Genomic DNA, 57671 nt, shown 5'->3' with positions numbered 1-57671 from the left:
CAGTCTTGGCGCCGACGTGATGACTCTGCTGTTCAACTCGATGCTGATGGCACTCGGCATCGCCATCGGCAAGATCATCATCTCGGTGCTGGCCGCCTACGCGATCGTCTTCTTCGAGTTCCGCTTCCGCAAGCTGTGCTTCTGGCTGATCTTCATCACCCTGATGCTGCCGGTGGAGGTGCGTATCCTTCCGACCTTCAAGGTGGTAGCCGACCTCAACATGCTGGACAGCTACGCCGGCCTGATCCTGCCGCTGATCGCCAGCGCCACCACGACCTTCCTGCTGCGTCAGTTCTACCTGACCATTCCGGCGGAACTGGTCGAGGCCGCGCGCATCGATGGCGCCGGGCCGTGGCGCTTTCTCAAGGACATCCTGCTGCCGCTGTCGAAGACCAACATCGCGGCGCTGTTCGTGATCATGTTCATCTACGGCTGGAATCAGTATCTGTGGCCGCTGTTGATCACGACCGATGCCGATTACCTGACCATCGTCGTCAGCCTCAAGCGCATGCTGACCACCGGTGATGGTCTGGTGCCGTGGCAGGACGTCACCGCCACCACGCTGCTGGCCATGGGCCCACCGGTGCTGGTGATCCTGTTCATGCAGCGCTACTTCATCAAGGGCCTGGTGGACAGCGAGAAGTGATCTCGCGCTCCGACCTGCGATACCTCGTCCGCCCCTGATCCCGTTACACCGTGATGGGCAGACTTGCCCGTCACGCCACCGCTCTGGATACATGACTCATGGCAACACTGGCGCTCAAGCAGCTCAAGAAGCAGTACCCCAATGGCTACAAGGCCCTGCATGGTATCGACCTGGCTTTCGGCGAAGGCGAGTTGATCGTCATCGTCGGCCCGTCCGGCTGTGGCAAGTCGACCCTGCTGCGCACCCTGGCGGGTCTGGAAGACATCTCCGAGGGCGATCTGGAGATCAACGGCAAGCGCGTCAATGACCTGGAACCCGCCGAGCGCGATATCGCGATGGTGTTCCAGAACTACGCGCTCTACCCGCACATGAGCGTGTTCGACAACATGGCCTACGGCCTCAGGAATCGGCGCACGCCCAAGGACGAGATCCAGCAGCGCGTCAGCGAGGCCGCCGAGCTGCTGGGCCTGACCGAACTGCTCGATCGCCGCCCCAAGCAGCTCTCCGGCGGCCAGCGTCAACGTGTCGCCATGGGGCGCGCCATCGTGCGCAAGCCGCAGGTCTTCCTGTTCGATGAGCCACTCTCGAATCTGGACGCCAAGCTGCGCGTGCAGATGCGTCTCGAGATCCGCCGCCTGCAGAAGCGCCTCAAGGTCACTTCCGTCTACGTGACCCATGATCAGACCGAAGCCATGACCCTGGCGGATCGCCTGGTGGTGATGAACGGCGGCCATGTCGAGCAGTTCGGTACGCCGATGGCGCTCTATGATCAGCCCGCCAGTCAGTTCGTCGCCGGCTTCATCGGTTCCCCGGCGATGAACTTCCTGAGCGCCATCCAGGTACAGGCAGGCCTCGTACTGCCGTGTGGCGCAACCATTGCCCTGCAGGGCGAAGGCCTGACCATGGGGGATGAGCTGACCCTCGGCGTTCGTCCCGAGCACCTGCAGATGCTGGAGACAGACGATGCCCTGCCCGCAGGGGCCGCGGAGCTTGAGGCGCGCATCGAGCTGGTCGAACCGCTGGGTGCCGACACCCTCGCGTACTGCCGACTGCATGGCCAGAGCGAGCCGCTGGTAGTGAGACTGGATGGCGAGCACGCCGTCACGGAAGAACAGACGCTGCGCCTGGCCATCCTTCCGGCGCGTGCCCACCTGTTCGGCGCCGACGGCAAGCGGCTGGCAACCCGCGAGCAGGTGACAGCGGCCATCAAATGACCGCTGTCGTCGTAAAGCGCTGTCATCAAGCAGGCGCGGCCATCCCGTCGCGGGCCAACTGAACCCCTTGCCCTGATAACGTCATCATTGGATGGTAATGCTTGGGACCTGCCCTGATCAGTCTCGCGCCTGTGCCTCAGTGCCCCGTCTCGACTGATCGATGCCGCAGCTGCGTAGCGGGCAGACATGCCATTCTTTCTGTGAGGATTCACCATGGCTTCATCGTCACATTCAGCTGGCTCATCACGCTCAACCGACAACGCTCTGTCCCTGCCCCTGGCGATCGCGCATCGCGGTCTGTCGGCCTATGCGCCGGAAAACACCCTGGCCGCCATTCAGGCAGCGCATGAGGCCGGCTTTCAATGGGTGGAGCTGGACGTGCAGTTGCTGGGCGACGGCACACCGGTCATCTGGCACGATGCCGGCGTGAATCGCTGCTCGGATGGGCGTGGCAAGCTCAAGAATCTCGATTGGGACAGCGTGCAGACCTTCGATGTCGGCAGCTGGTTCAATGCGTGCTTTGCCGGTGAGCGGATGGCCTCGCTCAAGCAGGCGCTGGAGCTGATCGCACGCCTGGACATGCGTCTGAATCTGGAGCTCAAGCTCAGTCCCGGCCACGATGCCCAGGCGCTGGTCGATGCCGCCATTCCGATGGCCAGCGCCCATCTACCCGCCTCACACCTGATCATCTCGTCGTTTGATCCCCAGGCGCTGCGCCTGACGCGTCAACGCGACCCACAGGTGCATATCGGCCTGCTCTTCGATGACATCCCCGATGACTGGCAGAGCCTGGCCGATGAGCTGAACGCAAGCTCCGTGCATGCCGACTGGCGCGCCCTGACGCGGGCCGCGGCCAGTGCCGTCACCAGCCGAGGCCACAAGCTGCTCTGCTACACGCCCAATGATGCGGCGGCCTTCGCACCCCGCTGGGCCTGGGGTGTGGATGCCGTCATCAGCGATGACCCGGCCATCTTCAGCGAGGAGGATCGCGAGCCCACTCTGCCGAATGACACCACTACGCAAGGGCTATCCCGGACATGAGCCCGGGCATCGAGCGCGACAGTCGCAGCGTCGAACACGCGAGCAATGACGCACTGACGACGCGCCAGCAACAGATTCTCGAGCGACTGGCCCGCGAGGGCCAACTGGCGGTCGACCCGCTGGCCCATGCCTTCGACGTCACGCCCCAGACCATCCGGCGTGATCTTGCCGTGCTGTGTGAGCGCGGGCTGGCGCGTCGACGCCACGGCGGCATCGAGCGCCCACCGGGCGGTTACAACCTGGGTCATACCCAGCGCATCATGCTGGCACGAACCGCCAAGCAGGCCATGGCCGCCAGCGTGGTCGCCGAGATTCCCGATGGCGCCACCCTGGCGCTGGGCATCGGCACCAGCGTGGTAGCGGTCGCCGAAGCCTTGCTTGCCCGGCGCGGCCTGCGCGTGATCACCAACAATCTGCAGGTGGCTCAGGCGCTCTCGACCCATCCGGATGTCGCCGTCCAGTTGGCGGAAGGACAACTGCGCCCACAGGATCTCGATGTGGTCGGCAGTGCCACCGTGGCCTTCTTCGCGCGTCATCAGGTCGATATCGCGGTCCTCGGCTGTGGTGGTCTCGATACCGGTGGGCTGCTCGATTTCGACCCGGAGGAAGCTGCGGTCAGTCGTACACTGATCGGCCACGCCCAGCGCAGGATTCTGGTCGCCGACGCCAGCAAATGGGGGCGCGCCGCCATGTGCCGCATCGCCCCGCTCGAGGAGATCGACCTGCTGGTCACCGATGAGCTGCCCCATCAGCCCGATTATCGCAGCGCGCTGGAGGCTGCCAGCCAGCAGAGCCTGTCGGTGCGCTTCACCGCCTGAACCGAGGCGCGTCGCGCAAGCCGTCACGCATCGACGATACTGAAGGGACACGCGACGGATGACAGCCGCGCTCCCGCTTACCTTCTGAGGACTCCTGGAATCACCATGCAAGCCTTCGCCCACTGTCCTGCCAGCACCCTGTCGGATATCCGGTATCTGTTGACCGATATCGATGACACCCTCACCCATGAAGGGAGGCTCGCGGCATCGACGCTGGCGGCGCTGGAGTGTCTGGATGCCGCCGGCATCAAGGTCATTCCCGTCACGGGCGGCTGTGCGGGCTGGTGTGATCACATCGCGCGCGCCTGGCCGGTCGCCAGCGTGATCGGTGAGAACGGCGCCTTTGCCTTCCGCCGCCAGGGGCAGCGCGTTCTCACCACCTGGTGGGAAGACGAGCAGCGCCTGCGCGCTCGCCAGCGCCACGTCATGACCGTCGCCCGCCAGCTGCTGCTCAACCATCCGTGCGCAGCACTGGCCCAGGACCAGCCCTTCCGCTTCGCCGATGTCGCGGTGGACCACTGTCAGGCGGTCGGCCCGCTGGCCCATAGCGAGATTCGTGCCATCATCGCCGGCTTCACGGCCGCTGGCATTCAGGCGCGCGCCAGCTCCATCCACATCAATGCGTGGCAGGGCGAGTTCGACAAGGCGCGCATGGCGGTGCGGGTCCTCACCGAGACCTTCGGGCTGGACCGCATGCAGCTGGAGCAGGAGGTGATGTACGTCGGCGATGCGCCCAATGATGCGCCGATGTTCGCGACCTTCCGTCACACCGTAGGCGTGGCCAATATCATCCAGCACCGCGCGGCACTGGGTTGGGAGCCCAGCTGGGTGACACGCCACAGTCATGGCGCCGGGGTCGAGGAAATCGCCGAGGCTCTTCTTACGGCACGCAAGGGAGTCGGGAGCGTCAAGACAGACGCCTGACCCTGTGACTGATGGCGGGTATAGACCTCCAGCAGGATGACGGCCCCAGGCTTTTTATACATAAGTCAGCAGACAGGCATGAAAAAGCCCGCATGGCATCACCATGCGGGCTTTTGTTATCCATAAGATAACAAATAACACAAACTACCGGCTATCAATCCGCGAAGAACAACCCCCGCAGACCTTCACCCGGATCATCAAAGCGCATGAAGGCTTCTCCCACCAGGAAGCCATGGACACCACCGTCGCGCATCTTCGCCACATCGTCACGGGTATGGATGCCGGATTCGGTGACCACACGCACGCCTTGCGGCATGTCGGCCAGCAGGTCCAGCGTCGTCTCCAGCGACGTCTCGAAGGTGCGCAGGTCACGGTTGTTGATGCCGACCAGCTCGATGCCCAGCGCCAGTGCACGCTTGAGCTCTTCGCCGTCATGCACCTCGACCAGCACATCCATGCCCAGCTCACGCGCCTGATCATGCAGAGCGCTCAAGCGCGCATCGTCCAGCGCCGCAACGATCAACAGAATGCAGTCGGCGCCGATGGCACGCGCTTCCAGCACCTGATACGGGTGGATGATGAAGTCCTTGCGAATCACCGGAATCGAGACGGCGTCGCGCGCCTCGATCATGAAGTCCTCATGCCCCTGGAAGAAGTCGGCATCGGTGAGCACCGACAGGCAGGCAGCGCCGGCCTGCTCGTAGGCCACGGCGATCTCGGCGGGCGCGAAGTCTTCACGGATCACGCCCTTGGAGGGAGACGCCTTCTTCACTTCGGCGATGATGGCCGGCTCGCCACGATCGATGCGTGACGTCAACGCCTCGATGAAGCCGCGCGGCGCGCTCTGCTTCTCGATCAGAGCCTGCAGATCCGCCTCGCTCACCGCGGCGCTGCGCTCGGCGATCTCTTCTTCCTTGCGCGCCAGAATCCTGGCCAGGATAGTCGGCAATGCCTTGTCAGTCGTCTGCTCGGTGCTCATCAGCGGGTCGCTCCTTCATCATTGACCTGGGCGTAGACACGGGTGAAATCTGCCAACTCCTTCATCTTCTCGAACGGCAGCTTGCTGGCCTGCACGTCCTCGGCAATGCTGACCCCCTCCTTGAGACTGTCCGCGATGCCCGCCACGTAAAGAGCCGCGCCGGCATTGAGCGCCACGATGTCGCTGGCCGGGCCTTCATCACCGCGCAGCGCCTGCTGCACCAGCTTGAGGCTGGCATCCGAGGTCTCCACCGCCAGACTTTCCAGCGACTGGCGCGCGATACCGAAGTCTTCCGGCGCGATGCGGTATTCGCGGATCTCGCCATCCTTGAGTTCATTGACCAGCGTCGATGCCGCCAGCGAGATCTCGTCCAGACCATCATCGCTGTGCACCACCAGCACATGCTCGGCCCCGAGGCGCTTGAGCACCTCGGCCATCAGCGGTACCAGCGCCGGGTCATAGACCCCCAGCACCTGACGGGTGGCGCCGGCCGGATTGGTCAGCGGACCGAGAATGTTGAACATGGTACGCACACCCATCTCGCGGCGCGGGCCGATCACGTGCTTCATGGCTGCGTGATGATTGGGCGCGAACATGAAGCCGACCCCGATATCATCGATGCAGCGTGCGACCTGCTCGACGTCCAGCGCCAGATTGATGCCAGCCGATTCAAGCAGGTCGGCACTGCCGGACGATGACGACACACTGCGGTTGCCATGCTTGGCCACATGGCCACCCGCGGCCGCCACCACGAAACTTGCCGCCGTGGAGACATTGAACAGGTTGGCACCATCACCGCCGGTGCCGACGATATCCACTGCATCGGTGGCACGCACCGTGACACGCGTCATCAGCTCACGCATCACCCGGGCGGCGGCGGCCAGCTCATCGACGGTCTCGCCCTTCATCGACAGCGCCATCAGCAAGGCCCCGATCTGCGCCTGGGTCGCCTCGCCGGTCATGATGGCCGTCATGACCGCATGAGTGTCGTCGTAGCTCAGGTGCTGGCGGCGCATCACGGCGCCAATCGCCTCACGCATCTGCATGTTGTGTCTCCGCAGGCGCCAGCCTCAGCGACTGACGCATGAAAAAATAGGATGTGACTCTTGCGATCAACGCCCGCTCAAGCGGCTTTCGCAGCCTCGCCACGGCGCAGGAAGTTAGCCAGAAGCTCATGCCCCTGCAATGTCAGGATCGACTCGGGGTGGAACTGGACGCCTTCGACATCCAGCTCGCGATGACGCAGGCCCATGATCAACTGAGGCGTGACATCCTCGTCATCCGTCCAGCTGGTGACGATCAGACACTCGGGCAGGCTCTCGCGATCGACCACCAGCGAGTGATAACGCGTGACTTCCAGCGGCTCGGCCAGCGCGGCGAAGACACCGCTGTTGTCGTGACGCACGGCGGAGGTCTTGCCGTGCATCACCTGGGGGGCACGTACCACCTTGCCGCCATAGACCTGACCGATGGCCTGGTGACCGAGGCACACGCCCAGAATCGGCAGCTTGCCGGCGAAGTGATGAATGGTTTCCAGCGTGATGCCGGCCTCGTTGGGCGTACACGGCCCCGGGCCCAGCACCAGATGTGAAGCGCCGAGCGCCTCGATCTGCTCGAGGGTGATGGCGTCATTGCGCACGGTCAGCACTTCCGCGCCCAGCTCACTCAGATACTGGACGATGTTGTAGGTGAAGCTGTCAAAGTTGTCGATCATCAGCACGCGTGGCGTGCTGGCGTCCTGCGAAGTGAATGTCTGCATGGTCAGTGTCCATTCTCGGGAGCGGATCATGCGCCGTGATTCACCGGCCTGCCCGCTCTCCTGTGGTGTCGTTCCCGCCGTCCAGCAACAAAAATGCCGCCCTGGTCGGCGGCATTCTTCTGGTCGTACGTCCTCGAACTTCAGACATGCGAAAGCCGCCCCCTTGTCAGGAGCGCCACCACTGCTGGCTGAGGTCGTGCGGGTCACGTAGCGTCATGGGATCAATAGTGCGTTGAGCTGCCAGGAGTGTCAATCACATGCGCCGTTGCAGGGAGCGACCCGCGAACACTGGCGAGTCACTCCCGAAATGCGTGGCGCGCCGTTCAGTCCAGGTTGTCCAGACCGCGCTCCGCCATCGCCACGGCACGGAACAGTGCACGCCCCTTGTTGAGGGTCTCATCCCACTCGGACTGCGGCACGGAATCGGCCACGATTCCGGCGCCAGCCTGGACGTGCAGCACCTTGTCCTTGAGCACCGCGGTGCGGATCGCGATGGCGGTATCCATGTTGCCGTGCCAGGAGAGATAGCCCACCGCGCCGGAATAGATACCGCGCTTGACCGGCTCCACCTCGTCGATGATCTCCATGGCGCGAATCTTCGGCGCGCCGGACAGGGTACCGGCCGGGAAGGTGGCCCGCAGCACATCCATCGGCCCCAGGCCTTCCTTCAGCTTGCCGGTGACGTTGGAGACGATGTGCATGACGTGGGAATAGCGCTCCACCACCATCTGGTCCGTCACCTTGACGCTGCCGGTCTGACTGATGCGACCGGCATCATTGCGGCCCAGGTCGATCAGCATCAGGTGCTCGGCGACTTCCTTGGGGTCTGACAGCAGGTCCTTCTCCAGCGCCAGGTCTTCCTCTTCGGTGGCGCCGCGCACGCGAGTCCCGGCGATCGGACGCACCGCGACCTCGCCATCCTCGAGACGCGAGAGAATCTCCGGCGACGAGCCGATGACGTGGTGGTCATCCAAATTGAAGAAGAACATGTATGGCGAGGGATTCAGACTGCGCAGTGCGCGGTAGAGATCCAGCGGCGCGGCACGATAGGGAATCGACATGCGTTGAGACGGCACGCACTGCATGACATCACCGGCCAGCACGTATTCCTTGATCTTATCCACTGCACCCTTGAAGCCTTCCTCGGTGAAGCCGGAGGTGAAGTCGGTCTCCTTGACCGGCTCGCCGCCGGTACCGGGGCTGACGGTATTCAGCGTCGCGCTGCGCAGCTGGATCTCGAGACGTTCGAGACGCTCGCAGGCGGCCTCGTAGGCGTTCGGCGTTGCCGGGTCGGCGTGGGTCAACAGCGTCAGACGCCCGGACAGATTGTCGAAGATCACCAGCTCATCGGCGACCATCAGCAGGATGTCCGGCACGCCCAGCGGGTCCGGCTTCTCGACACCACGCAGGCGCGGTTCGATATAACGCACGGTGTCATAGCCGAAGTAGCCGACCAGACCGCCATTGAAGCGCGGCGCACCTTCGATGACCGGCACACGGAAACGGGTCTGGAACTGCTCGATCCAGTCGAGGGGGTCCTCGACCTCGGTCATGCCGGTCTGCTCGCCATTGATCAGATGCGAGACCACCTGGCCACGCACCTCGATGCGCTCGCGACACGGCAGGCCAATGATGGAGTAGCGCCCCCACTTCTCGCCACCCTGCACGGACTCCAGCAGGAAGGTCCACGGCATGTCGGCCAGCTTGAGATAGGTAGACAGTGGCGTGTCGAGGTCCGCCAGCACGTCACGGGTGACGGGAATGCGGTTGTAACCGGCTTCGGCCAGTTCAGCGAAGTGTTGTGGGGTCATCATGACCTGCAGTTCCTTCCACGGAGGGTGCGTTGCCGGCACGAGGCCGGCTTGTCTGGGGCTCAGTCTATCATCGCGTGTCGCTGGCGGCAGCGCTGTCTGGCAGGCTCAGTCAGCCACGACAAGCTCGGCAAGCGAGTCGACGATGTGATCCGGATGGCTGCGCGAGATCGGCTCGCCATGGTTGTAGCCGTAAGGCACCGCCAGGGTGCGGAAGCCGGCGGCGCGGCCTGCCGCGATATCGTGACGCGAGTCACCGACCATCAAGGCCTGACGCGGCGGCACTCCCAGCCGCTCGGCGGCGAACAGCAGGGGCGCGGGGTCCGGCTTGCGCGTCGGCAGACTGTCGCCGCCCAGCGCCAGCGCGAAGTGCTCGCTCAGCGCGAAGTGCGAAAGCAACGGTTCGATGAAGGCCTCCGGCTTGTTGGTGATCAGCACCAGCGGGATCCCGGCCTGGCGCAGGCCTTCCAGACACTCACGCGCACCGGGGTAGAGCCGTGTCCGTGAGCTGGGATCGGCGGCGTAATGTGCCAGGAAACTCTGATGCGCCTGCTCGACCCGTGACAGGTCATCGGTCGCCAGGCCATGTGCTGCCAGGGCGCGCTCCACCAGCACCCGCGATCCATTGCCGACGAAGTCGCGCACGCGGCCTTCCCCGAGTACCGTCAGGCCTGCATCGATCAGCATCCTGTCGATCGCATGGGCGAGATCCGGCACCGAGTCGATGAGGGTGCCATCCAGATCGAAGGCCACCATCCCGATGCCCCGCAACGCCGGATGCGCCAGTCCGTGATCGAGGCCCTGTGCCTGCTCGGGCCGGGCCCCGAGAGCACCCCCGCCATGCGCGGTATCGCAAGGTGTGGAAGCTGAATGAGGCGCAATCTGGACAGGCGCCTCCTCAAAAGTCTGCATCACCGTCTTTTCGCTCACCTGGCCTCCTGAGACCACCCGCTGAATCCGGCTGTCACGGGATGAGAATCGTCCGTCATTCATCCACGCAACGCATGGTTTCATCTGTTTTGTTGGAAAAATCCGTAAAAAAATTACATTCCTTCACCTTGCCACTATTAGCACGCCAGTGGCCACGTTACCATAGCGCCATTCCGTCGACCGTCCCTCCGGGTGTGGCGCCAGTGACAACGAAAAAATGCGCGACCCGACGCTCCGGCGACAGCCAGTTTCTGCTTGTCCTTTTCGACCTTGTCACTCTCAGGAGCACTCAATGGCCATTCCCCGCATCGTAGTCGTTGGCGGAGGCGCCGGCGGTCTGGAACTCGTCACCAAACTGGGCCACAAGCTGGGCCGCAAGAAGAAAGCCGAGATCATTCTGATCGACCGCAATTCCACGCACATCTGGAAACCGCTGCTGCACGAAGTGGCCACCGGCGTGCTGGATTCCGGTCTCGATGAAGTCTCCTACCAGGGCCATTCCAAGGCCCACGGCTACAAGTTCCAGCGCGGCACTCTGGAAAGCCTGGAGCGTGAAGAGAAGCAGCTGACTCTGGCCGCCATCCATGACGCCAAGGGCAACGTGCTGCTGCCTGCCCGCCAGCTCAGCTATGACTATCTGGTACTGTCACTGGGCAGCGTGTCCAATGATTTCGGCACCGAAGGCGTCGCCGAGCATTGCCACTTCCTGGACAGCCCGCAGCAGGCCGAGAAATTCCGCCGCGACATGCTCGACACCTTCCTGCGCTTCAGCGCCAACGGCAAGGAATGCGAGCGCCAGCAGCTCAACGTCGCCATCATCGGCGCCGGCGCCACCGGGGTCGAACTCTCCGCCGAGCTGTTCGACGCCTCCAAGATGCTGCACAGCTACGGTTTCTCCTCGCTGGAAGACCGCCAGGTCAAGGTCCACCTGATCGAGGCTGCACCGCGCATCCTGCCCGCCCTGCCGGAACGCATCGGCAAGCCGGTTGCCAAGGAGCTGACCAGGCTGGGCGTCGATATCCACGTCGATACCCGGGTGACCTGCGCCGACTCACGCGGCATCACCACTGCCGATGGCACCCTGATCGAAGCCGACCTGAGCGTCTGGGCCGCCGGTATCCGGGCGCCCGCCTTCCTGTCCGAGCTGGGCCTGTCCACCGAGCGCAACAACCAGGTCAAGGTGCACCAGACCATGCAGAGCATCGATGATGAGTTCATCTTCGCGCTCGGTGACTGCGCCAGCTGCCCGCAGCCGGATGACAAGCGCGTTCCGCCGCGTGCCCAGGCCGCTCACCAGCAGGCTAGCCTGATGGTCAAGAACCTGCGCGCCGCGATGGCCAACAAGCCGCTCAAGGACTTCGTGTTCAAGGACCACGGCTCGCTGATCTCGCTGGCGCACTTCGACGCCGTCGGCTCGCTGATGCGCGGTGCGTCGGCGCGTTCACTGTTCATCGAAGGTCGCCTGGCCAAGTTCTTCTACGCCTCGCTGTATCGCATGCACCAGATGGCGATCCACGGCGTGGTCAAGACCGGCATGACAGTGGTGGTCGATGGCCTGAACCGTTACCTGCGTCCGAAGATGAAACTGCACTGAGACTGAGACAGCCTGCCCGGCAGGGTCGCCAGTCGACAAAACGCCCCCAGCGGAGACCGCTGGGGGCGTTTTCGTTTCAAGCATGCAATCAGCAGACCGTCAGTCGAGCAGGCTGTCCAGTGTCATCTCACCGGCGATCAGCCGGCGCTTGGCCGCCACACTCAGCTGCTTGACGCGATATTCGAGCTTGAGCGCCCGCGAGCGATCGCCGACCAACTGTTGATAACACAGCATCAAAGGCCCCTTGCCGCGCAGCGCTCGTGCACCGCGCTTGCCGCACTCATGCTCGCTCACACGGCGCGCCACATCGGTACTGATACCGGTGTAGAGGCGCCCCTGGGCCGTCTCGAGTACGTACAGCGACCACTCGCTGAGCGTCCCGGCGTGAGCCGAGCCGTCGGCTGCTTCGCAAGCCCGCGTGCTGTCATCCGCCACGCGATCAGCTGCGCACGCTGGCAAGCTCGGCACGCAGCTTCGCCAATACGCTGTCGTAGCGGTTGGCATCGCTGTCACTGCACGCATTGAAGATGGCGGAACCGGCCACGAAGGTGTCGGCACCGGCACGCGCGATCTCGGCGATATTGTCGACCTTGACGCCACCATCGATCTCGAGACGGATGTTGTAGCCGGAGGCATCGATGCGACGACGCGCTTCACGCAGCTTGTCGAGGGTGCCGGGGATGAACGACTGGCCGCCGAAGCCCGGGTTGACGCTCATCAACAGGATCATGTCGACCTTGTCCATCACGTAGTCGAGGTAGGACAGCGGCGTGGCCGGATTGAATACCAGACCGGACTTGCAGCCCGCATCACGGATCAGCTGCAGCGAGCGGTCGACGTGGTCGGAGGCCTCAGGATGGAAGGTGATGTAGCTGGCACCGGCCTCGGCGAAGTCACCGATCATGCGGTCGACCGGCGTGACCATCAGGTGGGCGTCTATCTCGGCACTGATGCCGTAATCACGCAGCGCCTTGCACACCATCGGCCCGATGGTCAGGTTGGGCACGTAATGATTGTCCATCACGTCGAAGTGGACGATATCGGCCCCGGAGGCCAGCACATCCTCGACCTCCTGCCCCAGACGGGCGAAGTCGGCAGACAGGATCGACGGGGCAATCTTGAAGTCATTCGGCAGTAGTTCAGACATGTCATCAGGCGCCAGCGAGAAGTGGAAGGGGCATTTTACGCCACCCTCTCACAAAAGACAGGCGCTGTGTGAATGTGCACCGCCAGCCTGCCGGTCCCTCGCTGCCGATCCGTCGCCGCCCCCATCTGTCTCCCTACCGGCAGCCACTCCCTTCAAGTCGCTACATCCCCTTCCAAATAAGACACCCACAAGAATATTGCCGTACAAAGTTGAAATTGGTGCATTAGCAACTGATAGTTAAGCTGTTCTCTCGGCCCAGTGAGCAGTTCACTGGCCATTCTGCGCATGTTCCTCGCACGCACGCGTCATGTCGCATCTCATATAACGATAACAGGAACCGATACCTCTCATGTTCGACAACCCTCTCGCAAACCGCAGACACCTGAAAGCGCTGGCCGCCGCCACACTGTTGCCGCTGGCCGGCCTGCTGCCCACGGCGATTCCCGCTGCCTTCGCCGAGTCTTCCGCGATTCTGGAAGGCGAGCGCTTCCACCCCCAGGAAGGCAAGCACGGCATGGTCGCGACCAGCCACTATCTGGCCTCCCAGGTCGCACGCGATGTGCTGGCCGATGGCGGCAACGCCGTCGACGCTGCCGTGGTGGCAGGCTTCGCACTGGCCGTGACCCAGCCGCGCTCCGGCAATATCGGTGGCGGCGGCTTCATGCTGGTGTCCGATGAGAAGACCGGCGAAGTGGTGGCCATCGACTACCGCGAGAAGGCCCCGGCGGCGGCCAGCGAGACGATGTTCCAGGATGAGAATGGCGAGGCGGTCTCCGAGTGGTCACGCTTCACCCACCGTGCGGCAGGCGTGCCCGGCACCGTCGCAGGCCTTGCCAAGGCGCTGGAAGACTACGGCACCTTGAGCCTCGAGCAGGCCCTCGCCCCGGCCATCAAGCTGGCCGAAGACGGCTTCGTGATTCCGACGCGCTTCGCCAAGGGCTTGAGCGATGCCAAGGACCGTCTGGCCAAGTGGGACAGCACCGCCAAGGTGTTCTACAAGCCGGATGGCAGCAATTATCAAGCCGGTGAGCTGTTCAAGCAGCCGGAACTGGCCGCGACACTCAAGCGCATCGCCGCCGATGGCCCGCGCGAGTTCTATGAAGGCGAGACCGCAAAGCTGATCGTCGCCGAGATGGAGCGTCACGACGGCATCATGACGCTGGATGACCTGAAGGCCTACGAGCCGGCCATCCGCGAGCCGGTCCACGGCACCTATCGTGGCTATGACATCTTCTCGATGAGCCCGCCCTCCTCCGGCGGCGCGCACATCGTCGAGATTCTCAACATGCTCGAAGGCGATGACATCCAGGCGATGGGCTTCAATTCCGCCGCCACCATCCATGTGATGGCGGAAGCGATGCGCCGCGCCTACGCCGACCGCTCCGAGTATCTGGGGGATACCGACTTCGTCGATGTGCCGCTGTCGGGCATCATCTCCAAGGACTACGCCAAGGAATTGCGCGCCCAGTTCGAGCTCGACAAGGCTACGCCCTCCAGTGAGGTCAAGCCCGGCAAGCCGCAGCCGTATGAGTCGAACCAGACCACGCACTTCTCGATTGCCGATGGCAATGGTCTGGCCGTCTCCAATACCTACACCATCAACTTCAGCTATGGCTCCGGCATCGTGGTCGATGGCGCAGGTTTCCTGCTCAACAACGAGATGGATGATTTCTCCGCCAAGCCGGGCGTGCCGAATGCCTATGGCCTGATCGGCGGCATCGCCAACAAGATCGAGCCGAACAAGCGCATGCTGTCTTCCATGAGCCCGACCATCGTGATGAAGGATGGCAAGAACTTCCTCGTCACCGGTAGTCCCGGCGGCTCGCGCATCATCACCACCACCCTGCAGGTGATCATGAACGTGATCGACCACGGCATGAACATCCAGTCGGCGGTCAGCGCACCGCGTATCCACCACCAGTGGCTGCCGGACGAGATTCGCATCGAGGCGGGCATCAGCAAGGATACCATCCGTCTGCTCGAGGCGATGGGCCACAAGGTAGTGACCAAGGACGCCATGGGCGCCATCCAGTCGATCATGATCGACGACGGCACCTTCTACGGCGGTGCTGACCCGCGCCGTTCCACTTCCTCGGCGATGGGGCTTTGATCGACACGCTGTTCTGGCTGTCTCACGCGATTGCCTGCGGAAATTGTTAACAGACTAATTATATGCCATATTATTAGTCTTGACCCCATTGATGGGGCGGGCTATCTGTGACGGGCGACACTTCGGTGTCGCCCGTTCGCGTCTTGCTGCGCCATCATGCCCTCTGCCCTACAAGGTGCCCTCGTGTCCTCCACCAAGTCACTCACGCCGCCCATCTCTGGCTGGCGGCAATGGGCCAACCGCTATCCGGTCGCCTTGATCGCACTGGCACAGCTGTTCGGCACCAGCCTGTGGTTTACCCCCAATGCCGTACTCGCCCCCATGCTGGAAAGCTGGAGTTTCACGAGCGACAGCGCAGCGGCACTCGGACAACTGACCTCCTCGGTACAGGGCGGCTTCATCGTCGGCACCCTGGCGCTGGGACTTGCAGGCCTTGCAGATCGCTTCGCCGCGCGCCATCTGTTCATGGTCTCCTGCGTACTGGGCGCGCTGACCAATCTGGCACTGTTGATCGCGCCGGGGCTGCTCAGCGCCTCAAGCCTGCGCGTGCTGACGGGGCTGGCACTGGCCGGCATCTACCCCATCGGCTTGAAGCTGATGTTGCAGAGCGCCCCTGACCGAGCCGGCGCGGCACTTGCCTGGCTGGTCGGCATGCTGGTGCTGGGCACGTCGCTACCGCATGCACTGGCGGCGCTGCAACAGAGCGGCGGGCTCTCATTGTCGTGGGGCACGGCCATCGTCATGGCCTCACTTCTGGCGCTCACGGGCGCTGGCCTGATCGCGCTACTGGCACCACCCCCCGTGGCGCAGACAGCGAATCCCCCACCATCCAGCGGCATCACTCCCGGCAGCAGCACCTTTCTTGCGCGCGCCACCCGCGGGATGGCGGCCTGGCAATACCCGGGTTTCGTGCGCGGCGCACTGGGTTACTTCGGTCATATGTGGGAGCTATACACGCTATGGGCACTGGTCCCCTGGCTGTTGTCGCGGATGGCAAGCGCAACGGGCATGACGCTGACACCCGCGACTCTGGCCCTGCATAGTTTCATCGTGATCGCGGTCGGTGCACCGGGCTGCATCGCCGGTGGCTGGGTATCACGCAAACGCGGCAGCCTGTGGGTCGCGCGCCTTGGTCTGGCGGGTTCCGTCACCCTGACACTGTGCTTCGTTGCCGCCATGCAACTGGAGGCAGGTTACGGACTTCTGTTCTGCCTGCTCGCACTCTGGAGCCTGTTGGCCGCCATCGATTCCCCACAGTTCTCGGCACTCGCGGCGGGCGGTACCCCAGTGGAGTTGCAGGCCAGTGCACTGGCCCTGATGAATGCCTGCGGCTTCAGTCTGTCACTGGTCTCGATCGCGCTGCTCACTCCATTGATCGCCAGTCACGGCACGCTTCTTTTGCTGACGTTGCTGCCCGGCCCCCTGCTGGGATTGCTGGCATTGGCGCGCCGTGTCGATCCCGCATGAACTCTCGAGAATGTCGCCATCAAGTGACATGCGTGAGCATGAATTTCCACTACGCCACGGATGATTCTGCCCCTATACTCGCGCCATCCAGTCTCCGGGCTCCCGCATCACGCCACTCGTTGGCAGCGGATGACCGAGACGACTTCCACGATTACCGGCCCAAGGCCAAGGATTTTTGATGATGATGCGTCAATTGCGTACCACCTGCATGAGCGTGGCCCTGATCGCCACTGCGGCAGTTCTCAGCGCTTGCGGCACCAGCCCGCAGCGCCTGTACGTCAATCCACAAGTCGGTGAGATGGGCGTGGTCGGCCATGGTCAGCAGGTCGTGGTAGAGGTGATGGATGAACGCCCGTCCGAGCGCATCGGCTCTCGCGATGGCGCCACCAACGCTTCAAGCTATCTGGTCGTGCCGACCGGTGACCTGACGCCCAAGCTTGAGGCCCAGACCATCAGCGCCTTGCGCCGCATGGGCTTCGTGCCGGTGTCCGCCGAACAGGCCAACCAAGGTGCTGCTGAGCTGACCATCTCGTTGACCGAGCTGGCCTATGGCGTGAAGCGCGGCGGCCTGATCACCGACACCGCGACACTCAATGGCGTGATCAAGGCCGTCGCCGTGTCCGGCAAGCAGCGCTATACCGGCAGCTACACCGCGACGCGTGACCAGGGCTATGCCCTCAAGCCGAGTCAGGAGAAGAATACCGAGATGGTCTCTGAGGTGATCGGCGATGCGCTGACTCGCGCCTTCCAGGACACCACGCTGATCCGCCAGCTCGACCAGTAAGTCCAATCAGCAAGCTCAATCAGCAGCTCGCCACCAACGAAAACGCCACCGCCGCCCATTGGGCGGCGGTGGCGTTTTTCATGAGGACTGGGCCCTCAAGAAGACTGGACCTGACTGACAAGATCCCCCCTGAGTCGTCAGCGACGCGGTCCCTTGCGCACCAGACTCCACACCGTCTCACGCAGGCCGCGATCATCCGGGGCGCGACGCTCCAGCACCTCAAGCGTGAAGTTGGCGCTCAACAGCTGACGAATCTCGTCTTCGGCGACATGGAACGGCGGGCCCTGATGCTGCTCCGTCTGCCGCTCGAGACTGATCAACAGGCCACGCGCGCCCGGGGGCAGCAGCTGCGCCAGATGGAAGGCATAGCGCTGCCGGGTGGCCGGCGGCAAGGCGATCAGCGCGGCGCGATCATAGAAGGCGTCCAGATGATCGACATGGTCGATATGGAAGTGGAAGAAGTCTCCGCACCACAACTCGACCATGCCCTGGCGGAAGCATTCGAAGTGCTCCAGCCGATAGCGCGAGACATCCCCGGCGCCTTCGGCGACGAACTGCTCGCAGGCCTGGCGGGCAAGCTCGATGCCCAGCACCGGATAGCCCTGCGCCGCCAGCCAGCGCATGTCGAGACTCTTGCCACACAACGGCACCAGCACCTTGGCGCCCGCCGCGATCTCAAGTCGCGGCCACCAGCGCTCCAGCGCCGAATGTGTGGCAGGCAGATGAAAGCCGATCCGCCCTTCCTGCCATCGCGCCAGCCAGAGGTCACTGGCCGGCGTCGCGTCCATCGTCGTATCTTCTGCCGACATGAGCTGGCTCACTCCCTCTGCTATCGGTTACCAGAATGCCTTACAGGAAGCCGTGACGCTTCTTCTTGCGACGCGGCAGATGCGGCACGATCAGGCCGACCAGCAGGCCGACACCCGCCACGCCACCGCCGTACATGAAGTAGCGCATCAGCAGGTCCTGCTTCTTGGTATCGAGCTTGGTTTCCATGTCCTGCATCTTGCTGCGCGCCTGGGCAAGCTCGGCTGACTGGCTGTTGCTGGCCTGCTCAAGCTCTTCGATACGCGCCTGACGCGTCTCGAGGCCGGTCTTCATGTCCTCGACACGGGTTTCCCACTCTTCATTGATGCCGTCGAGCCTGGCTGTCAATTCCTTGACCCTGGCGCTCAGCTCTGGCACCCGGGCATTGACGCTCTGGGTGTCCTGCAGGTCAGCGGAGGGAATCCACACCACGTCGCCGCTGGCAGTGCGGATCTTGCTGTAGTCATTCTTGACCTCGAGCAGCTCGACCGGCTGGCCGGCTTTCACCGTACCCACGATGCGGTAGCCATCCGTCGGGCCACTGCGCACGAAGGTGGTGAGGTCATCGGCGACCCAACGGTCGGTGGCCGCATTGGCCAGCGGTGCGCCCAACAGCAGGCTGCCGGCGACGCCAGCCCCCAGCACCACACGGCGCAGTGAGCGCGCAAGCGACGAACACGGCGATCGGGGTGACAGGAGACCGAAAGATGAAGGGGTGCTGGTAATGGAGAATCGCGTCATATCGTGTTCTTCATGGCTGTCTAAGGGCGTAAGCCGACCGTGTCAGGCGTGTGGAGACGCGGAGGAAACACGCTGAACCCTGCGTCCCCATATGCCGAACATGATCGACCGCTTTTGGGCGAAGGGAAGCTCGCCCTGTCTGCCCATGCGGTGTCTGCCAGGTTGCGCAATGCAAGGCGTCCTGCCTGGCATCGCTGTCGCGCTTGGACGTACGGTAACGAAATTGCCGCGAGAAAAATCCGAGACTGTCATTTCAGTGTCTTCAGACATCCACACTTTCTGTGGATAAGTCTTGGGACAACCTCAAAGGGGCAGGTCTGCGCACGGCGAAATGCCTGCTCCGCCAACAAATCGATCAAATTTTAACCAGCTCAGGCAGCCGGGCTATCGGCATGAAAACCTCAACAAATCAAGCCATTGACAGCCTGATGTGCGTTGCGCAACACCTGCCTGATAACTATGAAACATGCCAAGCCCCTGTTGTAGCGTCAGGGCATGCGCGGACTATCTCGTGAGGATACCACAGCCACCATCAGGCTGAACCGGTGGTTGGCAGGCATCCTCCTCATTGCTGACAGCGATGCGACAGGGCTGGCCGCATGGCCGGCAGACTCCTATACTGTGCCGTCCCGATTTTGGCCTCGACCCGATCAGCGTGCCGCTTGGCACGGTATCGTCGCGCCCTCGATTCCCGGCCAGCCATCGGCGCCGGGGCTCATTCATTACAAGTCGCGCCCGCTTCTCCTGACCGCTGACGCTGCCCGCCGCCACCATGTGCCCGGGCGCGAGGCGCACGAAGCCCGGGCGCGCAGCTCAGAGCGTTCACACAAGGCAATGGCGAAGAAACTCTTCATCAAGACTCACGGCTGCCAGATGAACGAGTATGACTCCGCGCGCATGGCGGATCTGCTCGGCGAATCGCATCAGATGGAAGTCACCAGCGACGAATCCGAAGCAGACGTCATCCTGCTCAACACCTGCTCCATCCGCGAGAAGGCGCAGGAGAAGGTGTTCCACCAGCTGGGACGCTGGAAGAAGCTCAAGGAAAAGAACCCGGAGCTGGTGATCGGCGTCGGCGGCTGCGTGGCCAGTCAGGAAGGCGACAACCTGCGCAAGCGTGCCCCGCATGTGGACATGGTGTTCGGCCCGCAGACACTGCACCGCGTGCCGAAGATGCTCGATACCCGCCGCGACAGCCTCAAGCAGATTTCCGTCGTCGACGTGACCTTTCCCGAGATCGAGAAGTTCGACAACCTGCCCGCACCCAAGAGCGACGGTGCCAGCGCCTTCGTCTCGGTCATGGAAGGCTGCTCCAAGTACTGCACCTTCTGCGTGGTGCCCTACACCCGCGGTGAGGAAGTCTCGCGTCCCTTCGAGAAGGTGATGGATGAAGTCATCCACCTGGCCGACCAGGGCGTGCGCGAGATCAACCTGCTGGGCCAGAACGTCAACGCCTACGCCGGTCTCAACCAGCTGGGCGAGGAGATCGACCTCGCCGAGCTGATCAGCTGCGTGGCGCAGGTCGAGGGCATCGACCGTATCCGCTTCACTACCTCGCACCCGCTGGAGTTCAAGGACTCGCTGATCGAGGCCTTCGGTGAAATCCCGGAGCTGGTCAGCCACCTGCACCTGCCGGTGCAGTCAGGCTCCAACCGCATTCTGGCGGCGATGAAGCGCGGCCACGAGCGTGACCTCTACATCGACAAGCTCGAACGCATCCGCGCACTGCGCCCGGACATCAGCTTCTCCTCCGACTTCATCGTCGGCTTCCCGGGCGAGACCGATCAGGACTTCATGGACACCATGGACCTGATCGGCCAGATCGGCTTCGATCACTCCTTCAGCTTCATCTACTCCGCACGCCCGGGCACTCCGGCGGCGAATCTCGAAGACGACACCCCGGAAGAGGTGAAGAAGGAGCGCCTGCTCATCCTGCAGGATCGCATCAACCAGCAGGCGATGCAGATCGGTCGCAAGATGGTCGGCACCACCCAGCGCATCCTGGTCTCCGGCTTCTCGCCACGTGATCCGGGCCTGCTGTCAGGGCGCACCGAGAACAATCGGGTGGTCAACTTCCGCGCTGCCAACCCGACCGAGCTGATCGGCTACCTGGTGGATGTCGAGATCACCGAGGCCTATCCCAACTCCCTGCGCGGTGAGCTCAGCTCACCCTACCGCTATTGATCGCACGTCGCTCCCGGCATTGACGAGGCGCCATCAGCCCCCGCTATCAAGCAGATAGCCACGCTGGCCGTACAGGACAATTGCCCTGTACGGCCATCGCGCATTAAGCTCTCTTGAGACTTCGGCAACGCGTCACCATTGACACTGAAATGGCGCCGTCATGCGCCGCGGCGGGCAGAGCGCTCCGTGCATCACGCCATCGCGGCTGCCCCTCATCGCCAAGCATCATCGTCACTCATCACTATCAGGATATTCGACGCCTTGAGCCACCAGTCACAGCAAGCCAATCGCATTCTCAACATGACGCTTGAGCCGGCAGACCCGCAGCGTCTGGCCAGCCTGACCGGCCAGCGCGACGAGCATCTCAAGCTGATCGAATCCCGGCTCGGTGTCACCCTGCGCAACCGCGGCAACGACTTCCAGGTCGCAGGCCCCGCGGCGGCCGTGAAGGCGACCGCCAACGTGCTGGAGCATCTGTATCGCGAGACCGGCGCCGGCGACGTCGATGCCGAGACCGTCCATCTGTTCCTGCAGGAATCCGGCGTCGAGGCGCTGGTCGAAGCCGCCGAGGACCAGGGCGCCACCTACGGTGATGTGGTGATCCGCACGCCCAAGGTGCTGGTGCGCCCACGCGGCTTCAACCAGCAGGGCTATGTCACCGAGATGCGCAATCACGACATCAACTTCGGCATCGGCCCGGCCGGTACCGGCAAGACCTACCTTGCCGTCGCCGCTGCCGTGGAAGCGCTCAACAACAATGAAGTGCGACGTATCCTGCTGGTGCGTCCGGCGGTCGAGGCCGGCGAGAAACTCGGCTTCCTGCCGGGGGACCTGGCCCAGAAGATCGACCCCTACCTGCGCCCGCTCTACGACGCCCTGTACGAGATGCTCGGCTTCGAACACGTCAACAAGATGATCGAGCGCCAGATCATCGAGATCGCGCCGCTGGCCTACATGCGCGGCCGGACGCTCAACAACGCCTACATCATTCTCGATGAATCCCAGAACACCACGCGCGAGCAGATGAAGATGTTCCTGACGCGCATCGGTTTCGGCTCCACCGCCGTCATCACCGGTGACGTCTCGCAGGTCGATCTGCCACGTGGCACCCAGTCCGGCCTTGCCCATGTGCTGGAAGTGCTCAAGGACACCCCGGGGATCAGCATCACGCGCTTCTTGGCCAAGGATGTCGTGCGTCACCCGCTGGTGCAGCGTATCGTCGAGGCCTACGACTCCTTCGAAGCCGCGGAAGAGCAGCAGGAAGGCGAGCGTCGCGAGCAGCGTCAGGCCGAGCGCGAAGCACGCATGGCGGCGCTGAATGCCCAGAGCAACGTGCCGCCTGCCAACACCCCGACGGGAGGTAGCCAGTGAGCGAAGCCCCTGCGGTCGTCGTGGACCTGCAACTGGCCATCGGCGAGAGTGAATTCGACGGCCAGCCGCTGCCGGCCAGCCATCAATTGGAAGCCTGGGTGGCGGCTGCACTGCTGGCCGCCGCGGAAGATGGCGCACTCGAGCACGATGCCAGCGCCGCCGCCGCGCCTCACGAGCTGACCGTGCGTCTGGTGGAAGAAGCAGAGAGTCAGGGCCTCAATCGCGATTATCGTGGCAAGGATTCCCCGACCAACGTGCTGTCCTTCCCGCACGAGCCGCTGGATCTGGACGACTTCGCCCTGCCGCCGGAACTGGCCGCGCGCTTCGCCGAGGAAGGCGAGGACGACAGTCTGCCGCTTGCGGGCATGCCGGAGGGCGATCTGGACGCCGGCGAAGAGGAAGGTCTCGACGGCCACAACAGCGACGATGTCATGCTGGCGTCAGACACCATGAGCGAAGCTGACGAGTCAGATGCCTCTGATACCGCGTCTGCGGCTCCCGAGACCGCAGCTGAGCAGGCCTTGGGTGAACAGGCCCTTGATGAGCAAGGCCAGGATGAGCAGCGCTTTCTGGGCGACCTGATCATCAGCGTGCATGTCGTCGCCCGCGAAGCGCGGGAACAGGGCAAGACGCTGGAAAATCATTTCGCCCACATGCTGGTCCATGGCACCTTGCACTTGCTCGGCTATGACCATATCGAGGACGATGAAGCCGAACGCATGGAAGCGCTCGAGCGTCATGTGCTGGCAGGGCTCGGCATCGCCGACCCCTACCGGGAAGAGAATCACTGATGCCGGTGCCGTTGCGCATCGGCAGCCCCCGCCGTCGGGTGACTCGGGGCTTGTCCCCGGGTCGCTCGGCTGCCCCGATACCACCACGACGATGGGGTATCGCCACCGAGGAAAAGAGAAACTAACGCATGAGCGAAGACCGATCGGGAAGCCATTCGAAAACCTGGCTCGATAAGCTGTTCGGCGCCTTCTCAAGCGACACCGACGAACCCAGCTCCCGTAGCGAGCTGCTCCAGTTTCTGGCTGAGGTAGGCCCACGCCTCAACCTCGATCAGGACGCCATCGCCATCATCGAAGGCGCGCTGGAAATCAGCGACCAGCAGGTGCGCGAGGTGATGATCCCCCGCTCCCAGGTGCAGGCCATTCAGGTCGATCAGCGCCCGGAGGAATACCTGCCGCTGATTCTCGAATCGGCTCACTCCCGCTATCCCGTCATCGACGAGAACCTCGACGAGGTGCTCGGCATTCTGCTGGCCAAGGACCTTTTGCCGCTGATTCTGCAAAATGACAGCGAGCGCAAGCGCTTCGATCTGCGCGAAGCGATCCGTCCGGCGATGTTCATCCCCGAATCCAAGCGCCTCAACAGCCTGCTCAAGGAATTCCGCGAGACCCGCAATCACATGGCGGTGGTCATCGACGAGTACGGCGGCACGGCAGGCCTTGTCACCATCGAGGATATTCTCGAGCAGATCGTCGGGGATATCGAGGATGAGCACGACACCGATGAGGATGAGGACATCCGCGAGCTGGGCGATGGTCAATTCGCCGTCAGCGCGTTGACCACCATCGATGACTTCAATGAGCACTTCGATACCGACTTCTCCGATGAGGAATTCGACACCATCGGCGGTCTGATGATCCAGCGCTTCGGCCACATGCCACGCCGTCAGGAATCCACCGATTTCGCCGGCTGGCGTTTCACGGTGCTCAATGCGGACAATCGTCGCATTCGTCAGGTACAGGTATGCCGTCTGGAAGATGCCACCGGTGACGCGCCGCCCTCGGCCGAGCATCGTGCGCACATCAGCGGCGAGTGATTCATGGCCTGATCACAGGCTGACCCGATAGAGGACAATGCCAGACACATCCGCCGATGTGTCTGGCATTTTACAAGGAGAGCGGCATGTCAGATTCCCCCCGCGCGAGGAGCTTCCCGGGCGCCTCGTTGCTGGCCAATGTACTGGCGATCATTGCCGGGGTACTGGTCACCCTGAGCTTTGCCCCCTTCGAGCAGTGGTGGCTGGGCCCGATCGGCGCAGGCCTGCTCTACGGGGCGCTGCGCATGGAAGGCGGTGGCTTCCTGCGCGCCTGGTGGTTCGGGGTCGGCCTGTTCGGCAGCGGGGCCAGCTGGGTCTACGTCTCGATCCATGATTACGGCTATACCGGCATGCCGCTGGCGGTGCTGCTGACGATGCTGTTCGTGGCCTGCATGGCGCTGTTCCCGATGCTGTGGATGGGCCTGTGGCAACGCTTCTGCTCACGCAAGCTCGATGTGCTGTCATTCGCCGCGGTGTTCGTGCTCAGCGAGCTGTTCCGCACCTGGGCCTTCACCGGCTTCCCGTGGCTGCTGCTGGGCAACAGTGCCGTGGGCTCGCCGCTGGCCAGCTGGGTGCCGGTGCTTGGCGTCTACGGTATCTCGCTGATCATCGCCTTGTCCGGGGCGCTGCTGTGGAATCTGGCCCTGCGTCGCCGCTGGTGGGCGATCGCGCCGCTGATCGTGCTGTGGAGCGCGGGGCTGCTGCTGCCAACCAGCTGGACACAGTCCGGCGGCCAGCCGGCGCGCGTCGCCCTGCTGCAAGGCAACCTGCCGCAGTTGATCAAGTGGAGCGCCGAAGGTCAGCGCCGTGCGGCCAATACCTACGCCGCGATGACGCGCGCCGTGCAGGACGTTGCCGACCTGATCGTCTGGCCGGAGACGGCACTGCCGATGCTGCGCGACCAGGCCGAGCCCTTCCTCGAGCGCATCCAGGCAACTCTGCCGCCCAAGACCGGTCTGATCACCGGGATCGTCGAGCGTGACGCCGACAATCGCTTCTACAACAGCGTGATTCCCATCGATGACCCGTCGGCCCAGTATCGCAAGGAGCACCTGGTGCCCTTCGGCGAGTATGTACCGCTGGAAAGCTGGCTGCGGGGCATCATCGGCTTCCTGGACCTGCCGATGTCGAGCATGCAGTCAGGCGACAGCCAGCAGCCTCCGCTGATGGTCAGCGGTCTGCGTATCGGCGTGGCGATCTGCTACGAGATCGTCTATCCGGAGCTGGTCCGCCAGCGCGCCTTGAGCTCTACCGTGCTGCTGACCGTCTCCAATGACACCTGGTTCGGTCACTCCATCGGCCCGCTGCAGCATCTGCAGATGGCCCAGCTGCGCGCGCTGGAAAACGGCCGCTATCTGCTGCGAGCCACCAGCAATGGCGTCACGGCGATCATCTCGCCGCAGGGTGAGATCATCGCCCAGGCCCCCCAGTTCGAGGAGGCCACCGTCACTGGCGATATCCGGCTGCAACTGGGCATGACGCCCTGGATGCACTACGGCCTGCTGCCGGTGTGGATCCTGATCGCGCTGCTGCTGGCGCCGGGCCTCGTGCTTGGCATCAACGAATGCTTCAAGGCGCGCCGTCAGCGCCCGCAGGACGCCTGAGCCCCAGAACGCCTGAGCCCCAGAACGCCTGAGCCTCCGGGGCCTCAGATGCTTGAACGCTCAACCTTACCCGCTGCCGGGCCGATGCCCGGCACTGCCTCTGCACAAGCGAGACCACAATGGGCATCACCGAGTTACTCGGCATCATCAAGGACCTGGTATTGCCGCCCGGCGGGCCTCTCCTGCTGCTGTTTTTGGCCATGCTCGTCCTCAAGCGCTGGCCGGGCCTGGCACGCGCCATGATGGTCGTGGCCATTCTGGGCATGTGGCTGCTGTCCTCTCCGGTCGTCTCCACGCGGCTGATGTCAGGGCTGGAGCGCATCCAGCCCAGTGAACCGGCAGAGTGGATCCAGGCGCAGGCCGTGGTAGTGCTTTCCGGCGGACGCTACTACGACGCCCCGGAGCTGCAGGGCCGTGATCGCATCAATGGCGAGACGCTCAGCCGTCTGGACGAAGGCGTACGCGTGGCACGCAACGCGGAGCTGCCGATTCTGCTCACCGGTGGCAAGGTATCATCCTCCGATGACGGCACCCTCGCCGAGTTGATGCAGCGCTCGCTGATCGATGAATTCGACTACCCGGCGCGCTGGCTGGAAAACCGCAGCGAGAACACCCAGCAGAATGCGCTCTTCACGCGCGAGATGCTCGAGCAGGACGACATCAACAAGATCGTGCTGGTGACCAGCGCCTGGCACATGCCGCGCGCGATGCGCAACTTCCAGAACCAGGGCTTCCGCACCATCATCCCGGCGCCGGTGGGCTACACCACGGTGTCGGGACTGGGCATCGATGCCTGGATCCCCAACAGCTCCGCGCTGACCCAGTCACGTTGGGCACTGCATGAATGGATCGGCTGGCTGGTGGGTCGCTAGCCCCGACAGCACTGCTGGCAAGACAAGCGAAGGACTGCTGGCAAGACACACGAAGGGCTGCCCATGGGCAGCCCTTCGTGTGTCTTTATAACCCGCTCATCAGTCGATTATCGCAGGATTGATTGTGCTCATTCGCTGCCACGCATCCAGCTGGCCTCCTTGAGCCATGGCCCCAGCTGGCGGCGCTGGAAGGCGCGATCGCGCGTCCACTCGTCACTGCCGACATGCGCCGTGCCGCCAGGCGCTTCTCCCAGCACGTCGTCCGGGAACTTCAGGCTGTCGCGGCCCTTGATCTGCAGCGAGTAACACCGGTCGTGGCTGACCAGACTTTCGCGCAGATAACGCCACACGCATTCCTTCATGAACCACTGATCGATATTCGGCGTCTCGACATGCTGTGGCTGCCACCGGGCCAGCAATGTCTCGAGTGGCGGCAGGACTCCGGCCACCCCGCCCCACAGCCCCGCCAGCACCAGATCGGTATGACTCCACCAGTCACGCATGACATGGAAGAAGCGCCCGGACGTCAGCCACATCTGCACCGCGCGCACTTCGCGCAGGCTGATGACGCTGTCGCAGTCGCGAACCACGAAGTAGCCCACCGTCGGGTCATCGGCGACCGCGAAGCGCCAACACAGCCGCTGCCTCAAGGTGTCACTGGAGGGACGCTCGATCAGCTCGGCGTCCAGTTCCCGCGCCAGAGCCAGAAAGTCGTCGGGCACACTGTCATCGTGATAGAGCCGAACCCGCCACCCCGGATATAGCACCGGTGCCAACAGCAGGTTATGCAGCATGCCGTTCAAGTAGCGCGGCCCCTTGCCCCAGAGACCGAAGGCCAGCACTCGCGTCTTGCCGGCCGCGACTGCCGAGGGGGGGGCAGCGGGCAGTCGCCAGCCCTTCGCCAACGGCAGGCTCCCATGCTGCTCGTCCTTGAGCGCCAGGGCGCGACTGCCATGCTCGCGTGCCTCATCGTGGCGCTTGAGCCTGGCCGCGCTGCTGGCCAGCGAGTCGAACAGCACCGGATTGAGACAGCCCCGTGCGGCCAATGCCTCACCGGCCGCCAGCGAGCCAGCGGCATCATTGGCACGCGACAGACACACCACCTGGTTGAGCGCGATCTCTTCATCGGCCGGACACTCCACATGCCCCTGGGCCAGAATCTGGCTGGCCGAGCGATAATCCGCGAGCAGAAAGAGGTAATAGGAGATCTGCTTGAAGAGGCCCGCATCACGTGGACGCGGGCGCTGGTTGAAGTGCTCGATCAGCTGTTGCAACGCCTTGTGGCGCTGACCGGCGCTCCAGGTGGCGTGCGCCGGGGCGAACCAGTCTGACGGTGTCGCCATCAGCTCTGATCTCTCTCGTCGGTCGTGGGGGGCTGACGAGTAACGGGCGGCGCGCCACGCGAGAAGAAACGATGTCCACAGGCATGGCAGGGTTCCAGCACGCTGGGCCGCGTGAGCGTGGTGGTCGACTCACAGTGCACGCAATGCAATAGCCCCGGCGCGATGACCTCGCCGCTGGTGTAGTCGGCGCGCGCGGCCTCGAGGTCTTCCTCGAAGTGGGCGCGGTCCACCACGGTGCGGTCCGCGATCGACATCAGCGCGGAACTGACACTGCGCGACAGCACCGAGAGATCGATCCCCAGCCAGCTGGCGATCCCTTCTCCACCGGTCGCCAGGTGGCGGCGGAATTCACGCATGTCACGCTCGACCCAGGCACGCAGCAGCGCCAGCTCGTCGAGCGTGAATTCCTCGACCTCGGCCTCGAACTTGACCGCCTCATCCAGCTCGGCCTTGAGGCCATCCCACGACAGCTCACCACTGCTGTCTTCCAGCCGCGTCAGGATTCGCCCATAGGCATCGCCGAGACGTCCTTCCCCTTCGCCCTGCGGCTGACTGGCGGCTGAACGCGAAGGCATCGGCGTATCTTCAAAGCCACTGTCGTGCGAGGACGTGGCAGCCGTATCACGCTCCGTGGCGCTGATCGGCTCATGGGGATCGCGGGGTTCACGTGGTTGGCTCATGGACTCTCCTTGTGTCTTCACCTTCTCCCGTACTGCGGGAGGGCATGGCGCTCTACCTTCAGCATGGTGGCGTTGGCGTTGCGACACAAGCCACACGCTTCCACTCCCTGACACGCATCAAGCGCGTGGCACTGGCAGCATGAAGCGCATTCGCCTGGCGCCACAGGGCTCGCCTCCCCTACCTGAGTCCTGGCGTCTGGGGTAGACTTGACCCCATCGCAGACAGTGGCGGCCCATCCCGATGTGACCGCCCACCTCTTCACGCCCTGCCTGTCCCTGGTGACGGGTAGCGGCCAATGCCAAGGTAGTGACGGACCCGATGGATTCACAGGATACTTCTCAACAGTACGCTCCCGATCAGATCGAACAGGCTGCCCAGCAGTACTGGGAGAAAAATCAGTGTTTCAAGGCGGTGGAAGACGCCAACCGCGAGAAGTTCTACTGCCTGTCGATGTTCCCCTACCCCAGTGGCAAGCTGCACATGGGTCACGTGCGCAACTACACCATCGGTGACGTGATCTCGCGCTTCCAGCGCATGCAGGGCAAGAACGTCATGCAGCCGATGGGCTGGGACGCCTTCGGCCTGCCGGCGGAAAACGCCGCGATGAAGAACAACGTCGCGCCGGGCAAGTGGACCCACGAGAACATCGCCTACATGCGCGATCAGCTCAAGGCGCTGGGCTTCGCCTACGACTGGAGCCGTGAGTTCGCCACCTGCGACCTGGAATACTATCGCTGGGAGCAGTGGTTCTTCGCCAAGCTGGTCGAGAAGGGTGTCGTCTACAAGAAGAGTTCCATCGTCAACTGGGACCCGGCTGACCAGACCGTGCTCGCCAATGAGCAGGTCATCGACGGCCGTGGCTGGCGTTCCGGCGCACTGATCGAGCGCAAGGAAATCCCGCAGTGGTTCCTGCGCATCACCGATTACGCCGAAGAGTTGCTGGCCGACCTCGACAAGGTCGAGTGGCCGGAGCAGGTCAAGACCATGCAGCGCAACTGGATCGGCAAGTCGCGCGGTGTCGAGCTGAGCTTCGGCCTCGATGCCAAGGCAAGCCAGGTGCAGGAATCCCTGACCGTCTTCACCACCCGTCCGGACACCCTGATGGGCGTGACCTACGTCGGTGTCGCCGCTGCTCACCCGCTGGCCAAGGCCGCGGCGGAGCACAATGCGGAGCTTGCCGAGTTCAACGCCGAATGCGCGCGTGGCGGTACCAGCGAAGCCGACATGGCGACCATGGAAAAGCGCGGCATGGATACCGGCTTCAAGGCCATCCACCCGCTGACCGGCCGTGAAGTGCCGGTCTACGTCGCCAACTTCGTGCTGATGGAATACGGCACCGGTGCCGTGATGGCCGTGCCGGCCCACGACGAGCGTGACCATGAATTCGCCACCAAGTACGACCTGCCGATCGAAGCCGTGATCGCCGATGCCGACGGCAATGCGCCCGACGTCAGCGACGCCGCCTTCACCGAGCACGGCGTGCTGATCAACTCCGGTGACTTCGATGGCCTCGACTTCGAGAGTGCCTTCGATGCCATCGCCGCGCGCCTGGTCGAACAGGGCCGTGGTGAGGTCAAGACCAACTTCCGCCTGCGCGACTGGGGCGTCTCGCGTCAGCGCTACTGGGGTGCGCCGATTCCGGTCAAGAATGGCCCGAACGGTGAATCCATCCCGCTGACCGACGACGAGCTGCCGGTCGCTCTGCCGCTGGAAGTCGAATTCGACGCCTCCGGTGGCTCGCCGATCAAGAAGATGCCGTCCTTCAGTGACCTGGGCGATGGCTGGCAGCGCGAGACCGATACCTTCGACACCTTCATGGAGTCCTCCTGGTACTACGCGCGCTTCTGCTGTGCGGACAACGCCGATGCCATGCTGGACGAACGCGCCAACTACTGGCTGCCGGTCGATTACTACATCGGCGGCATCGAGCACGCCATCCTGCACCTGCTCTACTCGCGCTTCTTCCACAAGCTGATGCGTGACTTCGGCCTGGTCGACAGCGACGAACCGTTCAAGCAGCTGCTGACCCAGGGCATGGTGGTCGCGGATACCTATTACCGCATCAATGAGAAAGGCGGCCGCGACTGGTTCAACCCGCTGGACGTGGACGTCGAGACCGACGACAAGGGCCGCGCCGTCAAGGCCGTGTTGAAGTCCGATGGTCTGCCGGTGGAAATCGGTGGCACCGAGAAGATGTCCAAGTCAAAGAACAACGGCGTGGACCCGCAGTCGATGATCGACCGTTTCGGTGCCGACACCGTGCGCCTGTTCATGATGTTCGCCGCGCCGCCCGAGCAGTCGCTGGAATGGTCCGATTCCGGTGTCGAGGGCGCGCATCGCTTCGTCAAGCGCGTCTGGCGTCTGGTTCACGAGCACGTCGCTGCCGGCACCCCGGCCGCGCTGGACGTGACGGCCCTGAACGATGATCAGAAGGCACTGCGTCGCAAGACACACGAGACCATCGCCAAGTGCAGCGACGACATCGGCCGCCGCACCACCTTCAACACCGCCATCGCGGCCGTGATGGAGCTGGTCAACGCCATCAGCCGCTTCGAGGACACCTCCGAGCAGGGCCTGGCCGTCAGCCGTGAAGCCGTCGAGGCCTGCGTGCTGCTGCTGTCGCCGATCATCCCGCATGCCAGCCACTCGCTGTGGGCGACACTGGGTCACGACGAAGCCGTGATCGACGCCAGTTGGCCGGTCGCTGATGCCGACGCGATGAAGAAGGACAGCATCGAGCTGGTCGTACAGGTCAACGGCAAGCTGCGTGCGCGTCTGTCCTTCGCCGCCGATGCCGATCGCGATGCCATCGAAGCCGCGGCGCTGGCAGATGCCAATGTCACCAAGCACACCGATGGCAAGACAGTGCGCAAGGTGATCGTGGTACCGGGCAAGCTGGTCAATATCGTCGCCAACTGATAGTGACCCGACCAGGCAGTGCAAGATACCGGCGGCCCGAGTCGCCGGTTCCGTCAGAGACCGACAGGCAAGTAGAGGATGTCGGTCTCTGACGGCCATATTCCGTGCGCTGCGTGATGCTGACAGGCACCACGCAGCGCTCACGCAAGATAATCATGACACTCGTTCATGACAGGAGGTCACGGTGACGCAAGCGAAGTCTTCCAGTGTTTCAGCAGACACATCAGAGCGTGCATCCCGCGGCCTCGGCCGCCGTCGTGTGCTGGCCGCCCTCGGCGTCGGCCTGGCGCTGACACTGAGCGGCTGCGGCTTCCAGCTGCGCGGCGTGGATGATGCGCCGATGGCCATCACCGAGCTGGACGTCCAGGCACCGATCACCAAGACCCATGACGCCCTGCGCGACGCCCTCGAGCGTGCCGACATCCAGTTGAGCGACAGCGCCCCGCTGACCCTCAACCTGGGCAAGGTCCGTGAGAACGTGCAGCAGATCACCTACGGCGATGCCGGCAGCATCAAGCGTGAACTGACTTACCGCCTGACCTACTCGCTGCAGCGCAAGTCCGATGGGGCCTATCTGGCCAACCAGCAGGAACTGCAGGCCAGCAGCCTCTACTACACCAACGATGACGACCTGCTCAACACCGATGACCTGCGTGAGCGTGCGGCCAGGGAAGTCAATCGTGACCTGAGCCGTCAGTTGCTGGAGCGCCTGCGCGCGATCAAGCCCTGAGCTCCACGCTCCCGCACTGAGTCGCCCCGTTCGTGAGTCATGAGTCATGATCCATGAGTTCTGAAAGGCCAGACGATTGACGCCAAGGCGATTGACGACAGGCAAGCCAAGAGAAGTGGAAGACAACTGGCAGCAGTTGGTAGAGATTGGAAATCGCAACGTTCGCCAGGCACGGCTCCACGATATCGGGCAACCGATCATCATGGGGCCGTGCCTGTTCAGGGCCACCATCACGCCGAGGCTATCCCCTGCTCGTGAATGACCGCCCAAGCCTTGGGCGCACTTGCCCACCAGACCCGCGCAGTATCGAAGGACATTCATGAAGGTCTATCCCGACAAGCTCGACGAGCAGCTCAACAAGCGCCTGTCCCCCGTCTATATCGTGGCCGGTGATGAGCCGCTGATTCACCAGGAAAGCTGCGACGCCATCCGGCGTGCGGCACGCGCTGCCGGTGTCGAGGAGCGCGAGGTACTGCATGTCGAGAACGGCTTTCAGTGGGGGCGCCTGACCGAGTCTGCCGCCAGCATGTCTCTGTTCGCCTCGCGCAAGCTGATCGAGCTGCGCATGGGCACCCAGAGTGCCGGCCAGGAAGGCAGCAAGGTCCTCAAGGCCTACGCCGAGCGCATCGAGAAGGATGGCGACATCCTGCTGATCACCGCGGCGCGTCTCGATCGCAAGGTGCAGCAGACGGCGTGGTTCAAGGCATTGGAGAAGGTCGGCGTCTTCATCGCGGTGTGGCCGGTGGACCATTCCCGCCTCGGCTTCTGGATTCGCGACCGCGCCCGTCGTCACGGCCTCGAGCTGAATCAGGACGCCGCCCGCCTGCTGGCCGAGCGCATCGAGGGCAACCTGCTGGCCGCAGATCAAGAGCTGCAGAAGCTGGCGCTACTGCATCCGCCGGGCGCACGCCTGGATGGCAATGCCATCGTCCAGGGCGTCGAGGACAATGCGCGCTATGATGTCTTCACGCTGGCCGATGCGTGTCTGAAGGGGGAAGTCGAGCGCAGTGGTCGCATCGTGCTCGGGCTCAGGGGAGAAGGCGTCGAGCCGCCGGTGATCCTGTGGGCGCTGACCCGCGAGCTGCGCACTCTGCTTTCGCTGCGCCAGCACCTCGATCAAGGCCAGAGCTTCGAGCATGCCTGCAAGGCGCAGAAGCCGATGATCTTCGACAAGCGTCGCCCCTTCTATCAACAGGCGCTCAACCGCCTGCCCCACAAGCGCCTGCACAAGCTGCTGCTGTTCTCGCAGCGACTCGACATGGCGATCAAGGGGGGGATGACGCTGCCCATCTGGGACGGGATGGTCGATCTCGCCCTGACGCTCGCCGGCGGACGCGGCCCACTGGCCGAACTGCCTCACGCCTACAAGGTGGTATGATTCAGACACTCGGGAGAACGCATGCAGACTTCCTCCAGTACGCTTGGCGAAGCCGTCGACATCGAGACCCTGAGTCTGTGGCTTGCCGAAGGCAATACCTTGACAGTGGAAGTGCAGACGCTGGATCAAGGGCTTCATATGGTGCGCCTGCACCACGCTGCTGGCATCAGTCGTCTGGCCGATGACAACGGCCAGTCCCTGCGTTTCACCGGCACCCAATGGGTAAGCCGCCTGCTGTTGCCGCTGGGGCTGACCCACGGCGTGCAGACCTGGGCGGAAGTACAGGATGAGATGATCGGCCTGCCCACGACGCCGATCGACAATGCCAGCCTGCTGGCCCATGGCACGCGCGTGGCCTTCCAGACCCGCTAGAGCTGCGCGCCACGCCTCTCCTCGCTTGTCTTTCTCTTCGGCTCCCCTCTTGTCTTTTTCCGGCTCCCCTCGCCAATCATCAAGACGCCCCCACCAGCAGGCTGATGGGGGCGTCTTGCCATTCGGCTTGTCTGCCTTATGCGGCTTTTCGGCTTGTAAGCGTGGCAACTTCGCTTAATGCGCCGCATCCGCCTTGGACTTCACGAACGCCTTGTAGCCGTACAGCTTGCGCGGGTTGTCGCGGAAGATCTTCTCGCGCATCTCGCGCTCCGGCAACCAGCGCTGCATCAGCTCGGCCAGGGTGTCTTCTTCCGGCATCTCGACACCGATATAGGGATGCGGCCAGTCACTGCCCCACACGACGCGCTCCGGATTGGCCGCCACCAGCGCCCGCACCAGCGCCGTGACATCGGAATAAGGCAAGCGACCGCGAGTGGTCAGTCGGTAAGGCGCCGACAGCTTGACCCAGGTGCGCCCCTGCTTGAGCAGTCGACACAGCGCGGCAAAGCCGGGGCACTCCGGGCCACGCGTGGCCGCCAGATGGCCCATGTGGTCGATCACCACCGGCACCGGCAAGCTGCCGAGGCGCGCTTCCATGTCACGGAAGGTCGAGACATCGATCAGACATTCCAGGTGCCACTTGAAGCGTGCCAGGCGATCCGCCAGCAGCATCACATCACGCCAGCGCAACCCGCCGGCGAAGATCAGGTTGAGGCGAACGCCACACACTCCCAGCTCGGAGAGTCGCTCAAGCTCGGCATCACTGATGTCGGGCGTGACAACCGCCACGCCACGGTAGTCCAGCCCACGCTCGCGACAGCTCTGCAGGCTGTCGCACAGCAGGCGATTGTCATAGCCATAGACACTGGGCTGTATCAGCACGCCGTGGCTGGCGCCCAATGCATGATGCATCTCGAGTGCTTCACTGAGCCCCACAGGCGCCGGGTCATAGGTTCTGTCCGCCGCCAATGGGTAACGCACCGGGTCACCAAACAGGTGGAGGTGACAATCAATACTGCCCGCCGGCAACCGGAAGGTCAGGGGGTGTGGCAAGGGTCTGGGCGGCGTGGCGCGCGGCAGATCCTGCTCGACATGATTCCAGTCCATCGATGCGACTCCCTCGCGTAACCTCAATCATCAAGCCCGGGGCGACGTCACGCTCAATCGCCCACTGCCACGATACTGCGCCGCCCCTCTCGTTTCCAGACAAAAGCCTGCCGACAAAAAAGCGGCATGTCCGAAGACATGCCGCTTTTGGTATCAGCCGTGGCCTGATCGCTTATCGAAGACGCTGACCGAAGGTGCTGATGTTCAGTCGAGTCGCTCGAAGACGGTCGCGACACCCTGGCCCATGCCGATGCACATGGTCGCCAGACCCAGGCGAGTGTTCTGCTGCTTCATGACGTTGAGCAGCGTGGTGCAGATACGCGAACCGGAACAGCCCAGCGGGTGACCCAGTGCGATGGCGCCACCGTTGAGGTTGACCGCCGTGTCGACACGCTCCAGGAGGCCGAGGTCCTTGAGCACCGGAATCGACTGCGCCGCGAAGGCCTCATTCAATTCGACGGTCTGGATGTCCTCGATGGTCAGGCCTGCGGCCTTGAGCGCCTGCTTGGAGGCCGGCACCGGCCCGTAGCCCATGATGGAGGCGTCACAGCCTGCCACGCCAGTGGACAGCACTCGAGCGATGGGCTTGAGGCCCAGCGCTTCGGCTCGCTCGGCGCTCATCACCGCCATGCCCGAGGCGCCCACCGACAGCGCGGAAGAGGTGCCCGCTGTCACGGTACCGCCCTTGGGATCGAACACCGGCTTGAGATTGCCCATGGACTCCATGCTGGCATCGCCACGGATGACCTCATCGCGGGTCACCAGGACACGCCGACCCTCGGCATCATGGCCCTCGACGCCGATGATCTCATCATCGAAGCGGCCTTCATCGGCGGCGGCCTGGGCACGCTGATGAGAGCGCACGCCGAACTCATCCTGCTGCTCACGACTCACGCCATGCATCTTGCCGAGCAGTTCCGCGGTCAGGCCCATCATCATTGCCGCCTTGGCCGCATGCTTGCTGGCCGCCGGATTGACGTCGACCCCATGCGCCATCGGCACGTGCTCCATGTGCTCGACACCGCCGATGATATAGAAGTCGCCCATGCCGGCCTTGATGTTGGCGGTGGCGATATGCAGGGCACTCATCGAGGAACCGCACAGGCGGTTGACCGTCTGCGCCGGCACGGTACGCGGAATGCCGGTCATGATGGCGGCATTGCGCGCGATGTTCATTGACTGCTCCAGGGTCTGGTTGACGCAGCCCCAGATGATGTCGTCGACCTCGGCCGGCACCAGGCCGGGATTGCGATCGAACAGCGCCTGCATTACCGCGGCGGACAGGTTCTCGGCACGCACGTGTCGGAAGGCGCCGTTCTTGGCCTTGGCCATGGCGGTACGCACGCCATCGACGATTACCACATCTCTCGGATTCGGATTCATTGTCTGGCTCCCTCATGGCCCTCGCTGTCGCGAGGGCCGAAAATTCTGGTCGGATAGTGCTGGCGGCCACTCGGGCGCTCAGCCATCAAGGCTCAGGAGTAGAAGGCGTCGCCACGCTTGGCGCGCTCGCGCAGCGCCTCGGTCGGGCGATACAGCGGCCCCAGCTCATCGGCCAGGCTGTCGGCCAGCGCGACGAACTCGGCCACCCCCATGGCATCGACGTAGCGCAGCGCACCACCACGGAATGGCGGGAAACCGATGCCGTAGATCAGGGCCATGTCGGCCTCGGCCGGGCTGCCGACGATGTCGTCTTCCAGGCAGCGGATGGTTTCCATGCACAGCGGCACCATCATGCGCGCGATGATGTCGTCATCGGAGAACTCGCGCGTCTCGCTGACGACCTGTGCCACCAGCGCCTGAGCCTCATCATCCGCCAGCTTCTTCGGCTTGCCCTTGCGGTCTTCCTCGTAGCGGTAGAAGCCCAGAGCGTTCTTCTGGCCGAGGCGCTTGTTGTCATACATCACCTGGATGGCGGTCTTGCCGTCACGCGCCATGCGGTCCGGGAAGCCTTCCGCCATCACCGCATTGGCGTGCACCGCGGTATCCATGCCGACCACATCCAACAGGTAGGCCGGGCCCATCGGCCAGCCGAACTTTTCCATCACCTTGTCGACGCGCTGATAGTCGGCGCCTTTCTCGACCAGCAGGCTGAAGCCACCGAAGTAGGGGAACAGCACGCGGTTGACCAGAAAGCCGGGGCAGTCGTTGACGACGATCGGCGTCTTGCCCATCTGACGGGCATAGGCGACGGTCGCGGCGATGGCAGCATCGCTGGACTTCTCGCCACGGATGACCTCGACCAGCGGCATGCGGTGCACCGGGTTGAAGAAGTGCATGCCGCAGAAGTTCTCGGGACGCTTGAGCGATTCGGCCAGTCGCGTGATGGAGATGGTCGAGGTGTTGGAGGTCAGAATGGCGTCTTCGGCGACGTTGTCCTCGAGCTCGGCCAGCACCGAGGCCTTGACCTTGGGATTCTCGACCACCGCCTCGACGACCAGGTCCACATTGCCGAAGTCACCGTAGGACAGCGTCGGGCGAATGTTGGACAGGCCCTGCGCCATCTTCTCGGTGGTCAGCTTGCCGCGCTCGACACCCTTGCCGAACAGCTTGCGTGCTTCCTTCAGACCCAGTTCGATGGCCTCGCCATTGATGTCCTTCATCAGGATCGGCGTGCCCTTGCTGGCGCTCTGGTAGGCGATGCCGCCCCCCATGATACCGGCACCCAGCACGGCGGCCTGCTTGATCTCGCTGGCCTGCTTCTCGTAACCCTTGGCCTTCTTCTTGACCACCTGATCGTTCATGAACAGGCCAACCAGATTGAAGGCCACATCGGTCAGCGCCATCCTGGCGAAGGTCTTGGCCTCAATGGCCTGGGCGCGCTCACGCGATTCCCCCGCGCCCTTCTGGATGACCTTGATGGCTTCCACGGGTGCCGGATAGTGCGGACCGGCCTTGCCGGCCACGAAGCCCTTGGCGGTCTCGAAGGCCATCATCTGCTCGATGGCATTGAGCTTGAGCGGCGAGGTCTTCTCGAGACGACGCGCCTGATAGTCCAGCTCGCCGGCATTGGCACGCGCCAGAATATCGAGTGCCGCCGCGTCCAGCTCGGCCACCGGCAGGACGGCATCGACGGCGCCCACTGCCAGCGCCTTGTCGGCACGGTTCTCGGTGCCACCACAGATCCACTCGATGGCGTTGTCAGCCCCGATCAGACGCGGCAGACGCACACAGCCCGCCCAGCCCGGGATGATGCCGAGCTTGGTCTCCGGCAGGCCGATCCTGGCGCTGTCGGCCATGACCCGGAAATCGGTGGTCAGGGTAATCTCGCAGCCCCCGCCCAGCGCCAGCCCATTGATGGCAGTGACGGTGGGGAACGGCAGGTCTTCGATGGCGTTGAAGATGCCATGGATATTCATGTTCATGTCGATGAGGAAGGCTTCATCCTTCTCGAACATCTGGTGGAACTCGGTGATGTCGGCACCGACCACGAACGCTTCCTTGGCGGAGCGGATGACCAGCCCCTTGAGATCGGCCGTCGCCTTGATGGCCTCGACTGCCTCTCCCAACTCCTTGAGTACGTAGCTGGCCAGCTTGTTGACCGATTCGCCTTCAAGGTCGAGGGTCAACAGGGCGATGGCGTCCTGATTGGCCTCGACGGTTAGCGTTTTGCCTGAATAGATCATCCACGGATCTCCACAAGAGAAAGAGGTGAAGGGGCTGCCGGGCGCTCGATGGTCACTGCCATTTGGGCGTTGGCCATGAGGGCGTTGGCAACCGGCCTCGCCGGACTCGCCGCTGGCTGAGGCACCACGTGAGAGTCATCTCTCATCACAGCGCTTCATACAAGCGTTTGAATACAGCCAGCTTGGGCCAGTGACGGGCAAAGATCAAGCCTGCTGACATTAGCGAAAGGTCGGGGGTCACAGCGCGTCTGTATACTGGACTGAGCTGACTGGCGCACGCTATCGACAGCCGATGTAGGCAAAGATCGACGCTACACCGCACAAGGCAGCCGCGTTACCCTGAACACTTTCCCAACCCGCAGGCTGACCGCGACACCTCCTCGCGCGCCAGCAGGCTTTCAAAGGCCTCATCGATATCATGCTTTCATGAGCAGCACTCTCACCGCCCTGTATCTACGCCTGACCGGCCTTGTCGAACGCACCAAGCGCTGGCACTGGCTATGGCCGCCCATCGGCTTCGCCGCCGGCATCTGCAGTTTCTTTCTCGTCAACCGTCAGCAATGGCTGGGCGGCCTGCTGGCGCTGGGCATGATGCTGGCCTGGTTGATCCTGATCGCCGAAGGCCTGTGGAGCCGCCTGCGCCGCCATCGCGGTCAGAATGCCCTGCCCCGCAAGCTGGCGACCTTCGTGGCCCAGCTGATCCAGCAGGAGACACTGTGTTTCACGCTGCCGTTCTTCCTGGCGACCACCGACTGGGCCAGCGGCCAGGCAGGCTTCACGCTGCTGCTGTGCGGCGCGACCCTGCTGTCGATTCTCGACCCCTTCTACTACCGGCTGGCCGAGCGTCATCGCTGGCTGTACTTCGGCTTCCACGCCCTGTGCGTGTTCGTCGTGGTGCTGGTCACCCTGCCCCTGCTGCTGGAACTGACCACGGGCGAGAGCCTGCTGGCCGCCTGTGCCGCCATGAGTCTGTTCGCGCTGCCCAGCGTCGCCAACCTGCGCATCGCGCGCGGTCTGGTCGGCGGTCTGGCGATGATCGGCATCAGCGTGATGCTCGGGGTGGGTGCCTGGGGGGCACGTGCCTGGATTCCGCCTGCCACGCTGTGGATCAATGCCAGCAGCCTGTCGCCGGACTTCGATGCCGCGGCGCGCGCACCGCGCGGCGAGATGCAGCTGACACCTGCGCAACTCTCCGCCCGAGGCCTCTACGCCTACACGGCCATTCGCGCGCCGCGCGGTCTGTCGGAGAAGGTCTATCACGTCTGGCGTCATGATGGCGAAGTCGTCGATCGCATCGCCCTGAACATCAACGGCGGACGCAGCGAAGGCTACCGCGCCTGGACCCACAAGACGGCCTTCCCGCAGGGCAGCGAGGGCGAGTGGCGCATCGATGTCGAGACGATGAACGGACAGCGCATCGGCAGTCTGCGCTTCTTGGTCAGCGATGATCCGCAGCAGGCGACCCTGGCGGACAGCACCATCAGCCAGCCCCCCGGCATCCCCGGCTGGCGTATCACCAACCTGATTCCGGGTTTGTGACAGTCGCCACCACGAGTCACTCCGCAAGCGGGAACGCTGAGTTACTCGACCATGGACGTAAAATTCGTTCGCAGGCTTGTAATTATCCAGACTGCCTAGCATGCTGATGTGAAGGGCGGCGCAGATAAGGAATCAGTCTCATTCACTTTTGAGTGATGCTGGACGCGCGCCAATGACAAAAGCCCCTTCACCTTTGCACTCAGCGGACGACCTATCCATGCATGAAGATATCGGACTCAAGCTTTCCCGCCTGCCGCGCCTGTGGCGCGCCATTCTGGACCAGCGACTGTCCCCACTAGGCCTGACCCAGACTCGTTGGATGACGCTGGTACACCTGTGGCGCATGGGCGATGGTCAGCCCCAATGTGATCTGGCTCGCTCCATCGGTATCGAAGCCCCGTCGCTGGTTCGCACCCTGGACCAACTGACCGAACAGGGCCTGGTCGAGCGCCGTGCCTGTGAGGAAGACCGCCGCACCAAGCGCATCTTCCTGACCCGCAAGGCGCTGCCATTGATCGAGAAGATCGATGCCATCGCCGAGCAGACTCGCATCGAGATGCTCGAGGGCCTGAGCGAGGCGCAGGTCGATCAATTCTGCGAATGCCTGCGTGTCATGGAGCGCAATGGCCTGGAAATCTCCGAGAAGGTGCCGGAAAGCGCCTGACCCGACATGCCGACCGGAAATGGCCGGCCGTGCCAGCAGGACATGAACGCAAGCGGGATATGAAAAAGCCCCCATCGAGTCACTCGATGGGGGCTTTTTTCTACAGGCGGGAAGGCTGCCCGTGTCAGGCGTCCGGCATCTTCGGTTCGGTGCCCACCAGCGGACGACGCTTGTGCGAGATAGGCGCCTTGTCGATCAACAGCGCATGCAGGACCTCGAATTCGCGCCGCCAGTCGTGGCAGCTCTCCACATCCAGACTCTCGCCCCACCACAGCGTCAGACCGGAGAGTGACGACTCCAGCATCAAGGCGTCCTCCGGCAGCGTGCGCGTAAAGCGCAGCAGCGCCGCAGCGACGTCCGGGTCATCCGCCAGGCGACTCTCTTCGCGCCAGCGATAGCCCGGCACCGCCTCACGCAGAGCGTCACTGGCCCATTCATCCTGCACGAGGATGAAGGGCGTGACATCGCGTTCGGTCGGCCAGGGACGGCGATAGCCGACGATGCCCTTGGGCGCGTCAGAAAGAGGCGGCGCCTTGAGGTCCACCCGCATGCCATCGGCGATCACCGCCTTGCGGACCAGTGAAGTGCGCGTCTCGCGTTTGCTGGGGCGTAGCCAGGTCAGTGGCGACAGCATCGCCAGCACGACAAAAATGATGATCAGCGCAGTCGTCATCGTCTATCCAACGGTTGTCTATTCAAGGGTTTCATCAAGCAGGACATGGCGTAAAGGCGCAAGATAGGCTATGCAGCCCCGAGGGGTTGCGTATCACGCACTGTCATTACGTTGATGTAAGTCATTGTGTTCAAGGGGGCGGCAAGCCTAGCATGGAAGCAGGTGCACGACGCCACTCGAATGGCCAACCTCTGCGGGAGGACCTCAGGATGAGCAACGAATACAAGCATGTACTGGTCGCTGTCGACCTGACCAAGGATTCCCATCTGGTGCTGGAGCGGGCACTGCCGATCGCCAAGCGCAACGGCGCCAAGATTTCCATCATCCATACGCTGGAACCGCTGGGCTTTGCCTATGGCGGTGATATCCCGATGGACCTGACCAGCATCCAGGACCAGCTGGATTCCCACGCCCGTGAACGACTCAGCGAGATCGCCACGCCTCATGATATCGCCGCCGAAGACCAGTACGTGGTGGTCGGCATGCCGGATAGCGAGATTCATCGCTTCGCGGCCGAACACGACGTGGACCTGATCGTGGTCGGCTCGCATGGTCGCCATGGCTTTGCGCTGCTGCTGGGCTCCACCTCCACGGGTGTCCTGCACGGCGCCCAGTGCGACGTGCTGGCGGTGCGCGTCGGCGCGGATGACAGCGAGGAATGATGGCGACCGGCTAGACGACACCTCCTGCCAGACGACACCTCACGTCGACGACATGTGAGGGACGACAAGAGGGCTGCCCATGGGCAGCCCTCTTGTGTATTCAGCTGACGGACTTTCTGCACGGCACGGCCATCAAGCATCGTCACTCATGGCCGTAATCCATGACCGTAGTCCATGACCGTACGTGTGCATGACCGTCACTTGCGGCTTCAGCCTTCCTGCATGGCCTCAAGCTCCATCCAGCGTTCCATCGTCTCTTCCAGCACCTGCTGCTTGTGGCTGAGCTTCTCCAGCGTGTTCTTCACCACCTTGGCATCCCCGGTGTAGAACTCCGGCGCCGCGATCTCGGCTTCCAGTGTCGCGACCTCCGCCTCCAGCTTCTCGATGGTCGCCGGAATCAGATCCAGCTCGCGCTGGAGCTTGTAAGGCAGCTTGACCTTCTTGTTGGCCTGCTGCGCCTGGGCGGCCTCACGCTTGCGACGCTCGTCTTCTGCCTGGGCATCACGACGGTGCTTTTCCTCGCGCTCACGCTCGACTTCCCACGGCGCCGGCGGCAGATGCCCGCCCTGACGTATCCAGTCGCTGTAGCCCCCGATATACGGCTTGACGACCCCGTCGCCCTCGAAGGCGAGGATGTTGGTGACCACGTTGTCCATGAAGGCACGGTCGTGGGAAACCAGCAGCACGGTGCCGTCAAAGTCGAGCAACAGCTCCTCGAGCAGCTCCAGCGTCTCGACATCCAGGTCGTTGGTCGGCTCATCGAGCACCAGCACGTTGGCAGGCATGGTGAAAAGACGTGCCAGCAGCAGACGGTTGGACTCGCCCCCTGACAGGGAGCGTACCGGCTGACGCGCGCGGTCCGGCGTGAACAGGAAGTTCTGCAGGTAACTCATCACGTGCATGTCACGTCCGCCGACCGTGACACGGTCGCTGCCGCGCGCCACGTTGTCATAGACGGTGGCTTCCATGTCGAGGCCCTTGCGCAGCTGATCGAAGTAGGCGATCTGCAGCTTGGTGCCTTCGATACGCTTGCCTTCGCTGGCTTCCAGCTGACCGAGCAGGATGTGCAGCAGCGTGGTCTTGCCCGCACCGTTGCGTCCCAGCAGACCAACCTTGTCGCCACGCTGGATCTCGATACTCAGGTCACGGATGACCCACTGCTCCTGCGCCTCGTCGTAGCGATAGCTGACGTTTTCCAGCTCCACGACCCGCTTGCCGCTGCGCTCGGCGGAGTCGACGGCGATACGCGCACGGCCCTGCACTTCACGCCGCTGGCCACGCTCGGCACGCATCTTCTCCAGCGCACGTACACGGCCTTCATTGCGGGTACGACGCGCCTTGACCCCCTGGCGGATCCAGGTCTCTTCCTGGGCCAGTTTCTTGTCGAACTCGGAATTCTCCTTGGCCTCGACGTCCATCTCGTGCTGCTTCTGGGCCTGGTAGGCCGCGTAGTCGCCCGGATAACGACCGAGACGACCACGGTCCAGCTCCAGAATCTGGGTCGCGAGGCGTTTCAGGAAAGCCCTGTCGTGGGTGATGAACAGTACAGCGCCAGAGAAGGCCGCGACCTGCTCTTCCAGCCACGCAATGGTATCGAGATCCAGATGGTTGGTCGGCTCATCGAGCAGCAGCAGGTCCGGGTCGGACACCAGCGCACGCGCCAGCGCGACACGACGACGCCAGCCGCCGGACAGGTCTTCCATCATGGTGTCTTCCGGCAGACCCAGACGGGTCAGCACGGTATCGATACGCTGCTGGAACTGCCAGCCATCGACGCTTTCCAGCGCGACCTGCACGTGCTCGAGACGCTTGAGATCCGGCTCGGGATCGCTGATCAGATGATGGTACTCCGCCAGCAGCGCGCCCGCCTTCGGCAGGCCTTCAGCGACGATATCGAAGATGGTGCGTCCTTCGGCGGCCGGCAGGTCCTGCGAGAGCACGCCGATCTTGAGGCCCGGCGCCTTCCACAGCTCACCGGCATCTGCCTGGAATTCGCCGGTGATCAGCTTGAGCAGGGTCGACTTGCCGGTGCCGTTGCGGCCGACGAGCGCCAGACGCTCGCCGCGCTCGACGACAAGGTCCGCCCCGTTGAGCAGGACGTGATGGCCGTAGGCCAGCTGAAGATTTTCCAGTCGTAACAATGCCATGTGCAGCAGCAACTCGTGACGGGTCCACGGCCGGGAAGGCCACGGAGGAAGTGGGAGTCAGGCGGACAGGCCGCCGCCAGCGACGCGCGCCGGAGAATGCTGCCATTCTACCCGAGGCACAGCGTGCAGGCGATGGAAGACGCCGCAAGGGCTGAAAGACGCCGGCGCCTTGGGTAGAATGGCCGACCGCTTGAAATCACGTCACGTGCCCTGCGCTGCCAAGGTCCGCCTGTCATGCAGCGCTATCGAGTGCCAGACCGACAGGCTGTTGTCAGGCCTTGCGCTGTCACGTGTCTCCTCCCTCCTCGCGATCCCAAGGGTGTCCGATGTCCGCGCTTCCCCCGCATGCCGATCCTGCCTCCCTGCCCTACTATGATAGCGAGCGGCTGTCCGACGAGACGCTTGCCGCCTTGTGTGACGACCTTGAGCTCGGCGAGGCCGAAATCGCGGCCGCGCTGACGCTACTGGCACCGGAGCTGCGTTTCGCAAGCCCCTCTGCGCTGGTCGACATCGGCGTCAACCTGACGCATGAGAGCTACGCGCGCGATATCGAGGGTACCTTGCTGCGAGCACGCGCGGCGGGCGTCAGCCAGCAGATCCTGACCGGCACCAGCCTGGATGCCTCGCGTGAGGCCCAGGCACTGGCGGCACGCTATCGCGGCCTTTCTGCCACCGCCGGCGTGCATCCGCATGATGCCAGCCAGTGGAACGACGGCGTCGAACGCGGCATCCGGGAGCTACTGGCGCAGCCGGAGGTCGTCGCAGTGGGGGAATGTGGCCTCGACTTCAATCGCAACTTCTCGACGCCCGCCGAACAGGCCCGAGCGTTTGAAGCGCAGCTGACACTGGCCGCCGAGACAGGCCTGCCGCTGTTTCTGCATGAACGCGACGCCGGTCGCCAGATGCTCGAGATGCTCAAGCACTGGCGCGACGATATCAGTCACGCCGTCGTGCACTGCTTCACCGGGGAGCGCGAGACGCTCTACGGCTACCTGGATCTCGACCTGCACATCGGCCTGACCGGCTGGCTGTGTGATGAGCGCCGAGGCGAACACCTGCGCAGCCTGTGCCGCGAGATTCCCCTCGAACGCCTGATGCTGGAAACCGATTGTCCCTATCTGGTACCGCGCAATCTGCCCGCCAAGCTCAAGGGACGGCGTCATGAACCCTCGCTGCTGGTGTGGATCATGGCGGAGGTCGCGGCGCTGCGCGGTATCGACATGGAAGAACTCGCACAGGCCACCACCGCCACTGCCACCCGCTTCTTCCGCCTGTAATCGGCATACACGACTTTCCCTGCACGCTTCCCTGCTCTGGACATCACCATGCACGAATATGAACCCGAAACAGGGGACTTCCCCGCCTTCATCGCCGTCGAGACCGGCGAGGACTCCAGTCTGCCGCTGGCCATCGCCTGGGCGCTGCCCGATGGCCAGATGAAGCATGTGCTGATCCAGCCGGATGACGAATGGCTGGATGGCGAGATGCTGGAGCTGGGCGACTACAGCCTGGATGACCTGCGCAGCTTCGGCGTCAGCCCCCTTGATGTGCTCAAGGAGCTGGAGCAGGACTACTACCAGACCACGCTCTATACCACCGGCGTCATGGATGACGAGCAGGCACTGGCCCGCCTGTTCGACGCCTACAACATGGACCCGTTCGTCGAGTTCGCGCCGGCGGAAGGCCTCTACCCTGAACTTGCTCCGGGCGACTGGGCGCGAGAGCGCAACAACATGCTGTTCGAACAGGGCCTGCAGCCCTTCCGCCCAGACAACGAGGTGCTGGTGATGCTGGCCATCCATACCCGCCTGCGCGGTGATGGCGTGCGTGGCGAGCAAGACATCCAGGGCACTGGCCCGGATTACGAGATCGACTGGGAAGAAGACGTCTGATCAGTCGTTCTCGCCCCTGACACGCAAACGCCCCGACAACCGCAAGGTTGTCGGGGCGTTCCTGTTCAAGCCTTGGCCTCTACGGCGCGGCTCAGCCGTTGGAGCGGCCACCACCGTTGCCACCGCTGGAGCGGTTGCGACCACCGCGTGAGCGGCGGCGCGGACGCTCATCATTGCTCGGCGCACGGTTGCCGTTCACCTCCGGCTGCGGCGCGATGCGATTGCCATCGACTTCACGCTGCACCGGCGCACGGTTGCCGCGGTTGTCATCATCGACACGCGCGGTCTGCTGAGACTGGCCGCCAGTGCGTTGGCCTTCAGAGCGCTGGCCGCCAGTGCGCTGGCCGCCCGATCGCTGGCCGCCCGATCGCTGGCCGCCCGAGCGCGGGCCGCCATTGCCACGACCTTCAGCGGCAGGCTTGCCACCTGTGCGCTGACCGCCAGAGCGCTGGCCGCCAGAACGCTGGCCGCCAGAACGCTGGCCGCCACGCGGCTGACGCGGTTCACGTTCCGGCTCGACATCGACTTCCGGCACGAAACCTTCCACCTCGACCCGCTTGAGCTTGCCCTTGAGCAGACGCTCAATCCCGCCCAGTTCCTTGCGCTCATCGCTGGAAACCAGCGAGATGGCACGCCCGCTGGCACCGGCACGGCCGGTACGCCCGATACGGTGCACGTAGTCTTCCGGCACGTTGGGCAGTTCGTAGTTCACGACCTGCGGCAGCTGCTCGATATCCAGGCCACGCGCTGCAATATCCGTCGCGACCAGCACTCGCACTTCGCCGTTCTTGAAGCCGGCCAGCGCCTTGGTACGCGCATTCTGACTCTTGTTGCCATGAATCGCTGCAGCACTGATACCAGACTTCTCGAGCTTGGTCGCCAGTCGGTTGGCACCGTGCTTGGTACGGGTGAAGACCAGCACCTGGTGCCAGTTTTCCTTGATGATCAGGTGCTTGAGCAGCGAAGGCTTGTGGCTCTTCTCTACGGTGTGGATATGCTGCTCGACCTTCTCGGCCGTGGTATTGCGCGGGCTGGCTTCCACCGCCGCCGGGTCATTCAGCAGCTTGTTGGCCATGCCGCGAATCTCATCGGAGAAGGTCGCGGAGAACAGCAGCGTCTGACGCTTGGTCGGCAGCAGCTTGAGCAGACGGCGGATGTCGTGGATGAAGCCCATGTCCAGCATGCGGTCCGCTTCATCCAGCACCAGCGTCTCGAGATCGGAAAAGTCGATGGCCTTCTGGGAGTGCAGGTCCAGCAGGCGGCCCGGCGTGGCGGTCAGGATCTCGACGCCAGAGGACAGGCGGCTGATCTGCGGGTTGATCTTCACGCCACCGAATACCACGGCATTGCGCAGCTTCAGGTGACGTGAATAGGCGGTGACGTTCTCGTCGATCTGCGCGGCCAGCTCACGCGTAGGCGTGACGATCAGGGCCTTGATCTTGCGGGCACCCGCGGGAGCGCTCTGCGCGAGGCGCTCGACCAGCGGCAGGGCGAAACCGGCGGTCTTGCCGGTACCGGTGCGCGCGGCAGCCATCACATCGCGGCCTTCCAGCACGGCAGGAATCGCACCTGCCTGGACGGGAGACGGCGTGGAATAGCCCATCTCGGCGATCGCTTTCAGGACAGGAGCGGACAGCCCCAGGGAGGCAAACGCCGGGACGGAATTGGCAGTAGTCTCAGTCATCAATATCTCTTCGGCTGACCGGCCACGTGCTGGTCGATCATTAAGGAATGGCGCCTGGCCGGGCACGTGCCGGGAGAGGGAGCGAGGCGTATCAGGCGCAGAGAAAAAGGAGTCGGTCAGAGGGACCTCATCCGGCTGCTGCCAGTCGCTCGCGTCAGGCGATGGCCCAGTCTACCATCTTCCGCCGTCGCCTGCAGAAGCGCGCATCCGATGGGCTCAATGCCAGTGCAGCGGATAGCGGCGATGACGCGCCAGATTGTTGATCAACACCGCCAGCACCAGCATCGCCAAGCAGCCCAGCCCCACCGGCAACAGGGCGTACCAGTAGCCCAGCTCATGCAGCGGCTGACCGCCGATCACCGCGATCAGGGCGGTGGCGCCGCCCGGCGGGTGCAGGGTGTGCGTCAGCTGCATGACCAGCAGTGACACCGAGACCGCCATGGCCGCTGCCAGCCAGCCATCGCCCAGCCAGTGATAGCAGGCGACACCGACCAGTGCCGACAGCATGTTGCCGCCCAGCACATTGCGCGGCTGGGCCAGCGGGCTGTGCGGCGCGCCGTAGAGCAGCACCGAGGTCGCGCCGAAGGACCCCACCAGCAACAGCGAGCTGACTGCCAGATAGTGCGAGGACAACCAGCCGATCAGCGCCATGCCCAGAAAGGCTCCGAGCCATGACCACAGGGCATCGGCAACATGCGGCCTGCCCCGCTTCAGGGGGCCACCACGCATCTTGGCTACGTAAGGCTTGAACATCGTGCGAACCATCTCCGGCATTGTCCTGTCAGTGTCGAGCGCTGCACCCTAGGCGATCTCCACATGAGGAACAACTCCCGTTTGGCAATAAGCTGATACCAATGCTGTCGTCGTCATGACTCGCTGCGCGAGGCCACGATGGTGCGCGAGATCACGATCACCGGCAGGATACCGACCACCACGATCACCAGCGCCGGCAGCGCCGCCTGCTCGAGCATTTCATCCGAGGCGTACTGATAGACGTGGGTGGCGAGCGTGTCGAAGTTGAAGGGTCGCAGCATCAAGGTGGCCGGCAGCTCCTTCATCGCATCAACGAAGACCACCAGCGCCGCGGTCAGCAGACCGGGGCGGATCAAGGGCAGGTGCACCCGGCGTAGTGTCGAGAGGGTGTTCTCGCCCAGCGAGCGCGCCGCCATGTCCATCGAAGGCGTGACCTTGTCGAGACTCGATTCGATGGAGCCCGCGGCGATGGCGAGGAAACGCACCACATAGGCGATGATGATCGCGCCCATCGTCCCCGTCAGCAGCAGACCGCTGGAGAACCCGAAGTTGGCGCGCAGGAAGCTGTCCAGCGCATTGTCGAACCCGGACAGCGGCACCAGCACGCCCAGCCCCAGCACGGCGCCCGGCATGGCATAACCGAGACTCGAGAGCTTGAGCGCCTGCTGTACGCTGGCGGTGCGATCCAGCCGCTTGGCGTAGGCCAGCAGCACCCCGATGATCAGCGTCAACACGGCAGCACTGACCGACAGCATCAGACTATTGAGCGCGTAACCGGCAAAGTCCGGCGTCCACGACTCCTCAAAATAGCGAATGGCATGCCGCGTCAACAGGCCCACCGGCAACAGGAAACCGAACAGCAACGGCAGCAGGCAGGCCAGTGTCGCCAGTCCGGCGCGCCAGCCATGCAATGTCGGGCGACGATAGCGACGATAGCGATCGCCCTTGCCGAACTGACGCTGCCGACGCCGGGCATGTCGCTCCAGCCAGATCAGCGTGACCACGAAGATCATCAGACACAGCGCGATCTGGGCCGCGCCGCGCAGGCTGCCCATGTTGAGCCACACATTGAAGATGCCGGCAGTCAGCGAACGCACCGCGAAGTAATCGACGGTGCCGAAGTCATTGAGCGCCTCCATCATCGCCAGCGCCAGACCGACGGCGATCGCCGGGCGTGCACTGGGCAGTGCCACGCGCCAGAAGCTCTGCCAGCCATTGCAGCCCAGGGTGCGGCTGGCATCGCGCAGTGACGGTGATTGATCGAGAAACGCCGAGCGCGCCAGCATGAAGACATACGGAAACAGCACCAGCGACAGCATCAGGATGGCACCGCCCAGACTGCGTATCTCGGGGAAGTAGTAATCCTGCGGCGAGTCCCAGCCGAACAGCGCACGCAGCGCGCCCTGGAAGGGCCCGGCATACTCGAAGACATCGGTGTAGATGTAGGCGATGACATTGGCAGGAATCGCGAACGGCAGCAGCAACGACCACTCGAAGGTGCGCCGCAGTGGGAACTGATACATGGTGGTCAGCCACGCCGAGACCACGCCCATGCTGCCGCTGAGGACCGCCACGCCGGCCACCAGCGCCAGACTCGTCATGACATAGTCAGGCAACACGGTGGAGACGAGGTGCGGCCAGATGCCGTCACCGGCCTGGTCACTGCCATCATCGCCGAACAACGCCAGCCAGATGACGGCCAGCACCGGCATCACCACCAGCGCGGCGACCCCCCAGGCCGTCGCGAACCACCCCATGTGCGTGCCCAGACGCCGCTGACGGCGTCTTATCGCCGCATCTTCGTCGAATGACGTGCCGTGAGTCGCGTGTTCCAGGGCGAGCTCCGTCGCGCTGGTTGCCGTGCAGGCTTCCTCTTCAAGGCTCGCACCTCGCTTTGCCAACAGCCGCTTGCCTTGCGTCATCTGTTCTTCCTCACTGACCTGCCAACTGCAATTGCGTCTATTTTACATTGTTCACTCAAACGAAGAGGGGCTGTCGCATCGCGACAGCCCCTCTTCGTTCATGACATCCCACCCGATGGCTCATGCCAGCGGTGAGTGCCGTTACTGGTTGAAGCCGACTTCATTGACCATCTGAGCAGCACGCTTGCGGTATTTGGCGACCTCGGTCAGCGAGAGGTCATCCTGCTTGAACTCGCCCCAGGACGTCAGCAGCTCCGAGCTTTCGGCAGCCGGGTTGGCCGGATACTCGAAATTGACCTCGGCATACATGTGCTGGGCGGTCTTCTCGGTCAAGAAGCGCATCAGCTTGAGCGCATTCTCTTCGTGCGGCGCATACTTGGTCATCGCCATGCCGGAGATGTTCATGTGCGTACCGACACCGTTCTGGTCCGGGAATTCGATGCGTGCCTTCTCGGCCCACGGACGCTGCTCGTCATTGTCGAGCATCTTGCCGTAGTAGTAGCTGTTGCCGATGGCCACGTCACAGACGTTGTCACGAATCGCCTTGATCTGATCGCGGTCCCCGCCCTGCGGCTTGCGCGCCAGGTTGTCCTTGAAGCCTTCCAGCCATTCGCGGGTCGCTTCCTCGCCGTTGTGGGCGATACGCGAGGCGATCAATGCCACGTTGTAGGGGTGATCACCGGCTCGTGAACAGACACGGCCCTTGAGGCTCGGATCCGCCAGGTCGTCATAGCTTGCGACCTGACCGGCCTCGAGGCGATCGACACTGGTGTAGAGCACGCGTGCACGGGTGGTGATACCGAACCACTGGTTGTCAGGGCCGTGATACTGCTCGGGCAGGTTGGCTTCGATGACGTCGTCATTGACGCTCTTGACCAGCTCTTCGTCGACCAATTCCTGCAGGCGACCGATATCCACCGTCAGCAGGACGTCAGCCGGCGTGTTGCGACCTTCACGCTTGAGACGCTCGGCCAGACCTTGCTTGGCGAATACCACGTTGACCTTGACGCCGGTCTCCTCGGTGAACTCCTTGAGAAACGGCTCGATCAGATAGGCCTGACGATAGGAGTAGACGTTCACCTCTTCCTGGGCTTGCGCCGGCATGGTCGTGACAGCCGTCACGCCGACCAGCGCACTCAACAACAGCTTGCGAGCGGAGGATGCAGAAATCATGGATACAGCAGTCATCGAATACCCCTGTTCAAGGTGTCCTGTCCTGACGAGGACTGCCATGGGCAGACCTGCAGGCCAGTAGAAGCGGAACCATTGTGTCAATGCGAATCATTCTAATCACAAAGCGCTGACGCCTGCAACGTGAGTGCAACGCTGATTTGCAGATAATGCAATCCCGCTTCAGGAGGCGGGTTCCGGGAGGCAAGCCCAGCCAGCGACGACACTGCTGCCTGCCATGCACAGGAAGGCTTCACTCCAGCCGGCCGTCCTCGCCCACTGCAGGCAACAGGGGCATGGCATGGGCGATGGCCTGCTCAAGCGGCATCCCCTGCTGCCAGACACCGGCGAGTGCATGGCGGAAGGCAGCGGCACGTGCGGGCAGGCCGCGCTGCTCGACATCGGAGGCACGCTGCATCACACGTTGCGTGAAGGCGTCTCGATCCACCTCCAGCTCAAGATTGTCGACGCTGACATGAAACGGCTTGCCCACCGCCCGGTGGAAAAGCAGCTCCAGCGCCTGGGGGGCAACCTCGACACTTTCGAAGGCGCGCTGCTGCTCGGCGTCGCGGCCATCCGGTGCATACCAGTAGCCGTAATCTTCCTCGAGCCGCCGTCTGGCGCCTGCGATGCACCAATGGCTGATCTCATGCAGTGCGCTGGAAAAGAAGCCACGTGCCAGATAGACACGGTGATAGCCAAGTTCTGATTCCGGGACTCGCCTGCCTTCTCCCTGCATGCCGGCCGGAAGATAGAGCGGCTCCTCGGGATCACAGCGCAGCAAGGTATTGAAGGTGCCACCGAACAGGCCGTCGAACAACGCCATCAAGGTGGCGAGGTCATGCGCACGACGAGGGCTCCCGCAGGCGGAATCAGAGGAATGGACAGCAGTTAGGGACTCATGGGACGACACGGCAATTCTCGGCAAGCGCTGGCAGTGTGGGAGCATTCGATGGCGGCAGGAAAACCTGCTCTGCCGGATGGCTCATTGTACGTGGCAAGCCTATAGCGCGTCATTTCAGCTGACAGTGTCACTCATAGCCGTGATAATTCATCAGCTTGCGTTCATGAAACCTGCTTATCTGCTAGGATGGCGCGCCAAGCAAGAATGATTCTCGATTACTAGCAGGAGCCTGCCGTGCCCCCCGCCGACCCATCCCCCTCCTCCATGCCTCAGACGGCCCCCGGTTCTCCGCCTCCGCCACTGATTCCCCGCGTCAGAGCGGAAACCTCACGCCTGGTCACTCTGGCGCTGCCGATATGTGGCGCGCAGCTGGCTCAGGCAGGCATGAGTGCCGTGGACGTACTGATGACGGGACGTTCCTCAGCCACGGACCTGGCAGCCGTGTCGGTGGGCTCCAGCCTGTGGGTGCCCCTGCTGCTGCTGATGGCGGGCACCCTGATGGGCCTGACACCGGTAGTCGCGCAATTGATGGGGGGCAATCGCAGCGGTGAGGTACGTGGCAACGTGCATCAATCGCTGTGGATCTCGCTGGTACTCGGCAGCCTGTCCGGGCTTGCGCTGTGGTATCTGGCCGCGCCGATCTTCACGCTGATGGAAGTGCCTGAGGCCGTGGCAGAGCAGGCGACTCTCTACCTGATGGCCATTGCCTGGGGCATGCCGGGCGCAGCCTTCTATCAGGTTCTGCGCGCCTACTCGGACGGTATGAACCATACCCGCCCGGCACTGATCATCAGTCTGATCGGCCTGATATCGAACGTCCCGCTCAATTACGTGCTGATCTACGGTTCTGCGGGCGTGGATGACCTGCTGGGAATCACCCTGCCGGGACTGCTGGGCGACATTCCGGCCATGGGCGCCGCCGGCTGCGGTATCGCCACCGGCCTTGCGATGTGGATCATGTGCCTGAGCATGTTCGCCTACACGCGTTACAGCAGCGCGTATCACGCCGTGGCGTTGTGGTGCCAGCCCAGCGCCCCCCATTTCAAGCAGATGGGCGAACTGCTCAAGGTCGGCCTGCCGATCGGTATCGCGATCTTCTTCGAGGTCACGCTGTTCACGGTCATCGCCCTGTTCGTGGCCAGCTTCGGCGAGATCAAGGTTGCGGCCCACCAGGTCGCGCTCAACTTCACCTCGCTGCTGTTCATGCTGCCGCTGTCGATGGCGATGGCCCTGACCGTGCGCGTCGGCCACACCATCGGCCGTGGTGACATGCGTGAAGCACGTTTTGTGGCCTGGAATGGCGTGGCCTTCTCGTTGGTAGTGGCGCTGGTGAATGACATCGTGATCTGGGTACTGGCCGAGCCGGCCGTGGCGCTCTACACCAGCAACCTCAAGGTCCAGGCCCTGGCCATGTCGCTGATCACCCTGGCGATGCTCTATCAGGTCTCGGACTCTCTGCAGGTCGCCATGGCAGGCGCACTGCGCGGTTTCAAGGACACGCGCATCATCATGCTGATCACCATGTTCGCCTACTGGGTGGTCGGGCTGGGAGGCGGACACCTGCTGGGTGTCGGCAGTGAGGCCTTCCCGATCTCGCCCTGGCCCATCGAACAGATGGGCGTCTATGGCTACTGGATCGGCATGGTGGCAGGCCTGACCGTGGCAGCGCTGCTGCTGGGCTGGCGCCTGTGGATCATCGCGCGCCGTGGCGTACGTGACGAGGTATTGGCGAGTCAGTGACGCCTGGCAAATAACGTGCGCATCTCAGCCAGGAGACTGGTCTGACAGCCACCTGAAACGCCTTGATGAGAAAGCCCCGCGACACCCGACAAGGTGACGCGGGGCTTTTGCGTTTAAACACGACAAAGCCGATAGACGGTCATTTCGTCCAAGGAGGGGTTACCGTCAAGGCGCTGGCTGTGCTAATGGTTATTCAAGGCAGTGCTCTCTCGCTGACGACACACATGGCAGAAGCGAGAGAACGCACCAGCACACGCCGAGGACGATCGACAAGCTGCTGAGGAGGGTTCGTCATGGGCGTACCAGTTTCTTCCCCCCGCTCCGCCAAGGTCATCGACCTGAGTGTCATGCGTGACAGGATGCGTGCACGACGTCGTATTCTCCGGCTGGCGCCGGAACACGACGGGTTGGAAATGCTCTATCAGCTCGACAGCGACCCGGACAGCTATTACAGCATTCCGGTACTGGCCTGGGGGCTACGCGAGGATGGTGAAGTCGTCGGCATGGTGCCGTGGATGGAGGGCCTGATGCCCTGCCACGAGCTGGAAGACCCGCAACAGGGGCATTTCGTCGGCTATCGCGACCCGGAAACCGACGAAGTCTTCATGCTGGCGCCTGACCACAAGGTGTTCGAGCTCGAACATGCCGCGGCCTATTACGACTATGAAGTCTCGGACAGGACGACACTGCTGCAGCAACTGCCGGACACGCTGGGTACCCATGCGCTGTGCATGACCAACGGCGAGTCACAGTGGCAGCTCAAGCAGGTCTTCGGTTGGCGTCTCTACAGCGATGGCAACATCGAGGCCTTGCTGGTCGATGAAACTCGCGTCACCCAGACACCGGTGCTGGCCGGCGACGACTGCCTGTACCCGGGGCGCAGTCGGCATGATGTGGTCTATTTCTTCCAGCGCGCCATCGCCAATCAGATTCGCGAGCAGGACCCGGCGACGCTGGAGGCTCTCGCGCTGATGATGACCGGCGAGAGCGACCAGGTCTGCGTCGAGGTCCATGACCGCGAAGCCTGAGGATCAGCCATGACCCACGACTCAGCGGTGCGGACAGGCCTCAACTGATGCGGATGTAATACAGGAACTGTTCCGGCGTCTCGTGGCTCAGTTCCAGGGTGTGGCCAAGAAAGGCGCAGAACTTGGGCACATCACGGGTGGTGGCAGGGTCGGTCGCCACCACCCGCAACAGGTCACCCGAGGCAAGCTCACGCACCTTGTTGTGCAGCATCATGATAGGCTCCGGGCAATACAGACCACTGGTTTCCAGCTCGGCATCGGCCTCGGGCAATGTGATATCGGTCATCGAAGACTCCTGACAATCCTGCCGCCCTGGCTGGCGGCACGTACAAAAAAGGGGAGACAGGCATGATCAAGGTTCTGATCGAACGGCATATCATGCCGGGACTGGAACAGGATTACGAACAGGCCTCGCGTGAAGTCGTACGCGAGGCTACGCATGTCCCGGGCTTCATCTCGGGCGAGAACCTGATGGAAACCGGCCGCGCGGGCCACCGCATCCTGATCACCTCATGGCGCGATGCGCGAGCGTGGCAGGAATGGTCGGTCAGCCCGGCCAGAAATCGCATGATGGCGCGCCTGGCGCCCATGCTATCCCAACCGGAGCGGATAATCCTGCTGGAGCATACCTGAACGCGCCTCTCCGGCGAGCGAAGGCAGCAGGCGCCCCCATCCCCATACAAGAACCCCACGGCCTGTACTGGCCGTGGGGTTCTTGTATGGGGCATGCCGCCCGTGCGTGCTGATCGAGCCTACAGCCAATCAGTGCGTGATACGCACGTGCACAGTAACCTCTTCACGGTCGTGATACAGATGACGACAGCGAATCTCGGCACCGACGTTGGAGCGCTCGAGACTGGCGGCCAGATAGTCGAGGCAGCGAGAGACTTCCTTCCAGCGCTGCTTCATCGGCAGCTTGAGATTGAAGACGGCCTCGTTGCACCAGCGCTTCTTCAGCCAGCGCTCGACCATCTCGGTCACACGAATCGGCTTGTCGACGATATCGCAGACCAGCCAATCCAGACGCAGCGGCGGCTCCCAGGTGAAACCATCTTCCTTGAGATGCTCGACCTGCCCTGTCGCCATCAGGTCCTTGTTCATCGGACCGTTGTCGATCGCGAACACGAACATGCCCTTCTCGACCAGCTGGAAGGTCCAGCCACCCGGGGCGGCACCAAGATCCGCTGCCTGCATGCCAGTGGCGATGCGACGCTCCCACTGATCGCGCGGCACGAATTCGTGCCACGCCTCTTCCAGCTTGAGCGTGGAACGGCTGGGCGCACGACTCGGCGAACGCAGGTGACGAATGCCATTGGCATATTCGCTGCGGTTACCCGGGAAGCTCATGCCCAGCTGGACTTCATCGCCATCCGTCCAGAAGACGTGCAACGCCCGACCACCGGCCTTGCGGCGCAGGGCGCCCCGCTTCTTGAGCGCGGACTCCAGCGGGCGACCGACGGCCTTGCCCAGCCCCGATAGCGCCTTGCCATCATTGGTATCCGGCATCTCGTGGCGGATCTCCTCGAAGCTCCAGCCGGCGTCGACCACCTGCTGCAGAATCGGCGAGACACGATTCTCCCGCGACATGCCGACCAGTGGCTCCAGTGCCACCAGGGTCTGACGAGCGAAGACCAACGCCTGTAGCGGCATGTCACGATGCAGGGCGTTGGCGGGCTCATCACTCGTCACCACATAACGCACGAAGCCACTGTCGCGGGCCGCAATCGGATAACCCGGCGTGCCGATATACGCCGCTTTCTCGCTGACTTCTGCGGCCAGGTCGGCCTCGAAGCCAGGGCGGCAATACAGCAACAGTTCTTGAGGTTGCATCATCATCTCCAATACAGAAGGCTCGGGAGTCTAGCCTCTCGCCTCTGCCTTCTACAAGCGTGCATGTACGTGATGGGGCTGTGACAACGCTCAGGCCGTCATCATGGGCGCGACAGGCACCTCGCGAAGCGCGTACGCCTCTTGCCGTGCGCAATTTTTCTCACCACAAAGAGAACCGCCCCTGCAGCAAGGCTACAGGGGCGGTTCAGTATAAGTGCCTGACGATGACCTACTCTCACATGGAGAAACTCCACACTACCATCGGCGCTAAGCGGT

Annotated in this window: 51 protein-coding genes (1 of these 51 running past the window's edge); 28 read left to right on the top strand and 23 right to left on the bottom strand. The window is 63.4% G+C overall.

Features of this window, described 5'->3' with window-relative positions:
* The 5 genes from ugpE to QQF40_RS16230 all read left to right on the top strand — a co-directional run.
* Positions 1–646: the 3' portion of a sn-glycerol-3-phosphate ABC transporter permease UgpE gene (ugpE, locus tag QQF40_RS16250; RefSeq protein WP_285461937.1), read on the top strand. Its footprint begins 200 nt before the window's first position; only the last 646 of its 846 coding nucleotides appear in the window; the start codon falls outside the window, past its left edge; the stop codon is at positions 644–646.
* Between the two features lie 98 nt (positions 647–744).
* Positions 745–1860, top strand: coding sequence for a sn-glycerol-3-phosphate import ATP-binding protein UgpC (locus QQF40_RS16245; protein WP_285461936.1), 1116 nt, complete (start codon positions 745–747; stop codon positions 1858–1860).
* A gap of 213 nt (positions 1861–2073) precedes the next feature.
* Complete coding sequence (locus QQF40_RS16240) at positions 2074–2901, top strand: glycerophosphoryl diester phosphodiesterase (RefSeq protein WP_285461935.1); 828 nt, start codon at positions 2074–2076, stop codon at positions 2899–2901.
* Positions 2898–3719, top strand: coding sequence for a DeoR/GlpR family DNA-binding transcription regulator (locus QQF40_RS16235; protein WP_175090581.1), 822 nt, complete (start codon positions 2898–2900; stop codon positions 3717–3719). The genes QQF40_RS16240 and QQF40_RS16235 overlap by 4 nt, the downstream gene beginning before the upstream one ends.
* A 105-nt stretch (positions 3720–3824) precedes the next feature.
* A complete protein-coding gene (locus QQF40_RS16230) occupies positions 3825–4643 on the top strand; it encodes an HAD-IIB family hydrolase (protein ID WP_175090582.1) in 819 nt (272 codons plus the stop codon).
* 154 nt (positions 4644–4797) lie between these two features.
* Here QQF40_RS16230 and trpC read toward each other — a convergent pair whose 3' ends face one another.
* From trpC to QQF40_RS16205, 5 genes are all read right to left on the bottom strand, one after another.
* The gene (trpC, locus tag QQF40_RS16225) at positions 4798–5622 is read right to left on the bottom strand and encodes an indole-3-glycerol phosphate synthase TrpC (protein WP_175090583.1); all 825 of its coding nucleotides are present in this window, start codon (positions 5620–5622) and stop codon (positions 4798–4800) included.
* Positions 5622–6668 carry an anthranilate phosphoribosyltransferase gene (gene trpD, locus QQF40_RS16220; RefSeq protein WP_285461934.1) on the bottom strand — a complete coding sequence of 349 codons (1047 nt, stop codon included), beginning with the start codon at positions 6666–6668 and terminating at the stop codon, positions 5622–5624. The genes trpC and trpD overlap by 1 nt, the downstream gene beginning before the upstream one ends.
* 77 nt (positions 6669–6745) lie before the next feature.
* The gene (locus tag QQF40_RS16215) at positions 6746–7381 is read right to left on the bottom strand and encodes an anthranilate synthase component II (protein WP_254627205.1); all 636 of its coding nucleotides are present in this window, start codon (positions 7379–7381) and stop codon (positions 6746–6748) included.
* Positions 7382–7704: 323 nt separating this feature from the next.
* The gene (gene trpE / locus QQF40_RS16210) at positions 7705–9192 is read right to left on the bottom strand and encodes an anthranilate synthase component I (RefSeq protein WP_175090614.1); all 1488 of its coding nucleotides are present in this window, start codon (positions 9190–9192) and stop codon (positions 7705–7707) included.
* A 108-nt stretch (positions 9193–9300) separates the two neighbouring features.
* A complete protein-coding gene (locus tag QQF40_RS16205) occupies positions 9301–9948 on the bottom strand; it encodes a phosphoglycolate phosphatase (protein WP_285461944.1) in 648 nt (215 codons plus the stop codon).
* 466 nt (positions 9949–10414) lie between these two features.
* Between QQF40_RS16205 and QQF40_RS16200 the strand changes: the two genes are divergently transcribed.
* On the top strand, positions 10415–11716 hold the full coding sequence (locus QQF40_RS16200; RefSeq protein WP_175090585.1) for an NAD(P)/FAD-dependent oxidoreductase: 1302 nt from the start codon (positions 10415–10417) through the stop codon (positions 11714–11716).
* A 99-nt stretch (positions 11717–11815) separates the two neighbouring features.
* Here the strand turns inward: QQF40_RS16200 and QQF40_RS16195 are convergent, their stop codons facing one another.
* Together QQF40_RS16195 and rpe are read right to left on the bottom strand one after the other, a co-directional pair.
* Entirely contained in the window at positions 11816–12151 is a 336-nt protein-coding gene (locus QQF40_RS16195) for a GIY-YIG nuclease family protein (protein WP_348994684.1), read from the bottom strand.
* A gap of 4 nt (positions 12152–12155) precedes the next feature.
* A complete protein-coding gene (rpe, locus tag QQF40_RS16190; protein ID WP_285461933.1) occupies positions 12156–12863 on the bottom strand; it encodes a ribulose-phosphate 3-epimerase in 708 nt (235 codons plus the stop codon).
* A gap of 349 nt (positions 12864–13212) precedes the next feature.
* Here rpe and ggt point away from each other — a divergent pair, with 349 nt between their 5' ends.
* From ggt to QQF40_RS16175, 3 genes are all read left to right on the top strand, one after another.
* Positions 13213–14973: a gamma-glutamyltransferase gene (ggt, locus tag QQF40_RS16185; protein WP_285461932.1), complete on the top strand. Its 1761-nt coding sequence runs from the start codon at positions 13213–13215 to the stop codon at positions 14971–14973.
* A 183-nt stretch (positions 14974–15156) separates the two neighbouring features.
* Positions 15157–16440 (top strand): MFS transporter, encoded by a 1284-nt coding sequence (locus tag QQF40_RS16180; RefSeq protein ID WP_282627796.1) that lies wholly within the window; start codon positions 15157–15159, stop codon positions 16438–16440.
* A gap of 178 nt (positions 16441–16618) precedes the next feature.
* The gene (locus QQF40_RS16175) at positions 16619–17224 is read left to right on the top strand and encodes a YajG family lipoprotein (protein ID WP_285461931.1); all 606 of its coding nucleotides are present in this window, start codon (positions 16619–16621) and stop codon (positions 17222–17224) included.
* A gap of 137 nt (positions 17225–17361) precedes the next feature.
* Here QQF40_RS16175 and tmpT read toward each other — a convergent pair whose 3' ends face one another.
* The gene (gene tmpT, locus QQF40_RS16170) at positions 17362–18033 is read right to left on the bottom strand and encodes a thiopurine S-methyltransferase (RefSeq protein WP_285461930.1); all 672 of its coding nucleotides are present in this window, start codon (positions 18031–18033) and stop codon (positions 17362–17364) included.
* Between the two features lie 40 nt (positions 18034–18073).
* Positions 18074–18772 (bottom strand): TIGR04211 family SH3 domain-containing protein, encoded by a 699-nt coding sequence (locus QQF40_RS16165; protein WP_175090590.1) that lies wholly within the window; start codon positions 18770–18772, stop codon positions 18074–18076.
* A gap of 834 nt (positions 18773–19606) precedes the next feature.
* On the opposite strand from QQF40_RS16165, the gene miaB reads away from it, so the two are divergent.
* The 6 genes from miaB (at position 19607) to QQF40_RS16135 (ending at position 26631) form a co-directional block, all read left to right on the top strand.
* Positions 19607–20956 (top strand): tRNA (N6-isopentenyl adenosine(37)-C2)-methylthiotransferase MiaB, encoded by a 1350-nt coding sequence (gene miaB, locus QQF40_RS16160; protein WP_175090591.1) that lies wholly within the window; start codon positions 19607–19609, stop codon positions 20954–20956.
* 261 nt (positions 20957–21217) lie between these two features.
* Positions 21218–22327, top strand: coding sequence for a PhoH family protein (locus tag QQF40_RS16155; protein WP_175090592.1), 1110 nt, complete (start codon positions 21218–21220; stop codon positions 22325–22327).
* Complete coding sequence (gene ybeY, locus QQF40_RS16150; RefSeq protein ID WP_217485959.1) at positions 22324–23118, top strand: rRNA maturation RNase YbeY; 795 nt, start codon at positions 22324–22326, stop codon at positions 23116–23118. The genes QQF40_RS16155 and ybeY overlap by 4 nt, the downstream gene beginning before the upstream one ends.
* A gap of 128 nt (positions 23119–23246) precedes the next feature.
* Positions 23247–24155 (top strand): CorC family transporter, encoded by a 909-nt coding sequence (locus QQF40_RS16145; protein ID WP_175090593.1) that lies wholly within the window; start codon positions 23247–23249, stop codon positions 24153–24155.
* A gap of 86 nt (positions 24156–24241) precedes the next feature.
* On the top strand, positions 24242–25759 hold the full coding sequence (lnt, locus tag QQF40_RS16140; protein WP_285461929.1) for an apolipoprotein N-acyltransferase: 1518 nt from the start codon (positions 24242–24244) through the stop codon (positions 25757–25759).
* A 119-nt stretch (positions 25760–25878) separates the two neighbouring features.
* On the top strand, positions 25879–26631 hold the full coding sequence (locus tag QQF40_RS16135) for a YdcF family protein (protein WP_043335281.1): 753 nt from the start codon (positions 25879–25881) through the stop codon (positions 26629–26631).
* 128 nt (positions 26632–26759) lie between these two features.
* Here the strand turns inward: QQF40_RS16135 and QQF40_RS16130 are convergent, their stop codons facing one another.
* Positions 26760–27974 carry a tetratricopeptide repeat protein gene (locus tag QQF40_RS16130; RefSeq protein ID WP_175090595.1) on the bottom strand — a complete coding sequence of 405 codons (1215 nt, stop codon included), beginning with the start codon at positions 27972–27974 and terminating at the stop codon, positions 26760–26762.
* Complete coding sequence (locus QQF40_RS16125; RefSeq protein WP_352230744.1) at positions 27974–28654, bottom strand: zinc ribbon-containing protein; 681 nt, start codon at positions 28652–28654, stop codon at positions 27974–27976. Before QQF40_RS16125 ends, QQF40_RS16130 begins: the two co-directional genes overlap by 1 nt.
* Before the next feature lie 11 nt (positions 28655–28665).
* Here QQF40_RS16125 and QQF40_RS16120 point away from each other — a divergent pair, with 11 nt between their 5' ends.
* From QQF40_RS16120 to QQF40_RS16100, 5 genes are all read left to right on the top strand, one after another.
* Positions 28666–28797: a hypothetical protein gene (locus QQF40_RS16120; RefSeq protein WP_282627795.1), complete on the top strand. Its 132-nt coding sequence runs from the start codon at positions 28666–28668 to the stop codon at positions 28795–28797.
* 176 nt (positions 28798–28973) lie between these two features.
* Positions 28974–31574 carry a leucine--tRNA ligase gene (gene leuS, locus QQF40_RS16115; RefSeq protein ID WP_285461928.1) on the top strand — a complete coding sequence of 867 codons (2601 nt, stop codon included), beginning with the start codon at positions 28974–28976 and terminating at the stop codon, positions 31572–31574.
* Positions 31575–31758: 184 nt separating this feature from the next.
* Entirely contained in the window at positions 31759–32304 is a 546-nt protein-coding gene (locus QQF40_RS16110) for an LPS-assembly lipoprotein LptE (protein WP_175090597.1), read from the top strand.
* Positions 32305–32623: 319 nt separating this feature from the next.
* A complete protein-coding gene (holA, locus tag QQF40_RS16105; RefSeq protein WP_043335288.1) occupies positions 32624–33682 on the top strand; it encodes a DNA polymerase III subunit delta in 1059 nt (352 codons plus the stop codon).
* 21 nt (positions 33683–33703) lie between these two features.
* Complete coding sequence (locus tag QQF40_RS16100; RefSeq protein ID WP_285461927.1) at positions 33704–34054, top strand: hypothetical protein; 351 nt, start codon at positions 33704–33706, stop codon at positions 34052–34054.
* Between the two features lie 174 nt (positions 34055–34228).
* On the opposite strand, the gene QQF40_RS16095 is transcribed toward QQF40_RS16100, so the two are convergent.
* The 3 genes from QQF40_RS16095 to fadB form a co-directional block, all read right to left on the bottom strand.
* The gene (locus QQF40_RS16095; protein ID WP_175090599.1) at positions 34229–35161 is read right to left on the bottom strand and encodes an amidohydrolase family protein; all 933 of its coding nucleotides are present in this window, start codon (positions 35159–35161) and stop codon (positions 34229–34231) included.
* A 204-nt stretch (positions 35162–35365) separates the two neighbouring features.
* Positions 35366–36544, bottom strand: coding sequence for an acetyl-CoA C-acyltransferase FadA (fadA, locus tag QQF40_RS16090; protein ID WP_175090600.1), 1179 nt, complete (start codon positions 36542–36544; stop codon positions 35366–35368).
* 92 nt (positions 36545–36636) lie between these two features.
* Positions 36637–38787 (bottom strand): fatty acid oxidation complex subunit alpha FadB, encoded by a 2151-nt coding sequence (gene fadB, locus QQF40_RS16085; RefSeq protein WP_285461926.1) that lies wholly within the window; start codon positions 38785–38787, stop codon positions 36637–36639.
* A 426-nt stretch (positions 38788–39213) separates the two neighbouring features.
* Between fadB and QQF40_RS16080 the strand changes: the two genes are divergently transcribed.
* Complete coding sequence (locus QQF40_RS16080) at positions 39214–40326, top strand: DUF5924 family protein (protein ID WP_175090602.1); 1113 nt, start codon at positions 39214–39216, stop codon at positions 40324–40326.
* Positions 40327–40543: 217 nt separating this feature from the next.
* Complete coding sequence (gene slyA, locus QQF40_RS16075) at positions 40544–40990, top strand: transcriptional regulator SlyA (RefSeq protein ID WP_043335305.1); 447 nt, start codon at positions 40544–40546, stop codon at positions 40988–40990.
* 124 nt (positions 40991–41114) lie between these two features.
* On the opposite strand, the gene QQF40_RS16070 is transcribed toward slyA, so the two are convergent.
* Entirely contained in the window at positions 41115–41663 is a 549-nt protein-coding gene (locus tag QQF40_RS16070; RefSeq protein WP_175090603.1) for a preprotein translocase subunit YajC, read from the bottom strand.
* Positions 41664–41872: 209 nt separating this feature from the next.
* On the opposite strand from QQF40_RS16070, the gene QQF40_RS16065 reads away from it, so the two are divergent.
* Positions 41873–42325 (top strand): universal stress protein, encoded by a 453-nt coding sequence (locus QQF40_RS16065; RefSeq protein ID WP_175090604.1) that lies wholly within the window; start codon positions 41873–41875, stop codon positions 42323–42325.
* Positions 42326–42534: 209 nt separating this feature from the next.
* On the opposite strand, the gene QQF40_RS16060 is transcribed toward QQF40_RS16065, so the two are convergent.
* Positions 42535–44472, bottom strand: a complete 1938-nt coding sequence (locus QQF40_RS16060; RefSeq protein ID WP_175090605.1) for an ATP-binding cassette domain-containing protein — start codon at positions 44470–44472, stop codon at positions 42535–42537.
* Positions 44473–44798: 326 nt separating this feature from the next.
* On the opposite strand from QQF40_RS16060, the gene QQF40_RS16055 reads away from it, so the two are divergent.
* Complete coding sequence (locus tag QQF40_RS16055) at positions 44799–45749, top strand: TatD family hydrolase (protein ID WP_175090606.1); 951 nt, start codon at positions 44799–44801, stop codon at positions 45747–45749.
* Between the two features lie 48 nt (positions 45750–45797).
* Positions 45798–46364, top strand: coding sequence for a hypothetical protein (locus QQF40_RS16050; protein ID WP_240916687.1), 567 nt, complete (start codon positions 45798–45800; stop codon positions 46362–46364).
* 91 nt (positions 46365–46455) lie between these two features.
* Here QQF40_RS16050 and QQF40_RS16045 read toward each other — a convergent pair whose 3' ends face one another.
* From QQF40_RS16045 to QQF40_RS16025, 5 genes are all read right to left on the bottom strand, one after another.
* Complete coding sequence (locus tag QQF40_RS16045) at positions 46456–48048, bottom strand: DEAD/DEAH box helicase (RefSeq protein ID WP_285461925.1); 1593 nt, start codon at positions 48046–48048, stop codon at positions 46456–46458.
* A gap of 216 nt (positions 48049–48264) precedes the next feature.
* Positions 48265–48801 (bottom strand): HPP family protein, encoded by a 537-nt coding sequence (locus QQF40_RS16040; RefSeq protein ID WP_175090608.1) that lies wholly within the window; start codon positions 48799–48801, stop codon positions 48265–48267.
* Positions 48802–48914: 113 nt separating this feature from the next.
* Complete coding sequence (locus QQF40_RS16035) at positions 48915–50723, bottom strand: ABC transporter permease (RefSeq protein WP_285461924.1); 1809 nt, start codon at positions 50721–50723, stop codon at positions 48915–48917.
* Between the two features lie 141 nt (positions 50724–50864).
* Positions 50865–51911: a Fe(3+) ABC transporter substrate-binding protein gene (locus QQF40_RS16030; protein ID WP_254627208.1), complete on the bottom strand. Its 1047-nt coding sequence runs from the start codon at positions 51909–51911 to the stop codon at positions 50865–50867.
* Between the two features lie 235 nt (positions 51912–52146).
* Positions 52147–52719: an elongation factor P hydroxylase gene (locus QQF40_RS16025; protein WP_285461923.1), complete on the bottom strand. Its 573-nt coding sequence runs from the start codon at positions 52717–52719 to the stop codon at positions 52147–52149.
* Positions 52720–53061: 342 nt separating this feature from the next.
* Between QQF40_RS16025 and QQF40_RS16020 the strand changes: the two genes are divergently transcribed.
* Positions 53062–54537 (top strand): MATE family efflux transporter, encoded by a 1476-nt coding sequence (locus tag QQF40_RS16020; RefSeq protein ID WP_285461942.1) that lies wholly within the window; start codon positions 53062–53064, stop codon positions 54535–54537.
* 293 nt (positions 54538–54830) lie between these two features.
* Positions 54831–55565: a hypothetical protein gene (locus QQF40_RS16015; RefSeq protein ID WP_175090610.1), complete on the top strand. Its 735-nt coding sequence runs from the start codon at positions 54831–54833 to the stop codon at positions 55563–55565.
* 40 nt (positions 55566–55605) lie between these two features.
* On the opposite strand, the gene tusA is transcribed toward QQF40_RS16015, so the two are convergent.
* The gene (tusA, locus tag QQF40_RS16010) at positions 55606–55851 is read right to left on the bottom strand and encodes a sulfurtransferase TusA (RefSeq protein WP_054555155.1); all 246 of its coding nucleotides are present in this window, start codon (positions 55849–55851) and stop codon (positions 55606–55608) included.
* Between the two features lie 62 nt (positions 55852–55913).
* On the opposite strand from tusA, the gene QQF40_RS16005 reads away from it, so the two are divergent.
* Complete coding sequence (locus QQF40_RS16005) at positions 55914–56198, top strand: antibiotic biosynthesis monooxygenase family protein (protein WP_175090611.1); 285 nt, start codon at positions 55914–55916, stop codon at positions 56196–56198.
* A gap of 129 nt (positions 56199–56327) precedes the next feature.
* On the opposite strand, the gene rlmM is transcribed toward QQF40_RS16005, so the two are convergent.
* Positions 56328–57401: a 23S rRNA (cytidine(2498)-2'-O)-methyltransferase RlmM gene (gene rlmM / locus QQF40_RS16000; RefSeq protein ID WP_175090612.1), complete on the bottom strand. Its 1074-nt coding sequence runs from the start codon at positions 57399–57401 to the stop codon at positions 56328–56330.
* Between the last annotated feature and the right edge of the window lie 270 nt (positions 57402–57671).

It is taken from the genome of Cobetia sp. LC6 (assembly GCF_030264805.1).
In the GTDB taxonomy this organism is placed as follows: domain Bacteria; phylum Pseudomonadota; class Gammaproteobacteria; order Pseudomonadales; family Halomonadaceae; genus Cobetia.
This window is presented reverse-complemented; position numbering and strand designations above follow the sequence as displayed.

Excerpts from the sequence above, each read along its gene's own strand:
- QQF40_RS16245 (WP_285461936.1), top strand. The coding sequence starts at position 745 with ATGGCAACACTGGCGCTCAAGCAGCTCAAGAAGCAGTACCCCAATGGC.
- QQF40_RS16240 (WP_285461935.1), top strand. The coding sequence starts at position 2,074 with ATGGCTTCATCGTCACATTCAGCTGGCTCATCACGCTCAACCGACAAC.
- QQF40_RS16235 (WP_175090581.1), top strand. The coding sequence starts at position 2,898 with ATGAGCCCGGGCATCGAGCGCGACAGTCGCAGCGTCGAACACGCGAGC.
- QQF40_RS16230 (WP_175090582.1), top strand. The coding sequence starts at position 3,825 with ATGCAAGCCTTCGCCCACTGTCCTGCCAGCACCCTGTCGGATATCCGG.
- trpC (WP_175090583.1), bottom strand. The coding sequence starts at position 5,622 with ATGAGCACCGAGCAGACGACTGACAAGGCATTGCCGACTATCCTGGCC.
- trpD (WP_285461934.1), bottom strand. The coding sequence starts at position 6,668 with ATGCAGATGCGTGAGGCGATTGGCGCCGTGATGCGCCGCCAGCACCTG.
- QQF40_RS16215 (WP_254627205.1), bottom strand. The coding sequence starts at position 7,381 with ATGCAGACATTCACTTCGCAGGACGCCAGCACGCCACGCGTGCTGATG.
- trpE (WP_175090614.1), bottom strand. The coding sequence starts at position 9,192 with ATGACCCCACAACACTTCGCTGAACTGGCCGAAGCCGGTTACAACCGC.
- QQF40_RS16205 (WP_285461944.1), bottom strand. The coding sequence starts at position 9,948 with ATGGTGGCCTTCGATCTGGATGGCACCCTCATCGACTCGGTGCCGGAT.
- QQF40_RS16200 (WP_175090585.1), top strand. The coding sequence starts at position 10,415 with ATGGCCATTCCCCGCATCGTAGTCGTTGGCGGAGGCGCCGGCGGTCTG.
- rpe (WP_285461933.1), bottom strand. The coding sequence starts at position 12,863 with ATGTCTGAACTACTGCCGAATGACTTCAAGATTGCCCCGTCGATCCTG.
- ggt (WP_285461932.1), top strand. The coding sequence starts at position 13,213 with ATGTTCGACAACCCTCTCGCAAACCGCAGACACCTGAAAGCGCTGGCC.
- QQF40_RS16175 (WP_285461931.1), top strand. The coding sequence starts at position 16,619 with ATGATGATGCGTCAATTGCGTACCACCTGCATGAGCGTGGCCCTGATC.
- tmpT (WP_285461930.1), bottom strand. The coding sequence starts at position 18,033 with ATGTCGGCAGAAGATACGACGATGGACGCGACGCCGGCCAGTGACCTC.
- QQF40_RS16165 (WP_175090590.1), bottom strand. The coding sequence starts at position 18,772 with ATGACGCGATTCTCCATTACCAGCACCCCTTCATCTTTCGGTCTCCTG.
- miaB (WP_175090591.1), top strand. The coding sequence starts at position 19,607 with ATGGCGAAGAAACTCTTCATCAAGACTCACGGCTGCCAGATGAACGAG.
- QQF40_RS16145 (WP_175090593.1), top strand. The coding sequence starts at position 23,247 with ATGAGCGAAGACCGATCGGGAAGCCATTCGAAAACCTGGCTCGATAAG.
- lnt (WP_285461929.1), top strand. The coding sequence starts at position 24,242 with ATGTCAGATTCCCCCCGCGCGAGGAGCTTCCCGGGCGCCTCGTTGCTG.
- QQF40_RS16135 (WP_043335281.1), top strand. The coding sequence starts at position 25,879 with ATGGGCATCACCGAGTTACTCGGCATCATCAAGGACCTGGTATTGCCG.
- QQF40_RS16130 (WP_175090595.1), bottom strand. The coding sequence starts at position 27,974 with ATGGCGACACCGTCAGACTGGTTCGCCCCGGCGCACGCCACCTGGAGC.
- QQF40_RS16125 (WP_352230744.1), bottom strand. The coding sequence starts at position 28,654 with ATGAGCCAACCACGTGAACCCCGCGATCCCCATGAGCCGATCAGCGCC.
- leuS (WP_285461928.1), top strand. The coding sequence starts at position 28,974 with ATGGATTCACAGGATACTTCTCAACAGTACGCTCCCGATCAGATCGAA.
- holA (WP_043335288.1), top strand. The coding sequence starts at position 32,624 with ATGAAGGTCTATCCCGACAAGCTCGACGAGCAGCTCAACAAGCGCCTG.
- QQF40_RS16100 (WP_285461927.1), top strand. The coding sequence starts at position 33,704 with ATGCAGACTTCCTCCAGTACGCTTGGCGAAGCCGTCGACATCGAGACC.
- QQF40_RS16095 (WP_175090599.1), bottom strand. The coding sequence starts at position 35,161 with ATGGACTGGAATCATGTCGAGCAGGATCTGCCGCGCGCCACGCCGCCC.
- fadA (WP_175090600.1), bottom strand. The coding sequence starts at position 36,544 with ATGAATCCGAATCCGAGAGATGTGGTAATCGTCGATGGCGTGCGTACC.
- fadB (WP_285461926.1), bottom strand. The coding sequence starts at position 38,787 with ATGATCTATTCAGGCAAAACGCTAACCGTCGAGGCCAATCAGGACGCC.
- QQF40_RS16080 (WP_175090602.1), top strand. The coding sequence starts at position 39,214 with ATGAGCAGCACTCTCACCGCCCTGTATCTACGCCTGACCGGCCTTGTC.
- slyA (WP_043335305.1), top strand. The coding sequence starts at position 40,544 with ATGCATGAAGATATCGGACTCAAGCTTTCCCGCCTGCCGCGCCTGTGG.
- QQF40_RS16070 (WP_175090603.1), bottom strand. The coding sequence starts at position 41,663 with ATGACGACTGCGCTGATCATCATTTTTGTCGTGCTGGCGATGCTGTCG.
- QQF40_RS16065 (WP_175090604.1), top strand. The coding sequence starts at position 41,873 with ATGAGCAACGAATACAAGCATGTACTGGTCGCTGTCGACCTGACCAAG.
- QQF40_RS16060 (WP_175090605.1), bottom strand. The coding sequence starts at position 44,472 with ATGGCATTGTTACGACTGGAAAATCTTCAGCTGGCCTACGGCCATCAC.
- QQF40_RS16055 (WP_175090606.1), top strand. The coding sequence starts at position 44,799 with ATGTCCGCGCTTCCCCCGCATGCCGATCCTGCCTCCCTGCCCTACTAT.
- QQF40_RS16050 (WP_240916687.1), top strand. The coding sequence starts at position 45,798 with ATGCACGAATATGAACCCGAAACAGGGGACTTCCCCGCCTTCATCGCC.
- QQF40_RS16045 (WP_285461925.1), bottom strand. The coding sequence starts at position 48,048 with ATGACTGAGACTACTGCCAATTCCGTCCCGGCGTTTGCCTCCCTGGGG.
- QQF40_RS16040 (WP_175090608.1), bottom strand. The coding sequence starts at position 48,801 with ATGTTCAAGCCTTACGTAGCCAAGATGCGTGGTGGCCCCCTGAAGCGG.
- QQF40_RS16035 (WP_285461924.1), bottom strand. The coding sequence starts at position 50,723 with ATGACGCAAGGCAAGCGGCTGTTGGCAAAGCGAGGTGCGAGCCTTGAA.
- QQF40_RS16030 (WP_254627208.1), bottom strand. The coding sequence starts at position 51,911 with ATGACTGCTGTATCCATGATTTCTGCATCCTCCGCTCGCAAGCTGTTG.
- QQF40_RS16025 (WP_285461923.1), bottom strand. The coding sequence starts at position 52,719 with ATGGCGTTGTTCGACGGCCTGTTCGGTGGCACCTTCAATACCTTGCTG.
- QQF40_RS16020 (WP_285461942.1), top strand. The coding sequence starts at position 53,062 with ATGCCTCAGACGGCCCCCGGTTCTCCGCCTCCGCCACTGATTCCCCGC.
- QQF40_RS16015 (WP_175090610.1), top strand. The coding sequence starts at position 54,831 with ATGGGCGTACCAGTTTCTTCCCCCCGCTCCGCCAAGGTCATCGACCTG.
- tusA (WP_054555155.1), bottom strand. The coding sequence starts at position 55,851 with ATGACCGATATCACATTGCCCGAGGCCGATGCCGAGCTGGAAACCAGT.
- QQF40_RS16005 (WP_175090611.1), top strand. The coding sequence starts at position 55,914 with ATGATCAAGGTTCTGATCGAACGGCATATCATGCCGGGACTGGAACAG.
- rlmM (WP_175090612.1), bottom strand. The coding sequence starts at position 57,401 with ATGATGATGCAACCTCAAGAACTGTTGCTGTATTGCCGCCCTGGCTTC.